The following is a 57671-nucleotide window of genomic DNA, read 5'->3' on the forward strand; positions in this document are numbered from 1 at the left end:
AGCGGATGGCTGGCGCGCTGTGCGGAGGTCAGTATCCAAGTAGTAATACACCCCGGTCAGAAATGACCGGGGTATTTTTTTATATGTTGTATCCGCGCGGGATGCAGAACCCCTTGGGTTCGACTACAACGTCCGGAACGTTGTAGAACAGCCGCAGGCTGGCCCGCAGGGCGGAGGGCAGGAAGCCCGGAGTAATCCCCTACAGTCAGAAATGACCGGGGTATTTTTTTATATGTTGTATCCGCGCGGGATGCAGAACCCCTTGGGTTCGACTACAACGCCAGGAGCGTTGTAGAACAGCCACAGGCTGGCCCGCAGGGGGGAGGGCCGGAAGCCCGGAGTAATCCCCTACAGTCAGAAATGACCGGGGTATTTTTTTATATGCGGTATCCGCGCAGGATGCACAACCCCTTGGACTCGACTGAATCGCAAAGCCTAGAACCCTGCATAGTCTGATTTTTTTCACCGAAAAATTCCGGCACAATATGTCCTAAAACCTAGAGTGGAACCAACCATGACACAGCCCCATACACCGGATGCACTGATAGATCAGGATCCTGAGACCCGTGCCGAGTATTGTTTTCAGTTATTACTGGACAAGCAACCACTATGGGGGCTGGAAGGCCAGCTGGGATGGGTGATGCTAAGCGCCGAAGGAGACGCCTGTACACCACTGTTTCCTGACGCCCAAAGTGCCCAGCTGTGGTGCGCTCAGCAATATCCTGAGTCTAAGCCAAAAATGATCCCTTTTGCACAGTTGCAACAGACATTGTTTTCCCAGTGGCAGCAAGACGAAGTGCTGCTGATGCTATTCCCTCTGGCGCAAGAAGAGGAGGGGATTATGGTTAAGGTGGAAGAATTGCTGGACGCACTGGCACAAGCGGGTGAGTAAAACCTTGCCTGTTACTGTGGGGCTTGGGGACACTAATGCCCTTATTAAAGTGTATATTGCCAACCGGCCTATGCCTTATCAGCATCTGTCTGTTTGCCAACCTATAGTTATTGGCGATATTGCCGAACTAGGCCGGGCCTGCGGCAATGGCTGGCGTAAGGTGTTTAATGTGTATGCCAAGCTGGTCTTTGCGCTGCAGGCGCAAGATATCAAACTAGCGTCGGGGACACCCAATTGGCAGCATTATCGCGACAATCACCTGCTTCAAGCTGGCTCTGCAACGGCCCTTTTGTTTTCTCCGCCAGTTTTGGATGAGCAGCAGCAGGCCATACAGATTATCAGCGGCCGTACTTATGCCAATGCGCTGAACAAGCAGCAGAGTCTGGGGCTTTTTTGGTTAACCCCTGAGTTCGCAGTAAATCCGCGTTATCGGCTATTTGTTTGCCCGTATTTTGATTACCGTCAACTGAGCAATGACAAGATTGGCTATTTACAATCTTTGCTTGGTGAATACTTAGCACAACCTTGCGGAGACACTAAGCATGACTGAGCTGGCTGATAAGCTGCGCCAGACAACCGGATGGGACGCTCAAATGCGCGAGCTGATGCTGGCGGGGCGCGTTTTACCATTGCCATCAGATGCGCTTTGCCAGCCTGAACATGAAGTGCCGGGCTGTGAGAGCCAGGTATGGCTTAGCTGCACCGTCAATGTACAAGGTTTGCTATCTGTGCAGGCGTGGTCAAACAGTAAGATTGTGCGGGGGTTATTAGCGGTATTGATAGAGTATGTGCAAAGCCATTCTATAGCCGAGATCCAATCACTGGATTTGGCCGGATATCTGGATACGCTTGGTCTTGGAAGGCACCTAAGCCAGTCCCGCAGTAATGGCCTTAATGCCGTGATGTCCGCGATTAAAAGCCGGGCTATGACGCTAAACTTAAACCAGTCATAGGCAAGGAGCCTGATATGGCACATCAGTTTGTCGATTCATCCGCTATTTCTTCCTCCCCAGGCCCTGTGGCCGACGCACAACGATTGGTCATTCTGGATATTTTACGAGGTTTCGCTTTGTGGGGGATCCTGCTGATGAATATCGAATGGTTTAACCGACCGGTATCTGAAATTGGCCAATGGGATGAGTCGCAGCAAGGCCTGTCTTTGGCGGCTGGCTGGTTCGTGCGGCTATTTATAGAAGGTAAATTTTATACCTTATTTTCCCTGCTATTCGGTATGGGCTTTGCGATTATGTTACGCCACGGCAAGGCGACTGGACGCGACTATTTTGCCTGGTTTTCACGGCGCTTGACGGTGCTTTTCCTGTTCGGTTTGCTGCATCTGGTGTTCCTATGGAGTGGCGATATTCTGCATAGCTATGCCATGGCGGGGTTTATCTTGCTGGGCATGGTGTGGTTGTTTGATAAGGGCTATCTGCAGGACTTGCATCGGCCTCACAACCAGCTGCGCGTGGCGCTTTGGTGGCTTGGGGCGCCCAGTGTGCTGCTGTTATTGGCAGCTTTACTGTTTAGTACTCAGGATACCGGCAATCAGCATGAGCAGGACTGGCAATACGAGCAAGCGGTAGAGGCCAGAGCTAAGCTGCTGATGTCAGGCGCGACGCCTATGCCTGTGGATGAAAACAGCACCGAGTTATCCGAGCCGGAGCTGCTCGAATTGGATGCCCGACTGCGCGCAGAGGAGCTTAAGCAAAATGCCCTTGAGCTTGAGCAGGAAATACAAGCTCTGGGACAGGGGACATTTTTGCAAGCTAGCGCGTTCCGTTTGCAACAGGCAACAGCGGAGTTTCCGTTTAGCCTAATTAACATCCTGTTGGCGATCTTTCCGCTGTTTTTGCTCGGCTATGCGCTGCAGGGGAGCGGTATGATAGAAAATTATCAGCGCTATTCCAGAGTATGGAAATTACTTTGCTGTGGGGGAATCGGCATAGGTTTGCCCTTGAGTTTATGGGCTCTGATACTTATGCAGGCTCCCAGATTTGAGTTGGACTCCTGGTTAGGCGCGGTGGCCTATTCCCTGTACTATTTAAGCCAATATGTGCTGAGTGCCGGGTATCTGGGCGGATTGTTATGGCTTTGCAGTCAACCCCGTTGGTTGGCAAGGCTAAGTGGGCTAGCGGCCATGGGCAAAATGGCACTGACCCATTATTTAACCCATTCGTTGGTGCTAAGCCTGCTGTTTTTCGGTTATGGTCTGGGCTGGTATGGGCAAGTCGACAGAGCCTGGCAACTGCTTATTGCCCTTGCGCTGCTTATCTGCCAATTATTGATCAGCCCCTGGTGGCTAACGTATTTTCAGTTTGGGCCGCTCGAATGGCTATGGCGCTGCCTGACCTATAAAGCCTGGCAGCCCTTCAGAAGGCTAAAACCCAAAATGGATTAAGCTTGGACCTGCCTCTGACAGCGCTCTAAGTATTTTTCAATACAACGTGCGGCGGCCACAAAACCGAAAGTTCCTGTTACGGCCACAGAGGCACCAAAGCCTGAGTTGCAGTCCAGTTTCATGCTGCCATCCGGAAATTGCTTAGCAGTACATACGCTGCCGTCTTGCTGAGGGTATTTTAACTGTTCGGTGGAATACACGCAGTCCACCGAAAAGCGCCTTTTGGGATTGCTGGAAAATTTGTAATCGCGTCGCAATAGAGAGCGCACTTTGGCCGCCAGGGGGTCCTGCACCGTCTTCGCCAGATCAGCCACTTTGACCTGAGTGGGATCGGTTTGTCCACCCGCGCCGCCTACGGTCAGCACAGGTATTTTATTACGCTTGCAGTGGGCTATCATGGCCGCCTTGGCTTTTACCGAGTCTGTGGCATCAATCACATAGTCGAACCTTTGCAGACAATCGCGGACATTCTCTGGTGTGACAAAGTCCTCAACACAATGTACCTGACATTGTGGATTAATCTGGCGGATGCGCTCCGCCATTACCTCGACCTTGCATTGGCCGATGGTATTTTGTAGTGCATGAATCTGACGGTTGGTGTTGGTGGTGCAGATATCATCCAGGTCAATCAGGGTGAGTTCACCCACCGCCGTGCGCGCCAGCGCTTCTGTTACCCAGCAACCGACGCCACCTATGCCCACCACGCAAAAATGGGCCTGGCTTAACCATAGCGTCTGTTGGTTTCCGTATAACCGACTGGTACCGCCAAAGCGTTGGCTAAAATCACTCATTCACACACCACCCTAAGCTGCAGGGCGCGCACTATAGCACACTCTATTTATCCTCGGAAAAGTTGTTCTCGTGCCTACATCAAGCTATTGAATAAATATATAACCATTTATTTATTGTGGTCTTTGCATCAAAGTTTGATCTAGATCAATTTTTTTGCCCAAGGCCGAGAATATTTTATTACAGGTATTTAACAAGTTCGTGTTGGTCTAGTACGAACTTGCTCAGCTTTTTATCAGTTCCTTTTAATAATAATTATAGTAAGGATAGCTATGCGCAGAGGTGCGACTGTAACGCAACAAGAGAAGCACTTTTCACCAGAACTCTATTTAATTACCACTACAGATCCCCGGGGAGTTATCACCTACGTTAATCAAGATTTTGTTGATGTGTCTGGCTACCAGCAGGAAGAATTACTGGGTAAAAATCACAACTTAATTCGTCATCCGGATATGCCTAAAGAAGCCTTTGCTGATCTCTGGTCTACCATTCAGGCCGGTCGTTCATGGCGAGGTGTAGTCAAAAACCGCTGTAAAAATGGTGATCACTATTGGGTGGATGCTTACGTAACGCCGGTTTTTTCTGACAGGCGGATCGTCGAGTATCAGTCCATTCGGACGGCACTGACAGAAGAGCAGAAAAAACGAGCTGCAAAAGTTTATGCCAAATGGCCTTCACGCTTATCACCTGCTTGGCATCATGAATTGCCATGGGGTTGGCTATTGCCGCTTAGCCTGCCGATAGCGAGTGCATTGCAGGCTTCCATTGGGCATGGTGTTGCTGCTTTGTTAACTTTGTTGCTTTGGCCACTTCTAGGTGTTTATGGCATTAAGCAAAATAGCGATCATCGTCAGATGAAAGCGCTGCTGCAACATGCAGAAATTAATCCTCTGATGGGATACATATACACAGGCAAACGAGGAATCAGCGCTAGTCTCAGCCATGCTTACGAATCGCAGCGAAAGGAATTAGAAGCGCTAATGGCCAGACTTAGCAATACAGCGGCGCAACTATTGGATGTTCGTAGTCAGGCTGCCAGTGATATCTGTCAGGCTGCTGAGCTAAGCCTACAGCAACAGCAAAATATCGAAGCTTTGTTGGATGATTTAGCCACTATGCTGCAGGCTCAAAATCAAACCTCTGACTCGTCCCGCAGAACCAATGAATACTCCAGTCATGTCGAGAATGCTGCAAGGCAAGGCGAAGAGCAACTTAGCAATATGCGTCATGCTATGGCGCAGTTGAACGGTCAGTTGCTAGGGCTTCAGTCGGGTTTTAGTCAGGTCAACCACCAAAGTGGCAGTATTAGTCAGGTGGTCAATGTTATCCGAGAGGTGGCTGAAAAAATTAACCTTCTAGCGCTTAATGCTGCAATAGAGGCGGCCAGAGCGGGTGAGCAGGGACGAGGCTTTGCTGTTGTGGCAGATGAAGTCAGAGAACTGGCAAACCGCACTCAGCAATCTACAGAAGAGATTAGAAGTATTATTGACCAGCTGTTGCTGGCCGTTGACGCATCATCGGCGAGTATGGGAGAGGGAGCAAAGATGTCAGAATCAACTAATTTGGCTGTGGAAGAAGCGGTTACTTCTATTGCTGATATTCTCTGTGCTATCGGAGATATCAAGCTGCAGGCTCAGCATACCGATCAGTCGACCTCTCGCCAGTTGGATACCTTAGAAGCATTAAATAAACGTGCCGATGACTTGTTCGAGCAAGCCAGATGTTCTGCCGCGGCGGCCAGCTCTGCGCAATTGAAAGGACAACAGTTGGGGGCTGATGTAGAGAAGTTGCATTTGCTGGCTCAGCATTTTTTGAGCTTGCAAAGAAGAGGGATGGTATGAATGAGTTTGCGATGTCCTTGCCTCGCTTTTCCGGGCAAGAAGCTATTGATGTATTACCTGATGTCGCGGATCTTTTGTTTAATGAAGCTAGTCAGGGGCTGATGTTAACTGATGCCAGTGCACGTATTGTTCGTGTGAATAAAACGTTTTGCCAAATCACAGGTTTTGCCAGTGAAGAAGTCATTGGCAAAACCCCTGTGCTGTTTCGGTCTTCGCAGCATCCGGCCTCATTTTATGAGGAAATGTGGCAGACCATATCTAAACAAGGTTGTTGGCAAGGTGAAATATGGAATCGCCGGCGAGACCATGCCATTTATCGTCAGTGGCTGAAAATCACGGAAATAAAAGATCAATCCGGTGAGGTTCGCTTCTACCTCGGGATGATGCAAGATCTCAGTGAACAGCCAACCCGGAAAAGTCACTCATTCGACTTCATCCACTATGATCGCCTGACGGGGCTTGGCAGTCGGGAGATGTTGATCAATAGATTTCCTCAGGCCTTGGCACAATCTAAAGCAACACGAACTAAGCTTTTAATTCTTTGGATAGATGCCAGTCAACTGGGGCATATCAATGAACAGTATGGACTGACCATTGGCGATTTGGTGGTCAGGGTGCAGGGACTTCGGCTAAAAAAAATCATTGACGAGCAAGATACCCTGGTACGTTTATACGCTGATGATTTTGTATTGCTTCATCAAAGTCGTGACGCTTGTGCGGACATGCTATGTGAAGCAATTTTGGATGTATTGCGTCAGCCCATTAGTCTGGGGGATAAGCAAATCAGTTGCTGCGCCAGTATAGGCGTAGCATGTTTTCCACATGACTCTGACAAACGAGAGACGCTTCTTAACGCCGCTGAAATGGCTGTGCAAGATGCCAAACGCAGGGGAGGCAATTGTGTCGCCTATTATAATCCCTCGGATGGTCAGGCAAGTGTGCGCCGACATCAGATATTAAGGCGTCTATCCCAAGCGCTAGTGGAAGACGATGATGCATTGCATTTATTCTTTCAGCCCAAGTGGAGCATGAATAGTCGTCACTTAACTGGTATTGAAGCGCTAATTCGCTGGCGTGATGTTGAGCTGGGCGATATATCTCCAGCTGAGTTTATTCCCATCGCAGAACAAAGTGACCTGATTATTAAACTGGACCGTTGGGTCGTTTTACAGCTTTGCAAACTGCTGCCGAATATGCGCGGTCAGAGTAGAGAGCTACCAACGCTGTCGATTAACTTGTCGGCCAGGCATTTATGTCAGCCAGATCTATGTGACTGGCTGCTGAGCTGTTTATCGGCCCATGGTGTGAGGCCTTGTGAATTGGAATTGGAAATCACAGAAACCGCATTAATGGACAACGAAGATAAGGCCAGCGAAATCCTGGTCGAGCTCAAAAGGCAAGGTTTCCATATTGCTTTGGATGATTTTGGTAGTGGTTACTCAAGTTTGAGTCACCTGAAAAACATGCCATTGGATACCGTGAAAATTGATCGCTCGTTGATTCAGGACCTCACCTGTAACAACAAAGCCTGCAGCATAGTTAAAAACCTGACGGCAATGGTTGCTGATTTATCGCTGAACCTAGTGGTCGAAGGTGTGGAAACCATAGAGCAACATGAGTTGCTCAGGCAACTTGGGTGCCAGCAATCTCAAGGCTATCTGTACGCCAGACCAATGCCCATGCAGGAACTCCTGGCACTATTAGCTTATCCTGCCTGGCATTTCAGTACAAAGCGCGAATAACATCGCTTTACTACATTTATCCCCTTGAAATAGGTGCAGCAGAGGAACTTTAGCGGTTTTCCTCTCTGCATCTATACTGTCAATATAATTTACATAATTCAGATAAGAAGACTTCACGTTTAAATAATATCCATAAAAAATAATTGGTTATATTTTGGTCTGAATCATGCTTAATTAAAAAGCACATGGACGTCAAAAGTTTTACATGAGGTAACTTACTTGAGGTTCATGATGTTTATGAAAGTGTTTGCCTTACTTTTTGCTGTTATCAGCTTATCCTGCCAAGCGTCACTCATCCGTGCCGATTTTCGTACTGAATCTAACCTACCTGATTTTGGGAATGGATTACCTTTGGTTTATCAGAGTCTTGACCAGCAAGTAGGGACTGGATTTGAATTAGATAGCGCTGACTTCCTACAAAACCCTGATGACTGGCAAGGCGGTGAAGTGTGGATAGACTATGATCCCTTGTCATCAGTTTTGACCTTGTTATCCCGAGATGACTGGGATTTTCAGACCTTTGATGCCTGGATCAGCAACATTGTGTTCTCCCAGGCTGGTGAAACTATCGCCAATATCGTACTCTTAACCAATAATCTGACGCAGGACGGTATTGTGCCTTTTATCAGCGTGACTGATAACAGCCTGCACATTAGCTACAGTGCAGGTTCTGATGTGTTTTTATTTAGTGGTGGCAGTGCAACTTTCAAGATAGAAACATTGTTGTCGCAAGCTGTGGTAACGGCTGCTGTGCCTGAGCCAGCATCTGTATTGTTGTTAATGGTCGGCGTATGTATGCTTGTTTACCGCCTAAACAAAAGAATCATTCTCCAATGACTTATGGCCCTGTTTAACAGGGCTTTTTTTTAGCCCTGGCTGTTTGAGCAGATGAGTTACGCTTTGAAGAAATAATAATGTTGGCATGGCTATCTGGTGCAGCCTGCTTGATAAAAAAAGCCAGCGTTGACGCTGGCCTTGGTATGCTCTAACTCTATAGGTCAGAATTGCATTTCTGGAATATCGCCTTCAACAACAAGCTTACCTGCGGTTTTCTGCTTAATTTCCTCAACCGATACACCTGGAGCACGTTCAAGTAGGTGGAAAGTGTTGTCACGAATTTCCAGCATAGCTAAATCGGTGATAATACGGTTTATGCAATTTACGCCGGTTAATGGCAGTGTGCATTGTTCTAGCAGCTTTGAATTACCATGTTTATCAGCATGAGTCATGGTAACGATGATATTCTTGGCACCTGCTACCAAGTCCATAGCACCGCCCATACCTTTCACCAATTTGCCCGGAATCATCCAGGATGCAATGTTGCCATTTTGGTCCACCTCAAAGGCACCCAGTACGGTAATATCCACATGGCCACCGCGGATCATGGCAAAGCTTTCCGCTGAGCTGAAGATAGAGGCACCAGTACTGGCGGTAACAGTTTCCTTACCCGCATTGATCATGTCGGCGTCCACCTGCTCTTCGGTCGGGTAAGGTCCCATGCCGAGCAAGCCATTTTCCGACTGTAGCATCACTGTAATGCCTTGAGGGACGTAGTTGGCGGCCAGGGTTGGAATACCAATGCCCAAATTGATATAGCTGCCGTCTTTAAATTCCTGCGCCACACGCATGGCGATTTGTTCTCTAGATAGGGCCATGATGTTCTCCTTATGCGCTGCGAGTCACTTTGCGTTCAATGCGTTTTTCAAAGTTACCTTTAATAACGCGGTTGACATAAATACCTGGGGTATGAATTTGGCTTGGCGGAATTTCCCCTGGTTCGACAATTTCTTCTACTTCCACCACGGTTATCTTGCCCGCCGTGGCGGCCATGGGGTTGAAGTTTTGTGCAGTATGGCGGTAGACACAGTTGCCATAGCGGTCTGCTTTCCAGGCTTTGACAATGGCAAAGTCACCTGTAATAGATGGCTCAAGAATGTAAGGTCGGCCATTGAATTCGCGTACTTCTTTGCCTTCGCCGACGGGGGTTCCGTAGCCTGTAGCAGTGTAGAATGCCGGGATGCCCGCGCCACCGGCGCGCATTTTTTCAGCCAGCGTACCTTGTGGTGTTAGCTCAACTTCTAGCTCGCCGTTGAGTAACTGTTTTTCAAACAACGCATTTTCGCCCACATATGAAGCAATCATTTTGCGAATTTGCCGATCTTCCAGCAATATTCCTAAGCCAAAACCATCTACACCGCAGTTATTCGACACTACGGTGAGGCCACTAACGCCCATTTTCTTAATTTGTGCAATTAAGCCTTCAGGAATGCCGCAAAGGCCGAAGCCGCCGGCGATCACCGTCATGTTGTCTTCCAGTCCGGCCATGGCCTCTTCGTAGCTGGACACCACCTTGTCAAAACCTGCCATCTGCTTCTCCTGTCTTATGATTGTTTGCCTGAATATCAGGTATAGCGTATCAGGCACTTGCCTCAGTATTGAGTAATGTTGTAAATATGTAAAATCAATTTAATTTAAGGATTAATTAATAATATTTATGAATGTGCAAGCGCCCAACAGTATCACAATTCGACAGTTACAGATTTTCGTTCAATTGGCCGAAAGCCGGTCTTTTGCTGAAGCAGCCCTTAGGCTGCATTTGTCCCAGCCGGCCTTATCCATTGCTATCCGTAAGTTTGAAGAGTCGGTGGGGGGCTGCTTGTTGTCGCGTAGTACCCGAATGTTGGAGTTAACGCCGGAGGGCCGGGCATTTTTGCCTGTAGCACAGCGCTTATTACACGACTGGGATGAAGCCTTTACCGACTTACACAATTTGTTTGCCATGCAGCGAGGCAAGCTGACCATTGCGGCCATGCCGTCTTTTGCAAACAGCCTGTTGCCGCAAATACTTAAGCTGTTTCACCAGCAGCACGCCAATATCAATATCAGCTTATTGGATGTGGTAATGGAACGGGTCATGGAAGCCGTGTTGGATGGACGGGCTGAGCTCGGCATTATCTTTGAGGCTCAGCATATGCCAGGACTTGAGTTTATGCCGCTTTGTGAAGACAGCTTTGTGGTGTTACTTAATCCAGAACACCGGCTAAGCCAGCTAAAATCACTGAGCTGGACTGATTTGCACGGGCAAAGTTATGTGGCGATGAACAGAGGGTCTACTATCCGGGCTTGGTGTGAAGAGGCCGTTAAACAGACGGATGCCCATATCAACATAGTTGCCGAGGCCAGTCAGCTATCTACTGTTGGGCAGTTGGTGGCGGCTGGTCTGGGGGTCTCTGTGGTTCCGGCCATTTGTCGTGACGACATGTTACGCCGCGGACTTTGCTGCGTACCGCTGGCGCACTCGGGGCCAGCTAAACGTATTGGTGTGATTCGGCGCAGTCGAAGTAACTTGTCTGTGCCAGCCACGCATTTTTTGGCTCTGATATTTGAGCGTTTTGTGTTTGCTTAGCGGCAGAAATACCGACTGTGTATTTTCTGCCTTGTCACCATTTCTTCTTGGGTGCAAACAGCTCGTCTAAATCCGCTCGTTCTGAATCTTGCCGCTTAGCTCTGTCTGCGGCGTTGGCGTTACGCAGGTTGTCTTTAATATTTTGTAATTGCTCTTCCAGCTCATGGCGTTTTTTAACAACGTATTCATCTGGATTGGGCTGGGCACTCAAGGCCACAATTGCTTTCTCGTAGTATTGTCGTGCAGAGCCCAACATATTGCTCTGAATCGCACTTCGGGCTCGCTTGCCTAAGGTTTCTACATTGACTTTTAATTGCAGGCGCTCAAGGCGCTTGTCTTCTTCAATAAAGACATGGGTATCGACTTTGCCCTTAGAATTCTCTGAACGCAACAAGGTGCGAAGTTTCTTTATACCTTGTATTAACACTATGATTTGTTTGTCATTTTCTGGTAGCAGAAAGTGATCGCTGGGCGGCGCCAACTGCTCTGGCTTGGTGGCGTCAACCCGTTCTTTGGCATCTTTGACCCGCTGTTTAATGTCCATGGCTTTGGGATTAAGCTCAAACATAGTCTGTAAGGCGTTATGTACGCGCTTGTGTAATATCAGTATTAACTGCTGGGAAATTGGCATCTGCGCAGCAGCCATCAGCGCATCTTCTGTCTCGTCGACGATTGATTTCTGTTTAGCTAATTCGGCACGCTTTTCCGCTTCAACCTGCTCTTTATGCTGTTGAATGGCATTGATAACGATGGCCATAATGACCAAAGCAACAATCAAAATTATGATAGTGGGAAACAACATATACTTGTCACTTTTTGTTATTGTAACTGCCTAGGCAGGGCATACTAAGGTAATCTCAGAGTAAAAACACTGCCACCCAATACACCGCCGTTTTCCATGTGAATTGAACCTTGTCGGCCGTTATTATTATGAGCCTGAGCAATCATACGGGCGAAAAATAAACCCAGTCCTGTGCGACCGCTAGCAATGTCAAACTCGTGCATGGTGCAATTGCCGGCTTGCAGCATACTCTCTGGATAACCCGGACCATCATCTTCAATACGAAAACACAAGTAACCTTCATCTTCAAAGGTACTGAGTTTCAACCGTTGTTTGCTGTATCGCATGGCGTTGATCAAGATGTCATTGAGCAGCACATTGATGAGATCTGCATCCAGGTACCAGGCAATATCTTCTTCGACGTCCACCTCTAACTGCATTTTCTTGTTGGCAACATAGCCTTCGTTGGTTGCCAGCAGGTCATCAACAATGTCGCCAACATAATGTTCATCAACACTGATAGGCAAATTCTGTTTCTCTGCACGATACAAGGATAACAGTTGCATCAGGCCGGTATTCAGTCGAAAAGCTTCATATTGCAAGCTCGCCAGATTTTCGCTGATCTGTGGATTCGCCTCGGGCATCATCAGGCTGAGATTTTCAATGGACTGCAATAACAGACACAGAGAATTTTTCATGTCGTGCACCCCGGCTGCCAGTACAGACGAGAAATCGATCAGCTTCGATGAGGTTGGCATAGTCACTACTACCCGGAAAAGATGTTCTGATTTATACCAATAATGCACCGGCAGGGAAAGCCAATTGCCTGGCCAGCCAATTGGTTATCGTCCATAAATGAAGAAAATCCCGGTATTTATCTAAAATTTTATGGAATTAATTTTCCCATCAGTATATATATTTTGCATATAAACAACCGCGCAAACGATGGCCCGCTCACCAGATGAAACTACAGCAACTCAGATACATAGTCGAAGTTCTCAACAATAACCTGAATGTGTCCGCCACAGCAGAGAGTTTATTTACCTCTCAGCCTGGCATCAGTAAACAGGTGAGGATGCTCGAAGATGAGCTGGGGGTGCAGATCTTCGGACGCAGTGGCAAGCATTTGACCCATGTGACCGAAGCGGGCAAAGATGTGATCAATATCTCTCGTGAGATTCTTGCCAAGGTTGAAAGCATCAAAGCAGTCGCCAGAGAACATACGCTGCCAGATCAGGGTAAATTGAATATTGCCACGACCCATACTCAGGCCCGTTATGCTCTGCCTGGTGTGATTAAAGGCTTTATGGGCAAATATCCGCGGGTGTCACTGCATATGCATCAGGGCACACCTTCACAAATCAGTGATTTGGCCGCTAAAGGTGAAGCAGATTTTGCTATCGCCACCGAAGCCTTGCATTTGTACAATGATTTGGTGATGTTGCCTTGCTATCACTGGAACCGCAGTATCATTGTTAATCGAGAGCACCCGCTGGCAAAGCGTACCTCAATCGCCATTGAAGATATCGCCGACTATCCGCTGGTAACTTATGTGTTCGGTTTTACCGGTCGCTCTGAGCTGGATGATGCGTTTAATCGCGCAGGGTTAGAGCCCAAGATCGTGTTTACCGCCACCGATGCTGATGTAATCAAAACCTATGTACGTTTAGGGGTAGGAATTGGTGTGATTGCATCTATGGCACTGGATGAAAAGTTGGATGCCGATCTGGTCAAGATTGATGCCAGCCATTTATTCCAATACAGCACCACTAAGATTGGCTTCCGCAAAGGTTCATTCCTGCGTAGCTATATGTATGATTTCATTGAGCGCTTTGCGCCGCACCTAACCAAAGATGTGGTAGAGAAAGCCATGATGCAGAAAAACAACGACGATATTGAGCGGATGTTTAAGGATCTCACCTTGCCGGTGAAGTAAGTCAGAGCTAATTTTTTACGCCGAGGGGGAGACATTTATGTCTCCCCCTCGCATTTTCATGCCCGGTAATAAAACGGCTTAACATTCGATGATATTAACTGCCAATCCGCCTCTTGCCGTTTCTTTGTACTTAGATTTCATATCGTTGCCGGTGTCCCACATGGTCTTAATGACTTTATCCAGTGACACTTTATGCTCGCCGCTGCCACGCATGGCCAATCGAGCGGCATTAATCGCTTTGATGGAACCCATGGCGTTGCGCTCAATGCAAGGCACTTGTACCAGGCCACCCACCGGGTCGCAGGTCAGACCTAAATTGTGTTCCATACCGATTTCAGCGGCATTTTCCACTGCCGCGACACTGGCCCCGAGTATCTCTGTTAATGCGCCCGCGGCCATGGAGCAGGCTACGCCCACTTCACCCTGACAGCCCACTTCGGCACCTGAGATGGAGGCATTCTTTTTATACAAAATACCTATTGCCGCAGCAGTAAGCAGGTAACGTACTGCTGTGTCTTCGTCCACCGGACGGACAAACTTGTCAAAGTAGCAAAGTACGGCGGGGATAATACCGGCAGCGCCATTGGTGGGGGCTGTTACCACCCGGCTACCTGCTGCATTCTCTTCATTGACGGCCAAGGCAAACAGATTCACCCAGTCCATGGCGGCCATGGGATCTGCGCTTTTTTCGTTTTGCAGTTTACGGTAGAGATCTGGTGCACGGCGTCTGACTTTCAGGCCGCCTGGCAAAATTCCTTCGGTCATTTTGCCTTTTTCTACGCACGCCGCCATGACTTGCCAGATATGCCAAAGTTTGGCGCGAATTTCTTTTTCACTCTGAAACACCTGCTCATTTTTCAGCATTAGGGTGCTGATGCGCATGCCATGTTCTTTGCAATGGGCCATTAGCTCTGCAGCCGTTTCAAAAGGAAAGGGCACGGGTTGTTCGTCATGTTTCAGCGCAGTGGCTTTCTCATCCTCGAAATCTTGTTCCTTGATAATAAAGCCTCCGCCAATACTGTAATACGTTTGGCTGGCTAGCAATTCCTCGCCCTGATAGGCAAAAAACGTCAGGCCATTGGAATGCAGTTTAAGGGTTTTGCGACGGTGGAAAACAATCGCCCCTTCACGCGGAAAACTTACCCGTTTTTCACCACCCAGATTAATCTGCTGAGTCTTGTCTATCTCAGCCAGCATGGAATCGACCTCATCCACATCAACGGTTTCAGGTTCATGGCCGAGTAAACCCAGAATAACGGCTTTGCCGGTGCCGTGACCTTTACCTGTTTGACCCAAGGAGCCGTAAAGCTCGGTTTTGACAAAATCAGTGCGCTCAAACAGCCCCTGATCCTTAAGATCCTGCAAAAAGGCTTTGGCCGCTCGCATAGGGCCAACTGTATGGGAGCTGGATGGGCCGATGCCGACACTGAACATGTCAAATACACTGATCATAGGGTTCTCATTTTAAAATTCTTGTAACTGTCCAATATTGACTATTCTGGTCAATCTGACAAACAGACAAAAGTAATGCCCCGGATTAGAAAAGTTAATCTGATGTAAAGTTTTCTGGCTAAAAGTCAGGCAAAGGCGATAGAACACCAAGAGACAAGGCTCTGCAGCTGATACAGTTTGGTTACTCCAGATGATTGGCCAGATTGCGTACAAACGCCGCGGTGGCTCCCCAGATATGTTGATTCTGCCAGTGAATAAAATAAATTGGGTGGGGCAGGCCGCGGCGCTCAGCTAAGTGAATCATATGATTCTGTTTGTTCATCAGATAGCTCAGTGGCACTTCAAATACCGACGCCACTTCATTGTGATCGGGTACTAACACCTTGGGGGGGCGCAACAGCCCGATGAAAGGTGTGACTTCATAGCCGCTGACCGTGCGATAGCGGGGGAGTTGCCCGACAATGTCTATGTTGCTGGTATCTATGCCGATTTCTTCGCGAGTCTCACGCAGGGCTGTGTCCAGTAAATCCGTGTCATTGGGTTCTTGCCGTCCTCCGGGAAAGCTGACTTGACCTGCATGGTGTTTAAGATGACTGGCCCTGCGGGTAAACAGTAATGTCAGCTCTTCACGTTCAATAATGGGCATGAGCACAGCGGCAGGGCAGCCAGGTTTTCTCAGTGGAAAATCTACCTCGCCTTCTACCTGGCGGGCATGATGGAATCGGTTTAGAAACTCACTCTTGCGCATAGCTTATGGATGACTCTCCTGAGACTGCTCCTTGTCTGACCTGCAGTGTTTGGAAACGGTTGCTAATACAGGCAGAATTTTATTCACTTTATGCAGGGTCTCCTGATATTCAGCGTACGGCTGCGAATCCAGCACTATACCACCCCCTGCCCAGCAGTGAATGTGTTGATTTTCACATATCAGCGTACGTATGCAGATGCTGGTGTCCATACGACCCTGGGCGGATAAATACCCAATACTGCCGCAATACAAATGCCGGCGATGGGGTTCCAGCTCCTCAATTACCTGCATGGCGCGTATTTTCGGGGCGCCGGTAATAGAGCCGCCGGGAAAGGCGCCGCGCAACAAATCCATAGCAGACGCCTCAGAATTCAGCTTTCCCTCTACGGTGCTGACCAGATGGTGTACGGCCGGGAAGCTTTCAATATCAAACAGCTTAGGCACCGTTACCGAGCCACTTTGGCAGTGCTTGCTTAAATCGTTGCGCAGCAGGTCCACAATCATCAGATTTTCGGCCCGGTCTTTGTCAGCTTGACGTAATTCGTCGGCAAGGAGGGCATCTTGCACAGCGTCCAGGTGTCTGGGGCGAGTGCCTTTGATCGGCTTGGTTTGCACCTTATCGCCGTCTACCAATAAAAATCGCTCCGGCGACAAACTCAACATTGCGGTGTTGGCTAAACGCATATAGGCCGAAAAGGGCGCCTGATTACTGGCGCGCAGGGTCAAATAGGCCTGCCATTCATCACCCTCGTAAGGGGCGCTAAAGCGCTGCGCCAAATTTACCTGATAACAATCACCTGCCAGCAGGTAGTCGTGAATGCGTGCCAGCTTTTGCAGATATTCAGCCTCGCTCATATTGGCCTGCCAGTCACCGGTTAAGCTAAATTCACTGGGGCTTTCTGCTGGCTTATCTATCAGTGCTATCAGTTCCTCTGCACTGGGTGTTGGGTAGTCAGGGTGCGCATAAAGCCGGGTCTGGCCAGTGTGGTTATCCCTTATCAGTGCCCAGCTATAAAAGCCTACCGCCATATCCGGCGCCTGAATATCTTTCTCTGCTTGCGCGGGCAGGGCTTCAAAACAGCGGCCCAGGTCGTAGCTAAAGTACCCCGCCGCACCGCAGGTAAAAGGCGCATCCAGGGGAGGGACATCACCGAATAGAGCATGGTTTAAGTCTTCCACCAGACTGAGAGGGTCGCCCTTTTGGGGGTCAACACTGTCAGTACTGCGTTGCCATATCTGACTGGTACCTTCAAAGGTTTGAATAGTGGCAACCGGGTCGGCCAACAGTATGTCGTAGCGACCGTTTTCATGCTGGCTTTGCGCAGAGTCCAACAGAATTGCCCAGGGCTGGTCGGCAAAATGCGCGAACAGGCGCAGAATTGGTAAGTTATCAGGTAGTAAAGTGGTATTCACAACATTCCCAAAAAGGCATGAGATCCAGACCAAAGGCTAATCAGATACAGGCTATCCGGCCTTGGTCGCCGCGGCTAATGGGAGTATCATACTGCAACAATAAGAAAGACCAAGCAGGTAGCCGCATTGACGGTTACCGAGTGTGTAAAAATCAGACAACGCGATGAGGCAAAAGCATGGCTGTGATTCGTCAGCAGGATTTTATTGATAGCATCGAAGATGCCCTACAGTTTATCTCCTATTACCACCCGCTGGATTATGTGAAGGCGGTTGAGAAGGCCTACGAAAAAGAACAAAGCCAGGCCGCCAAGGATGCCATGGCGCAAATCCTGATTAACTCCCGTATGTCTGCCGAAGGCCACCGTCCGCTTTGTCAGGACACTGGCATTGTGACCTGTTTTGTCAAAATCGGTATGGGTGTGCAGTGGGATAAGACCGATATGACAGTGCAGCAGATGGTGGATGAAGGCACTCGCCGTGCTTATACCAATCCGGACAATCCGCTGCGCGCTTCAATTGTGGCCGACCCGGCCGGTAGCCGTAAAAACACCAAAGATAACACCCCTTCAGTGGTGCATATCGATATGGTGGAAGGTGACCATATCGAGGTGATGATCGCGGCCAAAGGCGGCGGTAGCGAAAACAAATCCAAGATGGTGATGTTAAATCCCAGCGATGATATTGCCGAGTGGGTAGTCAAAACTTTGCCCACTATGGGCGCAGGTTGGTGTCCACCAGGCATGTTAGGTTTGGGTATTGGTGGCACGGCAGAAAAAGCTGCGGTGCTGGCCAAAGAAAGCCTGATGGATCCGGTGGATATCCATGAACTGATGGAACGCGGCGCCGAGACCACTGAAGAAAAACTGCGTCTGGATATATTCAATAAGGTCAATGCCCTGGGCATTGGTGCGCAGGGGCTGGGCGGTCTGACCACAGTGGTGGACATTAAAATCAAGTCTGTGCCCACCCACGCTGCCTCCAAACCTGTGGTGATGATCCCTAACTGTGCCGCCACACGCCACGTGCATTTCCATTTAGATGGCAGCGGCCCTGCCGAGCTGACCCCACCTAAACTGGAAGACTGGCCACAAGTGACCTGGGAAGTGGGGGCCAATACGCGCCGCGTGAACCTGGATACCGTCACCAAAGAAGAAATTCAACAGTGGAAGTCCGGTGAAACTGTGTTGTTGTCAGGCAAAATGCTGACCGGTCGCGACGCTGCGCACAAACGTATTCAGACCATGCTGCAAAACGGCGAAGGCCTGCCTGAAGGGGTAGACCTGACCAATCGCTTTATTTACTACGTGGGTCCTGTGGATGCCGTGGGTAACGAAGTCGTTGGCCCCGCTGGCCCGACTACGGCGACCCGTATGGATAAGTTTACCGATATGATGCTGGAGCAAACTGGTCTTATCGGCATGATAGGTAAAGCCGAGCGCGGTCCTGCCACCGTCGAGAGCATTGCCAAGCACAAAGCCGTGTATTTGATGGCTGTGGGCGGCGCCGCTTATCTGGTGTCTAAGGCAATTAAGAAATCCCGTGTGGTGGCCTTTGAAGATTTGGGCATGGAAGCTATCTACGAATTTGAAGTAGAAGATATGCCAGTGACCGTGGCGGTGGACAGCCAGGGCAGTAATGCTCACCAGACTGGCCCGGCCATCTGGAAAGCCAAAATTGAAGAACTGGACGCAGCATTGTCCAAGTAAAGCAAACTGATAAAGGCGTCTTAGGACGCCTTTATTCTACCTATCTTATTTAGTCATCCCGGGTTAGCACTTCCAGTAGTTCAATTTCGAAAATCAGATTGCTGTTGGGCGGGATCTTGTCGCCGATTTGTCTCTCGCCGTAGGCTAGTGTCGCCGGTACCCAAAGCTTGCGTTTACCGCCAACCTGCATACCTTGCATTCCTTGGAACCAGCCCTGGATCACTTTGTTAGCGGAGAGTACGGTCTGAAACGGTCGACCCTTATCGTAGGATGAATCAAACTCCCTGCCATCTTCCAGCCACCCGCGATAATGGGCGGTAATCAGCGCCCCTTTGACTGCCGTTTTGCCACTACCGGTAACCAGATCTTCAATTTTTACGCTGTCTGTCACGCCACTTCTCACTTGCATGGATCGCCAAAAACCGCAGCTTACGTGCATGTGTCTGCATTTTCTAGCTGAGGTGTAGCGAAGGAGTGTTTGTACCTCAGCTTGGTGTGCCGCAAAAATGGCTATATGCTGTTGCCTTGATTGGTCGCCGACGGCTTTTATGTTGAAACTTTTTCTGCTAACAACTTTAGCTCTGGTGGCCTTTGCTGGCAATTCGGTGCTAAATCGTCTGGCGTTGCTGGATGGCAGTACCGATGCGACCAGTTTTACTGCAATGCGCCTGTTATCTGGTGCGCTGGTTTTGCTGCTGATTGCCTCGGCAAGAACCGGAACAGCGCAGGTTCTCAAACGAGGCAGTTGGCTGTCTGCAGCCATGTTATTTATCTATGCGGCAGCCTTTTCTTATGCCTACCAATGGCTTGAAACCGGCATTGGCGCGCTTATCCTGTTTGGTTTTGTGCAACTTAGCATGCTAGTCATAGGTATGTTGACCGGCCAGCGGCCGAAAAAGCTTGAGTTGCTGGGCATGCTGGTAGCCATGGCGGGGCTGGGGTACTTACTGGCACCTGACAAATGGCAGCCGGACCCTTTGGGTTTTCTCTTTATGGCCACTGCTGGCACTGCCTGGGGCTGTTATACCTTGCTGGGTAAGGGCACCAAACAGCCGCTCAATGACACAGCAATGAATTTTGTTCGCGCAGCGCCGCTGGTAGCGATTCTGATGCTCTTTAGCTGGCGCCATATGCAGGTGTCAGATAATGGCGTGGTATTGGCGCTACTCTCCGGCATTCTTACCTCGGGGATCGGCTATGCCATCTGGTATGCGGCCTTGCCACATTTACCCGTTCCGCTGGCGGCGTCCTTGCAGTTACTGGTCCCCTTACTGGCAACGGCGGGGGGCGTGGTATTCAGTGCTGAGCAGGTGTCAGTGAAACTGATATTATCCGCGCTACTGATTCTGGGCGGTATCGCACTGGTAGTTAGGGCGCGAAGCTTGCCTAAAACTCGCTAATTATCAGCTTAGGGGAACAGCATGCGGGTCCCTTTCATCAGCAGATTTTTGCCCTTGCTAAGCTTTGTGCAGATCAGCTAGGCTGCGTAAAAAACACAGGGATGGATTATGCAGCCTCATTCTTATCTCACAAGGCCTTCCAAACAGCAGATACGGGAACTGCCTGCCTTCGCTGGCCTAACACCCAAGCACATTCATATGTTGACCAGCGGCAACCAAGTGGCGGCGGCTTGCCAAGTGTTGGAGCAGGCAGATGTACTGGGCTTTGATACGGAGAGCAAGCCGAACTTTGTGGCCAATCAGTCCACCGGTGGCCCACATTTGCTGCAATTGGCTACCGATAAAGAGGCGTTTTTATTTAGCGCCGCTTTACTTGAGGGAAACGCTCACCTGGCGACAATTATTCAGGCCGAACATATTCTCAAAGTGGGCTTTGGTCTTCGCTCTGACAGAGGGCCTTTGCAGCATAAATTGGGGGTGGCACTCAAACCTTGTGTTGACCTGGCCAAGGTGGTGAAATCACTGGGTTATAAAGATCAGGTTGGGGTGCAGGCGGCCGTGGCTATAGTGCTTAAACAGTATCTGCCCAAGTCTAAGCATCTGTCCACATCCAACTGGGCGCGTTTGCCCTTATCTGAGGCACAGATTGCCTACGCAGCCAATGACGCTTACGCCAGTTTATGTGTGTACCGGTATTTGCAACGCACTGCTCCACAGCTGTTTAACACCTAATCTGGCTAAGCATGATGGCACTCAGGCAGGCTATCTTAAACTGGGATGGAAAAAGCTCGGACTATCTCGCCGGGGTTTACCAAGACCTTGTTGCTCAGACCGGCGCTATTACCCAACTGGTTGAATTGATGGCCGAGCCAGCTTGCCAACCCGGCGCAAGTTGGCTGCTAAAGCAACATCTTGCTCATCTACAAGAACTGACTCCTGTGCAGCAACACCGTTTACTGGATATCTTTGTTGCGCTGGACTGTTGGCAGACACAACTGCACCTTTTGCAATGCTTTGCGGCTTTTATCGTTGATGCTTCTCGCAAAACAGCAGTGGAAGCTAAGTTGCGTTGGGGGCTCAGCCATAGCAACAAATTTGTGCGAGCCTGGTCTTTTCACGGCCTTTTTTACCTGGCAAAGCAGTATCCTGATATGCAGGACGAGGTCACGCAGTTGCTGGAGATGGCGCTGATTGATGAGCCTGCGTCAGTCAAAGCCAGGGTACGCAGCTTGTTAAAGCTAGGTTTTTAGTGTGTTTATGCCGCCAATCCAACGGCCTGCATGATAAACTCGCCAGTTGATTGGTAGGGCATAGTCCTGCAAACGAATTCTTTGTTGGAGAACAATAATAATGAATCTGGAACTCAATGCATTGCATCTGGCCCTTGGCTTTGGCGGGCTTGTGGTGGGCAGCGTGATTAGCTGGATGTTAGTGGCCAGTCGCGCCCGCACCGACAAGCAGCAGTTTCAGAACGAGCTGGATAAATTGGCGCAGCAGTTAGCGCAAAGTCAGCACAGTCTGCATCAGGCCTATGAGGAGGTCAGCGACAAAGAGCGGAGCATTGAGGCTTATCATCAACAGCAATTGCAAGTGCAAAACCAATTGGGCCAGTTCCGCCAGCAGGCCGAGCGTATCCCGGAGCTACAGGCGCAAAGCCGCGAGTGGCAGGACAAATGGCAGCACGCCAACGATCAGTTAAGCAGCCTTCGTACCCAGCTTGAGACGCAGTCGGCCCGATTTGAGCAAGAGCAAAAGGCCATGGCGGAAAAGCTGACGGTGTTGCAGGAAGCCGAAACTCGCTTAAAAGAGCAGTTTGAAAATCTGGCCAATAAGATATTTGAGCAGAAGACCCAGAACTTCAGTCAGGCCAGCAAGCAGAGTCTGGACTCTTTGTTAACCCCTCTTAAAGATCAGATTGAAGGCTTTAAAAAGCAGGTTAGTGATCAATATGTAAGGGAAGGTCAGGAGCGCGCCTCGCTGAAAACCGAGATCCTGGGCCTCAAAGAGCTGAATAAGCAGATTACCGAAGAAGCTGCAGCGCTGACCAAGGCCCTTAAGGGCGACAATAAACAGCAGGGCAACTGGGGTGAGATTGTGCTGGAACGCATTCTTACCGAGTCCGGGCTGCGCGAAGGGCATGAGTATGAAACCCAGGGCCAGTACAAAGATGAACAGGGCAAGGCTTACAAACCTGATGTGATTGTGCATTTGCCTGGTGGCAAGGATGTGATCATCGATGCCAAAATGTCACTGGCCGCCTATGAACGTTATTTTAATGAGCAGGACGATGATAACCGCGCCCGCCATTTAAATGAGCATATTCAGTCTCTGCGTAATCATATTAAGGGCTTGGGTAATAAGGACTATCAGAAGTTAGATGGGGTGCGAACCCTGGATTATGTATTGATGTTCGTGCCGGTAGAGCCCGCGTTTTTGCTGGCCATCGACCAGGCCCCCGACCTTATCAAGCTGGCGCTGGACAATAATATTATGTTGGTCAGTCCCACCAATCTGCTGGTGGCCCTGCGCACCATCAATAATATCTGGCAGTACGAATACCAAAATCAGAATGCTCAGAAAATTGCCAAGAAAGCCGCGGACCTGTACGACAAGTTCGTCGCTTTTACTGCTGACATGGAAGGGCTGGGAGCGTCTTTGCAGACAGTGCAGAAGAAGTATGATGGTGCCCTGAAAAAACTCTCTGAGGGGCGTGGCAATCTGGTACGGCGAGCGGAAGAGTTTAAGAGCCTTGGCGTGCAATCGTCGAAGAAAATCAGCAGCAACCTGGCGGAATTGTCGGTTGACGAGGACGCTGATTAGAGTGTGTTGACCTTTTGAGTATAGATTTTGTTCAAATCCAGCCCCTTCTGGTCACGACGCCGGGCTGAAGGCCTAGTGGGCCTAAGTCAAAGCCCGGCAACACCGAGCAGGACGGGCTGGGTTGAACCCTTCGGGCCGCGCTTGTGGGCTCTTTCTACGGCGTTATCACTCACTCATGTAGAATAACTACACCACGTTCGCTCTGCCTTGTATAAAGGGCCCACAAACTGCTGCAAAATCATACTTAAAAGGTCAACACACTCTAATCTACTGGCGGTTATTCTGCGGTTTCGCTATAGTGCCGGTAAGGCGCTGTTAACTTTTTGTTCTGGAAGGTAAAAGGGTGAAAGTTAGCAAAATAATGAGTGCCCCGGTGGTGACGGTCAAGATGGATGACAACCTACATCGGGTGCATGAGATATTTCAAAAGCACAAATTCCACCATGTATTAGTGGTGGACGGGAAAACCTTACTGGGGGTCATTTCCGACCGCGACCTGCTAAAGGCAGTGAGTGCCCGTATTGGCTCATCCAGTGCGGACGCCAGAGATATGGCATCCTTTCAGAAAAAGGTGTATCAGATCATGACCCGTGATCTGATCACTATTAACCAAAACCACACCGTATTACAGGCTGTTAGGCTGTTTAATCGTCATCCCATTTCCTGTTTGCCCGTTGTTGATGATAATGATCATTGGGTGGGTATCGTCAGTTGGCGGGATATATTTAAGCAAATTGAACAGCGTACAGATGGCAAATTGATCCCCGCCGATCCGACTAAAATTTGAGCTTCCTCTGCCTTTACCTGTGGCTATGCAGGGCGTAAACAATCGAATTCCTCCCCTAATCTGCGGCTGGTATGCTGTGGAAGATAATAGCTATTCAAAAAAGGATCGCCCGTGACGTTCAGACCCGCTCTTCTTTCTTTTGCCCTTTGCTCAGCGCTGTTTGGTGCCCAGGCCCAAGCCAATAGCGTTACCGACGCTATTAATAAAGATTTGCCGTCATTGATGAAGGTTTATAAAGACTTGCATCAATACCCGGAGCTAAGTGGCCAGGAAGTTAACTCTGCTGCAAAGCTAGCCAAAGAAGCGCGCAAGCTGGGCTTTGATGTCACCGAAAAGGTGGGTGGCACCGGCGTTGTGGCCTTGATGAAAAATGGCCCGGGTCCGGTGGTGATGATCCGTGCTGATATGGACGGCTTACCTGTCATCGAGCAAACCGGTCTGGACTTTGCGTCTAAGGTGATTGCGACCACCGAGGAAGGCATGGAAACCGGCGTCATGCACGCTTGTGGTCATGACACCCATATGACGGGCTGGCTAGGGGCTGCACGTCAATTGGCGGCTCGCAAAAATGAGTGGTCAGGCACCCTGATGATGATCCTGCAACCTGCCGAAGAGCGTGGGCGCGGGGCACGCGATATGCTCAATGACGGCTTGTTCAAGCGCTTCCCCAAGCCGGATTATGCCCTGGCGTTTCACAATTCATCTGCGGCACCGGCCGGTGAGATTGGCTATACCGCAGGTTACACCCTGGCCAATGTGGACAGCATAAATATTGTGGTACATGGGGTAGGAGGGCATGGTGCCTATCCGCAAAGCACCAAAGACCCTATCGTTTTAGCCAGTCGTATAGTCAGTACCTTACAAACCCTGGTTAGCCGTGAGCTGGATCCGCAGGACCCGGCAGTGGTCACAGTGGGGAGTTTCCAAGCCGGCAGCAAGCACAATATTATTTCTGACAAGGCGACCTTATTGCTGACAGTGCGCAGTTACTCAGATGCCACTCGTCAGCAAATTATTGATGGTATTACCCGTATCGCAAAGGGCGAAGCTATAGCGGCGGGGATCCCAGAAGATCTGATGCCGGAGGTTACCTATAAGAAAGAATACACGCCTTCCACCTGGAATGATCCTGACTTTACCCGACAAATGGCGGGGGTATTTGCCGAGCATTTTGGTGCAGATCGGGTTAAAGAAGGTAAGCCAAGTATGGCCGGTGAGGACTTTGGTCGTTATTACCGCGCAGATAACAGTATTAAAAGCATGATTTTCTGGGTAGGTGGTGTACCGCAAGAAATCTGGGATGAAGCGCAGAAAAATGGCAGTAAATTGCCTTCTTTGCATAGCCCGTTCTGGGCACCGCAGGCGGATAAAGTGGTTGCCACAGGTGCTGAAGCACTGACGCTGGCGACACTTAAGCTTTTGAAAAAGTAACTCGCTATTGGCAGGCCGCTATTCCTAATCGGCCTGCCAAAAAAATCACCACATTCTGATTGATTTTCAGGCATAATGCGCCGGTCTTAATCCCCTCGGCCGAATACGCTTTCCCATTGTGAATATAACTGCTCTAAAACTTTACTTGTTGCCAAGCCTGTTGGTACTTGGTTCATCTGTTGTGGCCAACGAAGCGCTATGCAACAAAGAACTTAAAGTGCATCTGGACTTACATGCTCCTTCTGCTTATCTCAATGACCAACAGCGAGTGGTGGGCATGGATGCTGATATGGCTAATTTGATCTTAACCGAAGCGGGATGTCAGATAAGTTGGCATTTATTGCCAATGACGGGGGCAAGAATTATTCGTAGCCTGCAGGATGGCGAATTTGATGTGATGGTTCGTGCTTCAAACACTGCTGAACGACGGGAATACGCCTATTTTAGTCAGGCCTATCGGCAGGAAGTCGTGGGGCTGTTCAGTCATAAGCGGGATGGATTGCCCGCTTCCCTGACATTGGAACAAGCACAGGCCAAAGGACTGCGTTTAATTGGCCCGGCCAGCGGTTGGTACGGCGAGCACTTTCAGCGCTTAAGAGCGCGCTGGCAGGAATTGAATTTATATACACCTTATCCAGACGCCGCCAAAGCCACTGAACTGTTTTTCGCACGTCCCAGCCGGGGGGAACTGGTTTTGGTCGATGCGGATATCTTTTTTCAAAATTTGGGCCCTGACCGCTATGACTCAGTGGTGCTAAATGGCCCGGCGTTGATTGTTACCCCGGCTCATCTGATGATCAGAAAAGGTGCCTTGGATACCACAGATTTAGCTGCAATTAATCAAGCTATTGAGACCCTGCTCAAAGAGGGGCGCTTGCAACAGCTGGAAAATCGTTATCGTCCTCTTGCTTTGCAGCGTATGTTACCTCCCTCCCTATTCCCTGTTGTTCGATAACACCCCGGTAATCTGCGGGTTTGTTAGCTACTGTCACTACTCCTGTGACAGCCATGTTTATTCTTGACCGACATCAACTAAGTGCTCTTGAGCCATAGGATTATCTTGCATTTATATGATGTCACTTCATTATTGGCGTCGTGGTGTTGTGGCACCTGCTGTTTGTTTAACTACTGCGCTTTTGTATCCTTGCGAAAGGCGTTCGATGGAATTGAGAGTTCATTTTGGAAAAGATTATCAAGGATATTATCCGTAGCGTGTCTAATACCTACGGACAAGCGTTCTTTGAACAGATTTGTTTAGCACTGGATTACGCTATCAAAGCGGATTATACCTTTGTGGCTTCTTTACAAGCCGACGTGTATGAGGCCAAGACATTGGCGCTGGTGGCTAACGGTAAGCTTGTGGACAATATCAGCTATTCATTAAAGGATACGCCGTGCGCAGGGGTGCTGGATAGGCAGTCTTGCTGTTACCCCTCTGGTGTGACCAGTTATTTTCCTAATGACCAGATGCTTGTTGATATGCAGATCACCGGTTACTTAGGTACCGCGATTCATGACTCTGACGGTAAGGTGATGGGAATTGTAGTGGCACTCTACAAACGCCCCATTCATGAGCCGGATACAACACAAACCTTGTTTGAACTGTTTTCCGGCCGTATATCCGGTGAGATGGAGCGTCTTCAATATCAGGAAAAGCTGCAGCGTCTCAATGCATCATTGGAAAAACGGGTTGAAGATCGTACTAACGAGTTACAAGACGCTATTGCGCATTTGAAGGAAGCTCAGGAGCAACTTATTGAGTCGGAAAAAATGGCGGCTCTGGGCAATTTAGTTGCGGGTGTCGCCCATGAAGTGAATACCCCGCTGGGCGTCGCCATTACATCGGCTAGCGTGGTGCAGGACAGCTTGAATACATTTTGGCAGTTGCTCCATAAAGGGAAGGTACGACGCTCTGATGTGGCTGCCGTAGAACAACGCACCGCACAAGCTATGACCCTGCTGAGTAATAATTTGAGCAGAGCCAAAGAGCTGGTTACCAGCTTTAAGCAAACCGCCGCAGATCAAGAGTCACTGGTGCTTGAAGAGCTGGAGATAATGCACTACTACCAGAATCTCTTGCATCTGTTGTCACCTAAAACACAGCAAAAGCACATTAAGGTCAGCATCCAGGGATGTGTATCCCAACCTGTTCTTACTTTTCCCGGCGCACATGCACAGATCCTGACGAACCTTATCAATAACAGTATTAGTCATGGCTTTGATGAAGCGAAAAACGACCAGGCTGAAATACAAATCTCGCTGATGCAAAAAGAGAATCATTTGATCATTCATTATCAGGATAATGGACGAGGGCTGTCCGAGCATGAGCGCATGCATATTTTCGAACCATTTTTTACCACGGACAGAAAGGCTGGCAACGTCGGACTGGGCATGTCCATTTTATTCAACTTGGTCACACAGAAACTCAAAGGGCAGTTGCAATTGGATCCGCCAGGCAAAGGGTTCGGTATCACCATACAATTACCCCAACAAAGTTAAGTTAGGTCTGAGCTACCACGGGTATGTGCAGCTACAACTGTATACTGTTCAGGTAGTGGCTAAGTTCCAGGTCGGTCTCTTCTTCAAGCTCAGCCAGTGCGCCCAGATCCGTCTTTAACCTGCGTATATCGCGACGCAGCCTGTCATTGTCTTTCAGTAGCTCTTCCCTTTGTGTTTTCGTGCTGTTTTCATCGATGATACTGGCTTGATTGTCCTTAAGCTGCTGCTGGTTTTGTTCAATCCTGCTTTCTATAGACGCCATATCACGGCGAAGTTTGGCCAGCTTGTTCTCCATCTGATGTAGTTGTTGTCCCTGAAAATAGCCTTCCTGAAAGTCCTCGAACCGCTCGCTTTCACACAAGGTATTAAAATTGTTACCTTGCCTGCCCAGAGCTACGCCATTGGAATACACACAGTAGTTTACAACGCCTTGTTGGTGACCGGCCTGGTACTGCTCAAAATCACTGCTCAGTTGGTGCTTAGCGCAGTCGGCCTGATAGTCTCTGAATGCTGCCAATGCACGTCCCTGGCTGCCATCAGTCACACCCATCGCATACCAGTCTGCCACCAGACACTCCTCTTTACTGATGCTGGCACAGCCAGCAAGCAACAAGGTTGTCAGCGGAACGCTGAGTTTGAGAGTGTTGAACAGAGTTGGCATCGCGGGGTTCCTTATTGATTGAGTCCGGTGTTTATCTTTTACGGTGTCCAGGATTATCGCAAAATTAAAGCAGATACGGACATTGACCTTAACCTATCTGCCTGAACAGAAAATTAACCCTGCCTAAGGCAGGGCTGATAAATAAACGGGCAGACGCAACGACAGTCAGCAGACCGCCGCTTTTACGCTATTTTCTGGCGGGCGTGAGCTTCAGCAGTTCGCCATTAGGTTGGTCTGTCAGTAGATATAAAACCCCGTCTTGTCCTTGTTCCACATCCCTTACGCGCTGGCCGATATCCATGCGTTCTTCATGCGTGACTTTGTCGCCATCCAGCTCCAAACGTACCAATTGACTGAACTTCAAAGAGCCAACAAAGAGATCACCTTGCCAGGCATCAAATTGCTTGCCGGTGTAGAACAACATGCCACTGGGGGCGATAGAAGGCACCCAATGATAGAGAGGCTGTTCCAGCCCATCCTGGCTGGTGGTACCAATTTTACCGCCACCGTATTCTTCGCCGTAAGTAATAAGCGGCCAACCATAATTCTTAGTGGCTCTGGCAATGTTTATTTCATCACCGCCCTGGGGGCCATGCTCATGGGTCCACAGTTCGCCGGTTTGTGGGTTCAGCGCCGCGCCTTGCATATTCCTGTGCCCCAAAGACCAGATTTCGTTTAGGGCACCCTCTTGATTAATGTAGGGATTATCTTTGGGGATCTCACCATCTTTACGGATGCGCACTACTTTGCCGTGGTGGGTATCCAGGGTTTGCGCATCCTGGCGTCTGGAGCCGCGGTCGCCCAGAGTAATAAACAGATTGCCCTGGCGGTCAAACACCAGACGACTGCCAAAGTGATAGGGGCTTTCTATTTTCGGGTTCGCTCTGAAAATAACTTCAAGATCGCTCAGGCTATCGCCATTTAGCTTGGCTCTGGCAACGGCGGTGCTGCTTTCTTTGCCATTATTTAGCGGTTCACTAAAACTGAAATATATCCACTGATTACTGGCAAAATCAGGGTCCAGTTGCACATCTAGCAAGCCGCCTTGGCCGTATACCCTGATATCAGGTAAGCCTTTGATGGGCTCGCTGATCTGACCGGCTGGACTGATAATGCGCAAATTGCCACTTCGTTCGGTTACCAGCAGGTTGCCATCTGGCATAACGCTCATGCCCCAGGGATGGGATAGGCCATCAGCGACTTTTTCAATACTGATGATGGCTTTTTCGCTGGTTAAGGTGGTTGCTGCCAGTGCACTGTTACCCAGGCTCAGTGCGGTTAACAGCAGACTTGTTACTAGTTTCATTAAAATGCCTCGTTTATTGTAATTTTTCTGAGATAGTAGCCTTATTATATCTGGATCCCAGACAATCGGGTTAAACTTACCAGGATTAGCGGCCAAGTCTGACCGTTACCATTGGATGCTTGGATTCACTGATTATCAGATTGGTTGCGGGCAAAAAAAACGCCTCTTCAGAGGCGTTTATCGGTTTAAAGCAAGTCTACCCGGGTTCCCCACAGGTCGTACTCATCAGAATGCTCTATTTGTACTTTGACCAAGTCTCCGGGCTTAAGCTCGGTATCGCCGTTTAGGTAAACTACACCGTCAATCTCTGGAGCGTCGGCGTAGGTGCGCCCAATCGCGCCTTCTTCGTCCACTTCGTCAATCAACACATCCATTTGTGTACCGATACGCTTTGCCAGCTTAGCAGTACTGATTGCCTGTTGCTTCTCCATAAAGCGCTCATAACGTTCTTGTTTGACCTCTTCAGAGACAGGATCTGGTAGATCGTTAGCTGTCGCGCCTTCAACGTCGGAATACTTAAAGCAACCAACCCGGTCAAGCTGCGCGTCGTCCAGGAAATCCAGCAGCATCTGAAAGTCTTCTTCGGTTTCACCTGGGAATCCGACAATAAAAGTGGAGCGGATCACCAACTGTGGACAGATCTCGCGCCAATCCTTGATGCGTTCTTTGGTCCGCTCAGCTGCAGCGGGGCGCTTCATCAGCTTAAGAATGCGCGGGCTGGCATGCTGCAGTGGAATATCCAGATAAGGCAGAATTTTTCCTGCCGCCATCAGTGGGATGACTTTATCCACTGAAGGGTAGGGGTAAACATAATGAAGGCGCACCCAGATACCCATTTCGGCCAGTTTTTCACAGAGTTCGGTCATACCGGTTTTGACCGGCATGCCATTCCAGAAACCCGTACGGTTTTTCACATCCACGCCGTAGGCGCTGGTGTCCTGTGAAATTACCAACAATTCTTTCACACCGGCTGCTTGCAGCCGTTTTGCCTCGTCCAATACTTCACCGACGGGACGGCTCACCAGATCGCCGCGCATCGAGGGGATAATGCAGAAAGTACAACGGTGGTTGCAGCCTTCGGAAATTTTCAGGTAGGCAAAATGACGAGGGGTCAGTTTCACACCATGATCCGGCACCAGATTCACAAAGGGATTGTGCTCGGGTTTTGGCAGATAGCCATGCACCTGCTCAACCACGCTTTCATAAGCGTGTGGGCCAGTGATGGCCAGCACATTAGGATGCACTTCACGAATTTCGTCTTCCTTGACGCCAAGGCAGCCGGTCACTATTACTTTGCCGTTTTCAGCCAGGGCTTCGCCTATAGTATCCAATGATTCCTGCACAGCTGAGTCAATAAAACCGCAGGTGTTGACGATAACCAGGTCGGCATCGTTATAGGTATTCACCACATCATAACCTTCGGTGCGCAGCTGAGTCAGGATGCGTTCTGAGTCCACCAGGTTTTTCGGACAACCCAGAGAAATAAAACCGATACGGTTACCACCAGCAATGTCGACTTCCTGTCCCTGTTTGGCTTGTTCAGCCAAGACTTTCTTGGGGGTGTCCAGTGTCGTGGTCTGGTTTGGGGTATAGGTTTCTACGGTCATAGTGTCTCGCTGGCTAAAGGCATTACTGGCCGGCTCTCAGGTAGGCCGGAAAAAAGTCGGCGGATTATACACAAAGCCTAGTGCAATGGCAGTAGCTTAGCTTAAAAACTGTGCAGTACGAACGTGGTTTTTGTATGGTATTCCCCACATGATGCGCCTAAATGCAATATCAGATGATACCTTTCTGAAGCAGAGCTACATGACTTCATGAATTGGCGAGTTTGCATTGGCTGATCGAACACATAAAATCTCCTCTAGGCTTGGCAAACGCCAGGAGGCCTCTCGCTCTTACGTCCTTATTTTACTTAGGTTCAGACTGAGTGAATGCCTCACTGATAAAATGGATGCGGACCTGATTATCGTCACCTTGCCGTCGGTCATCAAATCCGAGACTAATCCTGACAGATAAGTTTACACTAACAGCTTCGAGCAAAAGGGCTTTTATCGATGCTAGGTCGTTTTCTTATTTTAGTGTTGAGCTTGGCTATATTGCCGCTTAGGGCGGAGTCCCCCCTGCCTTGTGAAAAAGTTGAGGGGCGGCCTTGTATTGCTTTGGTGTTAGGCGGCGGCGGCGCGCGCGGCGGCGCACATTTGGGGGTTATCCGTGAACTTGAAGCGCGCCAGATCCCCATAGATCTGGTGGTAGGTACCAGTATAGGGGCCTTTGTTGGCGGCTTGTATGCGTCGGGTAAAAGCCCAGATGAGATCGCGGATATTCTGCATGACCTGAATTGGGGTGATGGTTTTCGCGATCAGGTTTACCGCGATGAAATGCCCATGCGTCGCAAACAGCAGCGTGATGAGTATCCCATTCGATTGGAGTTGGGGGTCGGTCTGGAAGGCGTCAGGGTGCCCAAAGGCGTGTTAGCCGGACAGGCCATGGCCGATCTCGTGGAGCAGGCCTTTGGTGTGCAGTCTGACTGGGTGCATTTTGACCGTATGCCCATCCCATTTCGGGCAGTGGCCACAGATTTAACTAACAGTGATGAGGTGGTATTAGAAAAAGGTAGCTTACTGGCGGCGGTACAAGCTTCTATGTCGATTCCTGGCGTCGTCCGACCGATGAAATTGAATGACAAGCTGTTGGTGGATGGTGGTGTCGTCAATAACCTGCCGGTAAGTATCGCCAAAGCCCTTGGTGCCGATAGGGTGATAGCGGTAAATATTGATGGTCCGCTGAAAAGCGCTGAACAACTGGACTCGGCGTTTGCCATTACCGAACAGCTAACCAGTTTTCTTGTCAGACAGGGGGTGCTAAAGCAACTGGCCTTGTTGCAGGAGACTGACTTACATTTGCGACCTGAGATTGATGATATCGGCACTCTGGACTTTTTCCGCCTTGAAGAGGCGGTGGCGGCAGGACGTTTGATAGCTAGCCAACACGCCGAGCAGTTGCTGGAATTCAGTCAGGATACCGACAATTATCAACATTGGCTAAGTTCGCATCGCAATGCGCAGGTCAGCGAAATGGCGATTAATAGGTTGATTCTGGATAACCAAAGTCGTCTGGATGATGAGGTACTGATTGCGCGTTTGGGTTACCAGTATGGGCAGGCGCTTGACTCAAAACAACTTCGTGAAGGTATCCGCAGCATGTATGGTCTGGATACTTTAGAGCGGGTGTCGTATCAGCTCTATCACACCAATGAGAAAGAGACCACTATGGTGCTCAAGGCTGAAGAAAAAAGCTGGGGGCCAGGCTATCTGAATTTTCGCTTTCGTCTTGAAGATGATTTTGGCAGTAACCGCCATGTGCAACTTGGCGCTTCTTATACCCTGACCAATCTCACAAAATTGGGCGCAGAGTGGCATTCAGAGCTGGCGCTTGGCACGGATAAGCTGCTTAGCAGTGAATTGTATTGGCCGCTGTTGTCACCTGCCACTTTTGTCAGTGGTAAGGTGGTGCGAGAAAGCGGCGCATTGGTCGTAGAAGACAGCAGAGGGTTGTCTTTAGGTGACTTTTATAAAGAGCAGCTCATGCTTAGCGTGGATGCGGGATGGAATGTTTCCGATGATGCCGTGCTCAAAGCGGGCTGGATCGACAAGAACGGCAGCTACCAATTGCCCGCGGCGCTGGCCAGCAGCTTTGGCTATAACCATTTGCATTACGACAGGCACGGTCCTCAGTTCGCTTTCGCCTGGGACACCCTGGACAATCGCGCGTTTCCTACCCGGGGAATCAAGTTGTCGGCGGTTTATCAATGGCTGGATGACCGCTTCGCTGACGAACATTCCGATAGTGTCAATCAATCCTGGGAGCTGGTGGCGGCACATCAATGGCAGTCTCATATACTTAACACCCGTTGGCGCTTTGAACAGTATGAATCAGACGATGGCGATATTGCCTTGGAACAATATTCGCTGGGTGGGCTGTTTAATTTGTCGGGATACCCTAAAAACTATCTGTTTGGTCCCAAGGTGGCATTTGGTAGCCTGATCTACATGTACAAGTTGCATGAAGACAAGTTCGGGTTCTTTAAGTCTCCGTTGTACTTGGGGATGTCGGTTGAGCGCGGCAGAGTGGAAGACAACTGGTTACAGCCAGACATAACCAGAACGGCCCCTTGGATTTGGGCCGGCAGTATCTTCGCTGGTTGGGATAGCCCCATCGGGCCGGTGTTTTTGGGTTATGGGCAGGCGGAGGCGGAGTATCAGGACCGAGCCTATCAGTTGTACTTATCTTTGGGGCAGAGCTACTAAAACGCCTATTATGATTGACCCACGTGGATGATCTTTGGGTTGCATTAGCCCTGGCATTCGTAATATTAAGTTCGCCGAAAATGCATAAGAGCGCAGAGCGTTTTCAGTGATTTTAAGACTCAATTCACCTTGCTGGTGGCTGCTGCTCACTGACTCAGGATGGATTTTTCGGTGTGTCCCCTATGTCATCGGTATCTTGCTGAGCTTGTATCCATCGCTGTACCTTCTGTATGACGCGCGGCTCGCATAGTAGACCAATATGGCTGACGGCAAATAGCTTGACCTGCCTGGCTCTGGGTTGCATGGCATTTTTCAACGGGTAGACAACCAGATCGTTGCGTGAACCCAGGGTCATGACTGGTACGTTGGGAAGCATTTGACAGATATCGGGTAAGGTTTGCAATTCGGGGCTGGCTGGATGAAAAAGCTGTTTTAGCCAGGGCAGGGCGAAGTCACCGATTATAGCCGTACCTTTGTGGGGGGTGCCCAAAGTGGCAACTGATGCAATAAGGCGGGCATCCTCAGGATGGTGGTTTAGCAGCATGCGGATCACCAAACCACCCATGGAGTGCGCTACTAAATGGACTTTTTCGCCATTTGCAATCTTATCCAATACCTGGTGCAGAGTATGGATATAGCGTTCGACCGGAATATAAGGTTTACCCAGGTTAATGCTGTAGGTGCGAAAACCTGCTTGCTCCAGAGACTGGCGGAATGCCCAAAAGCAGTTGCCGTTCATATGCAGTCCATGTATCAGCAACACTTTGGGACCAAAGCCAGAGCGGAGCGGGTGTAAGCCTTTACGGTTCTTAGTTAGCAGATACCAGCTCAGTTTCAGTATGGTGCGAATAATTTGCCAGATGAATGCCAGACTGCCGAGCAACCCCATAGCTGCATAGCGCCCCCCAGTCATCTTATAATGACGACTTACCCGCCACTGCAACAACACAAAGGATAATGCATAGAAAGCCAAGGTTAAAAATAGCAGGATAAGAGGAAAAGTAAGCCACAGATCCATGAAGCTTCCACCGTTCTGTTTATGAGTACATTGAACCAGAACGGCGGCAAGCTGGCAATTAAGCTGGCAATATGAACATAATGTAGAAGTCAAAAATAACAGGACTGGCTATGTTGCAATCTGTGGCTTTTAATTTAGCAATATTGACGATTGCAACCCTGGCGTTTTATCTGTTTATTTTTGTTTTACCCAAACAGCCCAAACGTCACCAGCATCGTGCGCTCTTGTGCTTCCAATATTCTTTTGTGCTTAGCTATCTGGCCTATGCTGGGCTGTGTCTGCGTTACTTAGGGTTTTGGGGCACCTCGGTGCTGACGGTGAATTTATTTTTGCTCGCCGCGTTTTATCTGTTTTATCAAGGTGTGAGGCTTAGATTTAATGCCCCCCTGAATTGCCGCGCGGGTCTGCTGGTTGTCGCTCATCTGGTTCTGTTCACCTTGGTGCAATGGTGGTTGTGGCGGGAGGGGCACTGGTACGGCACGCGAGAATTGCTGGCTTTTTTTAACCACAGTATCCCCTTGCTCCTGACCCAGCAATTCTTGTTTGTACGACGACGGGCACACAACGGCGGCGACCGCTTGATGCAACTGACGCTGTTGTTGATTTGGTTGATGATACTGGTGGTGATGCCCATTTATGCCTATGCAGGTCAACCACTGGGCGGATTACTGCCGATTGCGACCCTATTTGCCCTGGCACTGGAGTGTTTACTCTTTGCTGGGGTGGCTATGAGCTACATCCATGATCTGATCGCTAAGCTGAAAGATGAGGCCTATACCGACAATTTGACCGGCTTAAAGAACAGACGCTTTTTCAAACGGATTTCTGCCGGAGTGTTTTCATCTGCAAAGCGATACCAATTTTCTATTTGTGTAATTCTGGCTGACATTGATGATTTTAAAACGTTAAACGATGAGTTCGGTCACGCCGAGGGGGATATGGCTATTCGTTTGGTCGCAGATACCCTGAAAAGTATTGTCAGAGAGGAAGATGTACTGGTGCGTTTTGGTGGTGAGGAGTTTTTGATCCTAACGCCAAACACTCAGGTTGAGGAGGCTGTGCGCATAGCCGAACGTATGCGTGCCAATGTTGCTGCCCTGGAACCTAAGAATACCGCCCTTTGCCGGGAAATAAGTTTGAGTGTTGGAGTGAGCCTGGTGCAGGACTATGCTGATTTGGAGCTGGCAATTCAACGTGCCGACAAGGCCATGTACGAAGCCAAGAAAGGTGGCAAAAACAGGGTCGTACTAGCCCAAGCGCCCGAACATACCGTGGCAAAAAACGAAAGTAAAACTGCTCTGATAAAGTCAGCTAAGTGAGTTTAGCGACTTTATCAGGTTGTGCTCGCACCTACCGAACTAATTTTCCATTCCAAAGGGCAGATTCTGGTAACTGCAGGTCAGGTTGTTTTGCGGCTGAGCGTGACTGAAATACGTATCTTCGCTGGGCATCAGTACGATGGCGATATCTCCTTGTTGCCAGCGAAGCGGCTCTGTGGCGCCGCAAGCCTGACGCACTGTGTTGCGCCATACACCATCCTCGCTGGCTTCAAATGGCTGTGGCTGAGCCAGGGTAAAGTCCAAGCTTTGGGTTTTATCGTTATAGCTGACTTTATCGCCATGAGTCAGATAGTGGCTCATACCCACCACCTGGCGTTTTGAGCCTTGCAATTTATAAATACTGTGGGCCAGATCCACAATAAACACACCGCCTTGGCCTATGACCTGCATAGCAAGATCGTTGTTCTGCCAACCGACCAGCAAGGCCGTGGTTTCATCGACACCAAAACCGAAGCGGCTGCCTGTTTGTGCCGCCAATAAGGTTAGTCTGGCTTCTCTGTCTCGCTCTGAAAAATGTGTGTCCAGAACACCAAGCTGGAAAAGCCCGGTTCCGCCCAGCGCCCGGTAGGTCAGATCACCGCCCATCAGGCCGTTTATGCAAGGACTGTTATTGGCGCAGGACTCGGGTGGTGGGGCAGCGGCAAATGCGCCTCGTTCAAAGGCCATTTCAGATGTACCGCTGCTGATCATCGGTACGGGTCTGCCTGAGAATACCCCGCCTGATTGCACCGCCGTGCCGGCGCTGGTGCCACCGACCACCATAAGGTTAGCGGCAAGTCGTTGTTTTATCAGTGTCAGTTCCGGGCTATCTGCACCATTTGGTAGGGTCAGAGCAGCCAGAGTGCGGCTTTGATCGCCACCATTAAAAAACACCCCCTGTACCTGACTTAACTGTTCCAGCATCAGCTCGGGATGCTGACAAAATTGCAGTTGTTGTTGGGTACGCTCGGGGTAAATGGCTTCGCGGTTATGGCTGCCATTTTGTGCTCGTAGTCTGCTTAGCTGCTGACAGCCCTGTAAACCCATGGCCTCCAGTGCCCGGGCCTGTTGGTAGCTTTGGTCCAGTGGTAACCACAAGACATCGGCGCCGGCCTGGGTAAATACCGAAGTATAAAAATCTGCGGATTCAAAGGGATCTCGACTGGATGCTGTTATAACAGCTATTTTGGCCTTGCTGTGCGTGGCAGATTGGCCTCTGCTTTGGGCCATGGCAACAAAATGCTGGTAAATGCTCAGGGCGGATTGATTACTGTTGTTGGCCAGATCCACCCGTTCTTTTTTGCGTTGGCCGTGGCTGTCTGTTTGCGCCACTTCCAGATAATCCAGCATGGCATCAAACAAGATGGCGGGAATCTCATCATAGAAAATGGCGCCGTTGATATGCTGGAACTGGGTGTGGTCAAAGGCATCGCGAAGTTGTGTTCGGGTCAGCAGTTTATCCTGCTGGCGTGAATAAATATGCTGTATTACCTGGGTGAAATCCTGCCGATAATTTTCACTTTGCTGCAAAAAGGGCGGGGCAGCATACAGGGCGGTTAGCCGATTTGGTGAAAATTGATACAGGTTCTGTTGCTTGTCCTGTTCATCAAACCGGGCAGTCAGACAATTTTTCTGGCTCAGGCTGGAGCAGGTTTTCAGGCCGCCACCCACCAGCATAAGCTGATGTCGTTTTGCATTTAACTTGATGTTTTCCTGTATTTTAGTCTCTTTTTCACTGCCATTGTCGGCATGTACCTCGATGTTGCTTAATGCAAATAAAAGTATTAAAGAGGCGAATCTTTTAGCAGATATGCTCATTTTATTTAGTTAAATTTTTGTTGACATGATTTTACGCTACGGGTATCTCTAATTGGGTGTCAAATATTAATTGTTCCTTCAGACGACCGTCTGATACTGAATAAATATTGACGACTTATTAGCCAAAACCAGAAGATTTCATGTTAAAAAAAGCGGTCAACCTGACCACCTACTATTACAAGAGCTTCTACCTGTCAGAGTGGTTTGACGAGTAGAAACTGCCTTTCGCGTTATCGCTGAGTGTTGCTTCAGGCAGCACTGCATCTGCATTTAAAAAACATAACGATTAATTTCTGGTCGCACTGGACTGCCCTTGAGGCGTTCATGCGCCCGGTATGCGACAGGTATTCGAACATGAAATTCAGCAAATTAACGATGGCGCTGGCCTTCAGCTTTTCGGGTTATGCACTGGCTCAGCAGGCCAGTAATCTGCCAACCCTGCAGGATGACAGTAACCTGGAGAAAATTCAGGTCACAGGTACTCACATCAAAGGGGTGGATATGGAAGGGGCGCAGCCACTGACCATTATCAGCGCCGAGGATATTCGCAAATCCGGCGCCACCACGGTGTTTGAGTTGATGAGTACCTTGACTCAGACCCGTGGCGGTGAAGGGGCTTTTTCCACCTCACAAAGTGGTGCGACGTCAACCTCGACCCCCGCTGGACAAGCTGCCGCTTCACTGCGTGGCTTAGGGCCTTCTGCCACCCTGACACTGATTAATGGTCGGCGCATTGCGGCCAGTTCTTTTGCTTCTGGTACGCAGAACTTCGTCGATATCAACAGCATTCCCCTGGCGGCTATCGAACGCATCGAGGTATTGGCAACCGGCGCTTCTGCAACCTATGGTGCTGATGCGGTGGCCGGGGTGATTAACTACATCCTTAAAAAAGATTTTCAGGGGGCAGAGTTCAATGCCGTTTACGGTAATAGCACTGCCAGTTCTGATGAAGGTAGCTTGAACCTGAATATCATTTGGGGTGACAAGCTGGCAGGCGGCGATTTGATGCTGTTTATGGACTATTATGACCGCAAGGATTTTAGAGCCACCGACCGACAGTCAACTCGAATGCCAGTGCTGCAAAGCAGCTATTCCTATTTGTCTAAAACCCCGAATATCTACTACAACTCATCCAATGTGACGGATGCCGACGGCAATTATCTGGAAATTGCCAATCCGAATTGTGCCACCCCTTTGGTGACGACGGAATTCGGTGAAGACATTTGTGCCTATTATGGAAACGAAGATGACTGGCTGGAAACGCCGCTGGAAAGCCTGTCTGCAGGTTTCACCTATCAAAAGAGCCTGGGCGGACTGGATTGGAAAACCGACTTCTTTTATACCCGCACCAAGTCCACGTCTTATTCCAGCCCATCGCCTATTAACAGAATTGATGATTCTGAAGGGCCTTTTACTGAAGAAACCGCCATTGATATTTTTCCTGATGCCATTCGCAACCAGCTTATGGATGACATTTATTTTCAGCGTTTTGATACCCAAGCTGGCCGTGAAATCTGGGGCTTTATGTTCGATGGGCGCTTTGCCACCCCCCGGACCGTGGAGATTGAAAGCAATGCGTTTCGCCTGGTAACAAGTTTGTCTGGCACCCTTGGACGTTGGGACTGGGAATCGGCCCTGACGCTGTCAGAATCTGAGTCTGATCAGGTGGCGGTAGCGGGTGTGTATAACCGGTACAAATATCATGCAGCCCTGGCCGGTGAGCTTTGCTCAGACGGCAGCCTGGCCAGTTACGATGGGGAAAACCTAAACTGTAGCAGCGGCGATTTGCTTGGCCTTTATAACCCGTTTCTAAGTGGTGATGCCAGCAATGACAGCATATTGGCCACTGCTCAGGAACAGCCTACCCGCAAAGGTGAAAGTCGGGTTTATGGCTGGGATCTGCGTTTCTCTGGCGACCTGGTTGAATTCAACGACGAGATGATTCGTTCGGCTTTTGGCGTGGAAGTGCGTCAGGAAGAAATTACCGATGTTCCGTCGCAGAATGCCAGGGCCCGATTCGATAACGGTTATCTGGTGGATGTGTTTGGTTTTGGTTCCAGTTTATCCGAGGCGAAAAGAACCCAATGGGGCGCTTTTGCCGAGTTACATATCCCGTTAACGGAGCAACTGGAAATGCAACTGGCGGGTCGTTATGACCATTATGATGATTTTGGTGGCGACCTTAATCCAAAAGTAGCGCTAACCTACCGGCCGGGCGAAGACTGGGTGCTGCGGGCATCCTGGGCAACGTCTTTCCGGGCACCTTCACTCACTCAGGCGGGGGTGAAACTGCGCACCACCCGTGCATCCTTTGATTGCTCGGCGAACCAGGCGGTGGCCGACCTTTATTGTGAAGGCTTTGGGGATTTGCGTGGTCATAATGTACTGGAATTGGGGAATCCTAAATTGCAGGCTGAAGAGTCTGAATCGCTCAGCCTGGGATTCGGCTATAGCCCCACCCGCAATACCAGCCTGACCCTGGACTATTGGCGTTTTGATCACGAGAAGCTGGTGGACACGGATATGACAGGGGTACTGAATCGTGCCATCACTGATGCATCGCTGCGTCATTGCGGCCTGGTGCCGGAAGGACAAATGGGGATTTCCTACGATCCACAAATGTGTGATGTAACCGACAGTCAGGGCCTGACCATTGAACAGCAGGGGGCGAACCTCACTGAAATACTGGATGCCTGGGTGGATTATGCCGACCCACGCTATGCCGAGTTGGAACTGTATCGCGACCATGTACTGCTGCTGGAAAATACCGGTACGCAAACCGTGTCCGGACTGGATTTGACCTTTGACCATCGTCTCGAATTTGCAACTGGTGCATTAAGCTTTAGCCTGGATGCCACCCATTACATCAGTTATGAACGCAATAAGCCGGGCTCCGATGACATTGAAGAGCTGGCTGGTACCTGGCGTTATCCCAAGAATATCGCTACCGCACGTGTATTCTGGGATCAGGACAACTGGTACGCAGGTCTGACGGCTTACTACACAGGCGCTTATGAGGATGATATCGAACGTTTGCGGGGCCGGGAATTGGATGAACTGGACGCCTTGGGCGAGTTAGACGCCGATGGCAAGCGCGATGTCAGTGCTTGGACCACATTCAGGGCAACCTTAGGTTATGAGTTTGATAACGCCAGTATCAGCCTGTCGGTAGACAACCTGTTTGACCGTGAACCGCCCAAAGCTTATGGCTCGGCCAGAGGCTTTGATTCGATTAATCATAATGCCTACGGCACCCTTTACAAGGTATCGTTAGCCTACCGTTTCTAAGTTTAGTGTGGGGAGGGTTGCCTCCCCAAAATTCTTCACTTATCAGGCCAACGTATACGGCCGGGATATGCTATGCAACAAGATAACGATCAAGCCAAGGGGCTTTCCAGTCGCATGCCGGATGCCTTTGTCATCCTGTTTTTTGTGGTGGCCCTGGCCACTTTACTGACTCATCTGCTGCCTGCTGGTTACTTTGAATTAGAAGAAGTGACACAAAACATCAATGGCCAAACCCAGGTTCGCCAGCTTATCAGGCCGGACAGTTTTCGCTTTGCTCAAGATTCGCAGGGGCAGGCCGGGCTGTTTGATGCAAAGGGCAGCCAGGGCTTTTTGAATTATGCCTTTGAAGGCATGGTGTCGGGGGATAAATGGGGGGCTGCTGTTGGGGTGGTGGCCTTTATTCTGATTGTGGGTGGCGCCTTTGCCATCATTATGCAAACCGGCGCAGTGAATAATGGCATCCTTGCCCTGATAAACCGTACCAGGCGCGCCGACAGGCTGATCCTGCCACTGATGTTTTTACTGTTTTCCCTGGGCGGCGCCGTATTTGGTATGGGCGAAGAGGCTATCGCCTTTTGTATTGTGCTGACCCCGCTGGTGATTGCCATGGGCTATAACGCCATTACCGCCGTGCTTATTACCTATATTGCCACGCAAATTGGCTTTGCCACCTCCTGGATGAACCCCTTTAGTGTGGCGATTGCGCAGGGTATTGCCGATGTACCGCTGATGTCCGGCAGTGGTTACCGGATGATCCTGTGGGCGGTGTTTACCTTATGCGGTATGTTGTTTACGTTGCGCTATGCGGCTAGGGTGAAGGCTAACCCTGCAGCCAGTCTCAGTCAAAGCGCAGACAACTATTTTCGTGCCCAGCAGCAAGCGCAGCTAAGCAATCATTTCAGCAAGGCCGATGCAGCTATACTGCTGAGCCTGCTGGCAGGGATTCTATGGGTATTGTGGGGTGTTACTTTTCATCAATATTATATTCCGCAGATTGCCAGTCAGTTTTTTGCCATGGGTATTGCCGCTGCTTTTATTGCGGTGCTGGTCGGGCGCATGACACTGAATCAGGCCTCTCAGGCGTTTCAGCAAGGCGCCAAAGATTTGCTGCCTGCCGCCCTGATTGTCGGCATGGCCAAGGGTATTGTGCTGATTCTTGGTGGCGACAATGCCACCACCCCCTCGGTGCTGAACACGCTGTTGCACTATGTTGGCAGTGGCATGTCCAGCGTATCTGAAAGCGTTTCCGCGCTGTTTATGCTGGGCTTTCAGTCGCTGTTTAACTTCTTTATAGCCTCGGGGTCGGGCCAGGCGGCCCTGACCATGCCTTTGATGGCGCCGCTGTCTGATTTAGTCGGCGTATCAAGGCAAACGGCAGTGCTGGCATTTCAGTTAGGAGACGGGCTGACCAATATCATCATTCCCACCTCGGCCTCTCTGATTGGTTGCCTTGGCGTGGCCAGAATTGACTGGGCGGTATGGGCGCGCTTTGCCTGGAAGCCCATGCTGGCGCTGATGGCCATGGCCGCGTCAGCTATGTTGATTGCAGTAACGATAGGATATCAATGAACAATTTAACCCTAATTAAGAATGCCCATGTGTTTGCCCCACAAGATATGGGCAGACAAGACGTACTTTTTGCTGGCCAGCAGATTCTGGCGGTGGGTCATCACCTCGACTTGCAAGGCGGCGCACTTCATGTCGTCGATGGCAGCGGCAAGCTACTGTTGCCAGGACTGGTGGACAGCCTGGTGCACATTACCGGTGGTGGTGGGGAAGGTGGATTTCATACCCGAACCCCGCAGATGAACCTGACCGATGCCACCCTGAGCGGCGTGACAACCCTGATTGGTGCACTTGGTACCGATGCCACCACCCGTACCCTGACCGATTTGCTTGCCAAAGCCGGCGCACTTTGCACTGAAGGTCTGAGTGTGTACTGTTACACCGGCTCTTATCAGATACCGGCACGAACTATCACGGGCAATATCACCGACGATATTGTGCTGATTGATAAGTTTATTGGTATTGGTGAGGTGGCTATTGCCGATCACCGCTCATCACAGCCTTGTGCCAAGGAACTGATGCGTCTTGCCTCTGAGGCCAGAATTGGCGGTATGCTCAGTGGTAAGGCCGGTATTGTCAGTATTCATGTGGGAGAGGGAGCCAGCCGGTTGGCGCTATTGGAACAGGTTGTCAGAGAGTCAGATATTCCGGCCTCACAGTTTTATCCCACCCATATTAATCGCAATCTGGATTTATTAGAGGCGGGCATGGCCTGGGCTGCGCAGGGCGGCTTTGTGGATATGACCACCAGTACCAATGCACAGTTTATTGCCGAAGGGGAAATTCCGGCCGCCAAAGCGTTGGCAATGTGTTTGCAGCGGGGCGTGCCGGTCAGCCAATTAACCATGAGTTCGGACGGTAATGCCAGTTTACCTGTGTTTGATGCGCATGGCCGTTTGATTGGGTTGGAAGTCGGGCAGGTTGCCAGTTTATATAAGGCGATGGTCGAAGCCGTGCAGCAATATAATGTCCCACTTACGCAAGCCCTTACCTCGGTCACGCTAACGCCGGCCCGGATCCTGGGATTGGCCGCCAAAGGCCGGATTGACTCTGGTGCAGATGCCGATCTGCTGCTAGTCGATAAGGATACCCTGGCCATCGACAGTGTGTATGCCAGAGGACAGCAGATGGTAGCGGAAGGTATGCCCTTGGTTAAAGGTACCTTTGAATAACTAACATGACATGCCGGTACATCGGCATGTCATATTTCCTGCCTTTCCTTGCAAAGCTGTCATTAAACTGTCACCAGTGGCAAATTCTGATAAATTTCTGCAATCTTTACAGAATTGTTAATTGCTCTTAGCCCTTCAGCCTTACTTATCCCTTTAAGTAATTTTACTTAATAAGTGTAACTTTTTGATTTTTAAAATATATGTACAAGAAGTTATGAATTTTTATGACGTCTTCCTGTTTTTATACCAAAGCACAGAATTGGATAAGTTTATATACGCTGCCCTGACTTGGGTGAAGCTAACCGACAAGCACCATTCAACACTTTGTGAAAGGAAGGACAATGAAAACAAAACTTACCCTGCTGTCTGTTGCCATACTGGCGTCGATGCAGGTGACCGCAGCACCTGCAGATTCTTTAATTCTGACTGGCGTTATTGATGGGCCACTAACGGGGGGCATTCCCAAGGCCGTCGAGCTGTACGTGGCAAAAGATATTGACGACCTCAGCCATTGTGGTGTCGGCTTTGCCAATAATGGCGAGGGAACCGATGGTCAGGAATTTACCTTTCCAGCTCAGGCAGTTAGCGCTGGTACATTCTTGTATGTGGCCTCTGAGTCGACGGGTTTCACCAGCTTCTTTGGTTTCTCACCTGACTTTACCTCAGGGTTTGCAAGTATTAATGGTGATGATGCCATTGAAGTTTTTTGTGATGGCGTTGTGGTTGATAGCTTTGGGGATGTGAATGTTGATGGCAGCGGCCAGGCTTGGGATTACCTGGATGGCTGGGCTTATCGCACGGCCAATACTGGTCCTGACGGTGCTAACTTTGCGTTGGCTAATTGGACCTTCAGTGGCACTAATGCGCTGGATGGCGTTGCGAATAACACCAGTACCGGTTCTCCTTTCCCGCTTAAGTCATTTGGTCCGGAAACCGATCCCGGTGATGGGGGCGATACGGGGGGAGATGGCGATATTATTGATGGTAGCGTGTGTTTCAATTGCCCGGATTTAAGCAAGATAGCCGATGCCGCACTGTTTAATGATGGGCAATATTATGCACCGGTTATTGCGGCTATCGGCGCTGGCAGTACTGCAACGGAAGTTAAGCCATTACTGACTAACACCATCAGCAACGACCACAGGGTACTGAGCTACGCTGAAGTGTGGACCGCCCTGACAGTTACCGACCAAGACCCACAAAACAGCAACAACGTGACGCTACTTTACAAAGGTACGTCACTGGCCAAGTCGAGTAACGGCAGTGGTAGCCAAAGCAGCAACCCGGATAACTGGAACCGCGAACATGTTTGGCCTAACAGCCACGGCTTCAATAGCCAGTCTTTTGAGGCTTACACCGATATTCACCATTTACGTCCCACCGATATTTCGGTAAATGCCTCGCGTGGCAATCTGGATTTTGATACCAGTGACTCCCCACTGGCTGAAGCGCCGCAAAACCGCATCGATAGCGATTCTTTTGAACCAAGAGACGCCGTAAAAGGTGATGTGGCGAGAATGATGCTCTATATGGACGTTCGCTATGAAGGCGCGGATGTGACGCCTGATCTGCAGTTGGTGGACCGACTCACTGGCCCCGGCGAACCTGCTCTTGGCAAGTTATGTCGCTTGGTTGAATGGCACAATGCTGATCCTGTGGACAGTGTTGAGCAGAACCGCAACAACGCCATCTACGAATTCCAGGGCAACAGAAATCCATTTATTGATCATCCCGAGTGGGTTGAGGTGTTGTACAGCACAGATGAGTGCGACAACGGCGGCGGTGACAATGGTGGTGGCGATCCGCAAGAGCCAACCCCAGGTGAAGCTGGTTTGATTTTCTCTGAATACGTGGAAGGTGCCGGCGGCAACAATAAAGCTATCGAGCTTTTCAACGCCACAGGCGCAAGCATTAATCTGTCTGGTTATCAGGTGTTGCTATATGCCAACGGCTCAACTACTCCAGGCAACAAACTGGATCTACAGGGCAGCCTGGCTTCTGGCGCAACCTATGTAATTGCCAACTCCGGCTCCAATGCTGAAATCCTGGCCGTAGCAGACACTACCTCCACGGTAACTTTCTTTAATGGTAACGATGTACTGGAGCTACGTAAAAATGGTGAGTTGGTAGATAGCTTCGGTCAGGTTGGTAACAGCAGCAATTTTGCCGTGGATGTGACACTGGTGCGTAAGCCCGAAATTGTCAGCGGCGATACCGACTCGTCTGACACCTTCGACTATAACCAGGAATGGATAAATCTGGGCACTAACGTGTTTACTAACCTGGGCTCGCATAATGGCGATATAGGTGGTGAGCCGGGCAATGATATTGGTCTGTGTGGTGAAGACGCGACCTTGATCAGCGCCATTCAAGGCAGTGGTGCCGCATCGCCCATGGTGGATCAGAACAAAGTGATCGAAGGTGTCGTCACTAATACTGTGCCAAACCTGCGTGGTTACTTTGTGCAGGAAGAAAGCAGCCAGTGGGATAATGACAATACCACCTCTGAAGGTATTTTTGTTTACCAGGGCACGGATACTAACCTGCCTGCAGTTGGTAGCCTGGTTCGGGTTAAGGGCAACGTCACTGAGTTCTACACCAGAACCCAGTTGGCTGCAGATGTTCAGCCTTTGGATTGCGGCACGGCGGCTGTTGAGCCCGTGACTATTAGTCTGCCCTTTGCCAGCGCCGAGCAGCCAGAGTCTTTCGAAGGCATGTTAGTTAACTTCAGTCATGTGCTGACGGTGAACGACAACTTCAATCTGGGCCGTTATGGTGATGTAGGCTTGGGCAATGGCCGTAACTATATTCCTACCAACCTGCATGCACCTGGCACGCCGGAAGCCATTGCTCTGGCTGACCAGAACAAGCGCAATCGGATTATTCTGGACGACACTATCAGTGCCCAGAATCCGAACCCTGTGGTTTACCCAACCGGCGGCTTGTCTGCACAAAATACCCTGCGTACCGGAGATACAGTAACAGCCTTACTTGGCAACCTGGATTACAGCTTCAATGCCTATCGGGTCGTTCCTGCTCAGGAACCAACCTTTGTGCATTCTAATGCCAGAACTGCATCGCCGGAGCTGACCCGCGGTAATGTCACCGTTGCCAGCCTAAACGTATTGAACTTCTTCAACGGTGATGGCCAGGGTAACGGTTTCCCCACTGCCCGCGGTGCCGATGATCTGAACGAGTATCAACGCCAATTGGATAAGTTAGTTCAGGCATTGGCAGCTATGGATGCGGATGTGATTGGCCTGATGGAAATTGAAAATGACGGCTACGGCCAAAACAGTGCTATTGCCCAACTGACAGCCGCGCTCAATAGCTATGTGGGCGAGTCGCGTTATGCTTATGTCGATCCCGGCGTAAGCCCGATTGGTAGCGATGAAATTGCTGTAGGACTACTGTACAAACCCGCGGTGGTTAGCCTGCAAGGAGCAAGCCGTATCAATAACGATGGGGTATTCAGTCGTCCGCCGCTGGCCCAGCGCTTTGCTGTGGCAGAAAACGGTGCCGAGCTGACCGTGGTGGTGAATCACTTTAAGTCTAAAGGTTGTGGCGGTGCCTCTGGCGCTGACAGCGATCAGGGCGATGGTCAAAGCTGCTACAACGCCAGACGGGTAGCACAAGCTCAGGCGCTGATCGATTGGTTGGCACAGGATGCCGAACTGAGCGCAAACCCCAATCAACTCGTGATTGGTGATTTGAATGCCTATGCCAAAGAAGATCCTATCCGCACCTTCACCAGCAGTGGCTTTACCAACCTGGTGGAAACCCATGTGGGCGCCGAAGCCTACTCATACGCCTTTGGCGGGGAAATGGGGTATCTGGACCACGCTATCGGCAGCGAAGCCTTGGCGGAGCAGGTTGTGGATGTGGTCGAGTGGCATATCAACGCCGATGAACCTCGTGCGCTGGATTACGACACCCAATACAACCATCCGCAGTTCTATGCGGTCAATCCATACCGTGTATCTGACCATGATCCAGTGCTTGTCAGCTTAAACCTGCTACCTCCACCTGTACCGGGTGACTTTGATGGTGACGGTGATGTGGATCGTTTGGACTTCACTGGCCTGCTGCGCGCGTTGGCGGCTAAACAGACCATCGATATGTCTTTTGATTTAAACCAAGACGGTACCGTCAACGTTCGTGACGCACAGTTAATGCGTCAGCTTTGTACACGTACCGGCTGTGCCACTGAATAATATTTAAGGAGTGAAAAATGAAAAAGTTAATTACCTTATTTGCATTACTGACAAGCATCAACCTACAAGCGGCCATCATTAACGTAGAAACTGATCAAGGCAACTACCAGGTGGGCGATGAGGTGACCGTTACAATCACAGGCCAGAATTTGGCGGAGATTACCGCTTTCCAGTTCGATTTGTTGTTTGACAATACCGCCTTTGCCTATATGTCAACCTTTAGCTCTGATCTGGGTGATGCGTTCTCCTGGCCTTGGATGCTGACCGACGAAGCCAATGCACTTGGGCGAGGTCTGGCATTTGTCGATTGGGACTTTATGGGTATCGGTACGGATGCTGTGCTGACCATTGCCAAGTTCAGTTTTACAGCAGTTAAGTCTGGCGTGTTTGGATTCGGTGTCGGTGGACCTGATGCGGTGTTTGGTGATCTGAACGGCCAGGACGTGCAGGCGAGTTTTGCATCGCTGTCCAGTGTCAATGTGGCCGACGCCAGTGCAGTGCCAGAGCCAAGTGCATTAGCGCTGATGTTACTGGCGCTGGTTGGTTGGGCCGGTGTTCGCCGCCGTGCTTAAAGTACTGCACTGAAAATAATGTAAACCCCGCTTAGGCGGGGTTTTTTGTGTTTGCCTTGGACAAGCTGCGCAACAATAGTCGGAACAACCATTCAAGTGGGCCTCGTTCAAACAAGCTCAGGCAGATGACACTGAGCACTATCGCAAACAGGCTGAATACACCTGCTGCCAGCAGCGCCATTTCAATAGTTTGATTACCCAGCATTCCTAGCGCTTCCAGAGTACCCATACCAAGGATGACATGAGCGACATACAAACTTAGCGCCATTTGTCCGGTTTTGATTAGAGGCGAACACAGGCGCGGTGCGCTATTGGCAACATATTGGCAAAGGCAGATAACAACCAGCGCGCTGCCACTGGCTGATAGCATGTACAAAGGCATGGGGGGGATCATATCGGTACTGACTAATATGCTTGCCTCGGCGAGCTCGACAGGATCGCTAATGACAGATGCCAGTAGCTGGCTACCCAGCCAGGACAAGCCTTCAGCAATAAGCCATAAACTCACGCCAAGTAGCAGCAATACTCTTTGGGTAGCAGGTTTGTACCACGACCTTCTGCCCAGCCACAACCCGAAGAGTAAAAATGCCAGCCACGGAATAACAGGGTGAAAACCGTTAAACAGAATACGCCGCCAAAGCCCATCCAGGCTCCACATATTATGATAGGTGAGGGTCGTCCAATCCCAGTGGCGGTCATAGTCCACCAGCAGCAACATCAAAGGAAATAGCAGCATCAGGGCAATGGCCAGTTGCAGCAGGCGCCGATCCGGGACGAAACAAACCAATGCGGCCAGCATAAAATAGCAGCCGTAGAAATGCAGAATATCCGCTGGCCAAATAGTGATATACGCCAGACCTATGCCAAGTAACAGCACACCCCGGGTGAAGATATCTGTTTGCACTTGTCTGCGCTGAGACAAGGACCCGTTTTGCTGCGCTTTAGCGCTGATTAGGGCAATGCCGATACCTGCCAGAATGACAAACAGCGCAGCTGCTCTGCCTTCCAATAGGCTGGTAAGATAAAGCCAATGAGCTTGGCCTTGTTCAGCTCCCATCACCAGTTTGAAGTTCACTATCACCATACCAAACAGGGCAAGGGCCCTGGCGAGGTCAAATCCCTGGTTTCTGCTTAGCATTTATCTCCTCCCTGTAAATTTTTGCTACAGATTAACGCTAGCCAACAGATTTGGCGGTAAATTAAATGTAAAACACTGTATGTTGATGCCTACTTTTTCCACTTTTCCTTGGATTTGAGAAGCCTTAAGTAAGCGATAGTGGGATATTGTGCCATTTGATTATTGATGGTGTCGTTTTTAACAAAATACCCAAAGGCGTTTTTAGAACTGACAGTCGTTTTGCTGAACTGGCTGAGATCATCCGGCAAACGTTTTATTTTAAAACTGTATATGGTTCTGACGTCTGATGAGGTAGGCCACCAGGCAGCCAGAGTCGCATTGAGATGATCCCAGTAGGTGGGCTCTGCCATGCACACGGCCACCACCCTATGTCCGTGAGCAAGTGCTTCACGTAATGCCTGAAAAACGGTTTGCTCCAAAGTGTAACTAACCGACTAGAAATATCCTGCTGTCATTTTCTTTAACTAAGGGCTTGCTATGCTTTAAGCACTCAAGGGGCTGGCTGTGTAATCTCATGGGGATCCTAAACGAGGGGCGAGAGTCAAACCTTCTGCGCTGTGGTGATGCCCTCAGGCTATTTCCATAATCTGCAATTTCATTGGCAAGCTATTGAATTTGCTAACGTAAATCGGTACTGTCGGGCAAACTGAAGCTCCGGCACAGTGTACCTTTCAATTAATGAGCCGGACGTACGGCTCTGTTTTCGCGAGACAGGACTATGGCATACGATTTTGGCGCCAATACGCTGGGGATAAAGAACCCCTTTAAGTTTGAAGGTTTCACCAAGTTAATCGGTGGAATACTTATCTGTATGCTGGCCATCGTGCCACTGTTGGGGATCAGTGAAGCGCTTAAACTGGACATGATTAAAGCCTGGTTGAATGCAGGTTTAGGTCTGGTGCTGTTGATATGGGGTTTGCAGCAGGCTGGTGTTGGTCTGTTTCAGATGTTTAAGTATTTTGTCGGCCGTTCGGTACCGACCTCATTGGCGCAAAACTTTAATCCCAGCGAGCGCGAAAATGCTCAGGAAGAACGTGCATTTACCGAGTACCGTGCCGAAGAGCTTGAATCCATGCTGATGGGGCGTAAAAACTCCACCTTTAAGGAGCCGCTGGGCTGGACCGCCAGGTTGATCCATACCTTACTGCCCAAGCTCATTTTTACCCCATACCCCATTCGCAACTTCGTACAGGAGTTAGGTGGCCTGGTGGTAACCAGTGTGATGGCGCTGGTGGTATTTGCCGTGGCTTACTTTGTTTCCGTATCAGGCCTGGTTGGTGAGGCCGGCATTTTGATTACGCCTGTGCTGTCAGTTTTGCTGCTGCTTTATCTGATTATGGCCTGGCGCAGCATGGCGGCATCTCTGGTATCCGCGCGTAACCGCAAGCTGCACAGTAAAAATGCCACCAGTATTGCCAAGCTGTTGGTGATCGCCATTGTCGTGCCTGTAGGCCTTGGCTATCTCTATTCGCAGTTTAACGCTTCTACCCGCGGCGATCTGAAGCTGTGGTTTGACAATGTGATTGTATTCAGTGCCTGGGGCAACCTGGCGCTGCTGTTTGTGGTGAGCCTGGCGGTGATTGCCGTATCTGCACTGATGATTAAAGAGCGTTTCGCCTTGGCTCAGCCCAAAACCGAAGTGGCGGAGTTCCGTGAGAATATGCAGGAGTCGGTGCACCCGAACGAAATCTTTATCAACATTGAAAATATTGTGTTGGCTAATCGCCGTTATAAAGAGATCCCCAACCGTATTTATCAGGGATTTGAGCCTGTATTGCAGGAGCAAAGCCAGGGCAAGGGCAACTTCAAAGGGCAACTTTTGATTGAAACGCAACCCGAAGTGCATGAAATGGACTACAGCGCGACCTTTAAGCGTTTCCGTTTGCTGTCCACCATAGTGGGGCAAGCTTTGTTAGTTGCCGCCGCAGTATTGTTTTATTTTCTGGTAGGCAGCGCGTACGACATTTATGCTTTTGCCAGCGAACGCATGGCGGGACTGGGTCGTATGTCAGACAGCCAGGCAATGGCGCTTTTGTCAGAGTTAGGCGCATTATCCTCTGCGGCAATTGTGTTGTTCTTCAGCTGGCAGACCCTATTGGCCGGTGGTCGTATTTTGGAACGTGGTACCCATTTGTTCTGGTCGGAAATGCAGTTTTCCAGCTTGCTGATGTGGATGAAAACCGAAGGCACCTACACGGAAAGTAAGATTTCCACAGGTATGGCGATTCATGACTCCACCCGTTCTGAGAACGTGGTGGTCAGAAGCTCCATTACCCCTTGGATTATTACCTCCAGGATCACTACCTCGACCTTTGCCACCAGTGGTACCCGCAATCTGGAAATGCCTCGCTACGTACTGAGCTTGTCCAGAAATAGCGAGGAGTTGGATACTATTGTCAGAGAAATCAAAGGCTTCCTGCGTGGCCGCGAAGCCATAGCCTCTATTACCAATGAAAAAGATTTGCACAATGCCGAGACCATTTATCAAGTCAATCAGGCATCCCGTGCACCCATGCTGGATAACGAACAACAACAAAAACTGGAAGAAGCGGGGGCTGCCAGGCGCATTGAAGAGGGCGCAGGGCAGGATGGTCAGGACGCTAACGACGTAGACAAACCAAACTAACCCGACAAGGCGGTACGAATAATTCGACCGCCTTTTATTTTTTTACCCTCTCTACAAGGAGTTGAGCATGAAGCTGGAATCCCTGGCGCTGCATCACGGCTATGAATCAGAGGCAACCACAAAAGCGGCTGCCGTACCTATTTATCAAACCACCTCATACACTTTTGACAGCACTCAGCATGGGGCTGATTTGTTCGATTTAAAAGTGCAGGGGAATATCTATACCCGCATTATGAATCCGACCACCGCGGTGCTGGAACAGCGCGTTGCGGCCATGGAAGGGGGCATTGGTGGTTTGGCACTGGCCTCAGGCATGGCGGCTATTACCTATGCCATACAGTGTTTGTGTGAGGTGGGCAGCAATATTGTCAGCACCAGCCAACTCTACGGTGGCACCTACAATCTGTTTGCCCATACCTTCCCGCGTCAGGGTATCGAAGTACGTATGTGCTCTCACGACGACTACCAGGCCTTTGAAGACGCCATTGACGAAAACACCAAAGCGCTGTTTTGTGAGTCTATCGGTAACCCGGCCGGTAACGTAGTGGATATACAGAAACTGGCTGAAATCGGCCTTCGTCATGGTGTGCCGCTGATTGTGGACAACACGGTGGCCACGCCATATTTGTGCCGTCCCATTGAGCAGGGTGCCGCTATTGTGGTGCATTCCCTGACCAAATACATTGGCGGGCACGGTGTGGCCGTGGGCGGCATCATTGTTGACTCAGGTAAGTTTGATTGGGCCGCCAACAAAGCGCGTTTCCCACTATTGAACCAACCAGACCCTTCTTATCACGGTGTGGTGTATACCGAAGCGCTGGGGCCGGCCGCTTACATTGGCCGTTGCCGCGTGGTGCCGCTGCGTAATACTGGTGCGGCCATTTCGCCTTTCAATGCTTTCCAAATTCTGCAGGGGCTGGAAACCCTGGGCCTGCGTATGGAGCGTCATTGTGACAACGCCATGCAACTGGCGCGTTATCTGTCTGATCATCCACAGGTATCCTGGGTTAACTATGCCGGTTTAAGCGACAGCCCATATCAGGCAAGCTGCCAGAAAATCACTGGGGGTAAAGCCTCTGGTATTCTGAGCTTCGGTATCAAAGGCGGTAAAGAAGCCGGTGGGCGTTTTATCGATGCACTGCAAATGATCCTGCGCCTGGTTAATATTGGTGATGCCAAGTCTCTGGCTTGTCACCCAGCCTCTACCACTCACCGCCAGTTGAATGACGAGGAACTGAAAAAGGCCGGGGTCAGTGCCGACCTTATCCGTATTTCAGTGGGGATCGAGCATATCGACGATATTATTGCCGATGTAGCCCAGGCACTGGATGCGGTGGGTAAATAGCAGTGAGTTATGCACAGAACCAGGCTGGCCGTTATTTGGAGGTTGACGGCTGCCGGATTTATTATGAGCTGGCAGGTAACCCGCAGGGTAAAGCCTTGCTTATATTGCACGGTGGTTTGGGATCCAGTCGGGAAATGGCCTGCCTGCAGGCCCATATTCCCGCTGACTACCAACTGATCTGCATGGACTTTCGTGGTCATGGTCGTTCCACCCTGGGGCAACAACCGCTGAGCTATGCCCGTTATCAACAGGACATAGAAGCTTTACTCAATCATCTTGGTGTTGAGCAATATTCGGTGCTGGGCTTTAGCGACGGCGGTATTGTGGCCTATCGTCTGGCTGCTTACCATCCCGGCAGGGTCGCGCGACTGATTGCTATCGGCGCGCAGTGGCGGCTTTTGCCAGACGATCCGTCAATTGAGATCCTTAAGGGCTTAAACGCGGATTTCTGGCGTCAACGCTTCGCAGGCGATGTAACCTGGTACCAAAGCGCTAACCCAGAACCTCACTTTGATTTGTTGGTGGACAGGGTCAAGGCGGTCTGGCTGGATAGCGCTGAATCCGGTTACCCCAATAAATTGGTGGAGCAGGTGAGCTGTCCGGTTCTGCAGATCCGCGGTGACAAGGATTTTTTGTTTTCGCTGCATGAAGCCTGCGCGTTGGCAGAGCGGCTGCAGCAGAGCGATTTGTGCAATGTACCCTTTGCCAGCCATGCCGTGCATCAGGAAGCGCAAGACATAGTGGGGCCTGTAGTAAAACGCTTTTTGCTTACTTAACCTATGTCGGCAGAGATTTTTTCGACCCTCACAGTACGACTAAACCAGTGTGTTTTAGGGTAGTCGATGGTCAAATTAAAACGTTCTTTTTGATTAAAAACCAGTTGGAACTGATTTGCCGTGGTTTCGCTGATACTGCTTAGTAGATAGTTGTTGAGAAAGGGCGTGAAACTATAAGTGCCAACCACTTTAAGTCTGTGACTTATCACAATCACCTCGTAGCCTTCCTCAAAGGGGCAATCCCAGTTAACCAGTAACAAATAGTAGTCTTTTAGCGCGAATTGCCCCTCGATTACATAGCCTGGAATGCGTATTCCCAGACTCTGCCCCTTGTAATACAGCACGGAGCTTAAAGGCCACTCATGGTAGTGGCCTTGATGCTGCTGCAGAGAGAATAAATTTATGGCTAACATCTTTGGTTACAGCGCTATTAAGGCCAGCTTATCACGCAGATTGTTGAGCATTGTTTGCTGATTTTGCTTGCCATGCAAACCGTCTAGCAGGGTCATAAAGTAGCAGTCCATCAGCAAATTGGCAGCAATGGCATTGTAGTGGCTGCGGGAAAACAGGGTATGTTTAAAGTCTTCCAGTTCCGCTTCCAGATCATCCCATTGCCAGATAAGTTCTCTGAATAGCTCGCGGCTGAGTTCTCTTTGTTCAAGGTAAAACTGATATAGGTGGCTGGCATAGTGCAGCAGTCTGTTTTTAGGGTTATCCAGTTTGTCAGTCTGACTGGCACATGCCAGGGTTTCATCCAGCTTATCCTGTAAACCTTCTTTCAATAAATCCAGCTTAGTGGGGAAGTGGGAGAACACAGTACCCGTTGCTACCTGTGCGGCTATGGCTATCTGCCTGGTGCTGGTTTGCGCATAGCCTTGGTCCGCAAAAAGCTGCCAGGCGGCAACCAAAATTTGCTTACGAGTTTGCTGCTTCTTGTCCATTTTTTCTTCCAGATTGCCGCCAGGTATTTTGCACATTCTAGTTGAAAATTGAGCGCGCTCAAAATATATTGTTGAGCGCGCTCAATTTTACAGGTAAAGATAATGAAAGAGTTTTGTGTACGTATACTGGGTTACATTCTGTTCCTGCCATTTCTATTCTTCTACAGTTACATTCTCGGGCATGCATTGAAGGCGGTGCTGGTGCCAGGAGGCCTGTTGTTGCTGTTTATAATTCAAGGTTGGAAAGACGGTGTTGTGCCTTTTATCGGTTGTATGAAAGGGCAGAAGTCTGGCGCAAATAGATTGATACAAACAAAACCTTGAGCAAGGTAACGAGAAACAACAGAATGAAAAGTATGAAGAATAATGGATTATTAATTACCGCTGGCGGTGCCAGCCTGGGTGCTGCCGTTACCCATCTGGCAGTGATAGCAGGAGGGCCCGACTGGTATCGATTTTTTGGTGCCGGCGAACAAATGGCGCAGATGGCGGAGCAAGGCAGCCTTTATCCTGCCTTACTGACCCTGGCCATCAGTGCCGTGCTAGGTATCTGGGGAGCCTATGCATTGAGTGCCGCAGGCCTGATTCGTCGGCTTCCCTTGCTGCGCACGGCCATGTGCTTAATCAGCTTCGTCTATCTGTTTCGGGGGCTGTATGGTCTGTTTATCGTGGCAGTAAATGACTATAAATTCTTTGAACAAGTACTAGAACGCCCGGTATTTATGCTGGTCAGTTCACTGATTTGCTCGGCCATTGGTGGCCTGTATAGCATTGGTCTGGCTAGGCAATGGCCATACTTGCGCGCAAACTAGAGGAATGTAGAGAATGGATATTCATCAGGACTGGCATCAAATCCGGCGGATTTTTGCTCAGAGTTTCAGCTCGTCTTCCCATTATGCCATCGCCAGTATTGGTGAGGATGGTCTACCCCATGTAACGCCGATTGGCTCCTTGATGCTGACCGAGCCTGGCAAGGGGATCTTCTTTGAAAAATTTACCCGTCAGTTACCGACTAATATCAGTCACAATGCCAGTATCTGTGTGCTGGCGGTTAACAGTGGCCGCTGGTTCTGGTTTAAGTCACTGCTAAGAGGTGGTTTTGACAACTGGCCCGCATTGAAGCTCAAAGGCGTGGCGGGTGAACGCAGAGAGGCCAGTGAAGAGGAATGCAAGCGCTGGTTTAAGCGGGTAAACGCCATGTCGTTTACTAAAGGTTATGATCTGATGTGGAAAGACATGTGTCAGGTCAGGGAGTTGCAATTTCATTCGGTGGAGCCGGTTAAAATTGGCGCCATGACGCGCGGCTTATAAAGCTGGGTAGGTTGTAGACATGCCCGATCTTCATGCTCTTCCGGAGCAAGCACTGATTCACGCAAAGCTTCCAGGCGCCTGGTTTGCTGACTGTCACAGCATTACTATTGTCTATTCTGGTCAGTCGGCGCTGGGTTTGTTCTTAAAACTGGCCAGCCAGACACCCGGCTGGGTAAACGCCTTAATGCTGATACGCAATAAACTGGTATCCCTGGTTGGGCTGAAGGATCTCGGCTTATTAAGCGAGCTGCA

The 57671-nt window shown here is 49.9% G+C and carries 50 protein-coding genes (1 of these 50 running past the window's edge); 32 read left to right on the forward strand and 18 right to left on the reverse strand.

The window, feature by feature from the left end:
* Positions 1-514 precede the first annotated feature (514 nt).
* The 4 genes from J0A65_RS09020 to J0A65_RS09035 are packed head-to-tail and all read left to right on the forward strand — an operon-like array spanning position 515 to position 3290.
* The gene (locus J0A65_RS09020) at positions 515-892 is read left to right on the forward strand and encodes a DUF2750 domain-containing protein (RefSeq protein ID WP_206593848.1); all 378 of its coding nucleotides are present in this window, start codon (positions 515-517) and stop codon (positions 890-892) included.
* The gene (locus tag J0A65_RS09025) at positions 885-1442 is read left to right on the forward strand and encodes a DUF6942 family protein (protein WP_332874320.1); all 558 of its coding nucleotides are present in this window, start codon (positions 885-887) and stop codon (positions 1440-1442) included. The genes J0A65_RS09020 and J0A65_RS09025 overlap by 8 nt, the downstream gene beginning before the upstream one ends.
* Positions 1435-1845, forward strand: a complete 411-nt coding sequence (locus J0A65_RS09030) for a SufE family protein (RefSeq protein WP_206593849.1) — start codon at positions 1435-1437, stop codon at positions 1843-1845. Before J0A65_RS09025 ends, J0A65_RS09030 begins: the two co-directional genes overlap by 8 nt.
* 14 nt (positions 1846-1859) lie before the next feature.
* Positions 1860-3290 carry a DUF418 domain-containing protein gene (locus tag J0A65_RS09035; RefSeq protein WP_206593850.1) on the forward strand — a complete coding sequence of 477 codons (1431 nt, stop codon included), beginning with the start codon at positions 1860-1862 and terminating at the stop codon, positions 3288-3290.
* Here the strand turns inward: J0A65_RS09035 and tcdA are convergent.
* The gene (gene tcdA, locus J0A65_RS09040) at positions 3287-4081 is read right to left on the reverse strand and encodes a tRNA cyclic N6-threonylcarbamoyladenosine(37) synthase TcdA (RefSeq protein WP_206593851.1); all 795 of its coding nucleotides are present in this window, start codon (positions 4079-4081) and stop codon (positions 3287-3289) included. The two genes, J0A65_RS09035 and tcdA, sit on opposite strands and share 4 nt — an antisense overlap.
* A 270-nt stretch (positions 4082-4351) precedes the next feature.
* On the opposite strand from tcdA, the gene J0A65_RS09045 reads away from it, so the two are divergent.
* The 3 genes from J0A65_RS09045 (at position 4352) to J0A65_RS09055 (ending at position 8499) form a co-directional block, all read left to right on the forward strand.
* Positions 4352-5920 carry a methyl-accepting chemotaxis protein gene (locus J0A65_RS09045; RefSeq protein ID WP_206593852.1) on the forward strand — a complete coding sequence of 523 codons (1569 nt, stop codon included), beginning with the start codon at positions 4352-4354 and terminating at the stop codon, positions 5918-5920.
* Complete coding sequence (locus J0A65_RS09050) at positions 5917-7662, forward strand: putative bifunctional diguanylate cyclase/phosphodiesterase (protein ID WP_206593853.1); 1746 nt, start codon at positions 5917-5919, stop codon at positions 7660-7662. Before J0A65_RS09045 ends, J0A65_RS09050 begins: the two co-directional genes overlap by 4 nt.
* Before the next feature lie 228 nt (positions 7663-7890).
* Positions 7891-8499, forward strand: coding sequence for a PEP-CTERM sorting domain-containing protein (locus J0A65_RS09055; protein ID WP_206593854.1), 609 nt, complete (start codon positions 7891-7893; stop codon positions 8497-8499).
* A 161-nt stretch (positions 8500-8660) separates the two neighbouring features.
* Here the strand turns inward: J0A65_RS09055 and J0A65_RS09060 are convergent, their stop codons facing one another.
* The gene (locus J0A65_RS09060; RefSeq protein ID WP_206593855.1) at positions 8661-9317 is read right to left on the reverse strand and encodes a CoA transferase subunit B; all 657 of its coding nucleotides are present in this window, start codon (positions 9315-9317) and stop codon (positions 8661-8663) included.
* A 10-nt stretch (positions 9318-9327) separates the two neighbouring features.
* Positions 9328-10029: a CoA transferase subunit A gene (locus J0A65_RS09065; RefSeq protein ID WP_206593856.1), complete on the reverse strand. Its 702-nt coding sequence runs from the start codon at positions 10027-10029 to the stop codon at positions 9328-9330.
* Between the two features lie 127 nt (positions 10030-10156).
* Here J0A65_RS09065 and J0A65_RS09070 point away from each other — a divergent pair, with 127 nt between their 5' ends.
* Complete coding sequence (locus J0A65_RS09070; protein ID WP_206593857.1) at positions 10157-11068, forward strand: LysR family transcriptional regulator; 912 nt, start codon at positions 10157-10159, stop codon at positions 11066-11068.
* A gap of 34 nt (positions 11069-11102) precedes the next feature.
* On the opposite strand, the gene J0A65_RS09075 is transcribed toward J0A65_RS09070, so the two are convergent.
* Together J0A65_RS09075 and J0A65_RS09080 are read right to left on the reverse strand one after the other, a co-directional pair.
* The gene (locus tag J0A65_RS09075) at positions 11103-11870 is read right to left on the reverse strand and encodes a hypothetical protein (RefSeq protein ID WP_206593858.1); all 768 of its coding nucleotides are present in this window, start codon (positions 11868-11870) and stop codon (positions 11103-11105) included.
* A gap of 44 nt (positions 11871-11914) precedes the next feature.
* Positions 11915-12607: a sensor histidine kinase gene (locus J0A65_RS09080; protein WP_206593859.1), complete on the reverse strand. Its 693-nt coding sequence runs from the start codon at positions 12605-12607 to the stop codon at positions 11915-11917.
* 203 nt (positions 12608-12810) lie between these two features.
* Here J0A65_RS09080 and cysB point away from each other — a divergent pair, with 203 nt between their 5' ends.
* A complete protein-coding gene (gene cysB / locus J0A65_RS09085) occupies positions 12811-13785 on the forward strand; it encodes an HTH-type transcriptional regulator CysB (protein WP_206593860.1) in 975 nt (324 codons plus the stop codon).
* A gap of 78 nt (positions 13786-13863) precedes the next feature.
* Here cysB and J0A65_RS09090 read toward each other — a convergent pair whose 3' ends face one another.
* From J0A65_RS09090 to pabB, 3 genes are all read right to left on the reverse strand, one after another.
* Positions 13864-15237: an L-serine ammonia-lyase gene (locus tag J0A65_RS09090; protein WP_206593861.1), complete on the reverse strand. Its 1374-nt coding sequence runs from the start codon at positions 15235-15237 to the stop codon at positions 13864-13866.
* Between the two features lie 181 nt (positions 15238-15418).
* Positions 15419-15985, reverse strand: a complete 567-nt coding sequence (locus J0A65_RS09095) for a CoA pyrophosphatase (RefSeq protein WP_206593862.1) — start codon at positions 15983-15985, stop codon at positions 15419-15421.
* 3 nt (positions 15986-15988) lie between these two features.
* Positions 15989-17398, reverse strand: coding sequence for an aminodeoxychorismate synthase component I (gene pabB / locus J0A65_RS09100; protein ID WP_332874321.1), 1410 nt, complete (start codon positions 17396-17398; stop codon positions 15989-15991).
* Positions 17399-17574: 176 nt separating this feature from the next.
* Between pabB and J0A65_RS09105 the strand changes: the two genes are divergently transcribed.
* On the forward strand, positions 17575-19104 hold the full coding sequence (locus J0A65_RS09105; protein WP_206593863.1) for a fumarate hydratase: 1530 nt from the start codon (positions 17575-17577) through the stop codon (positions 19102-19104).
* 49 nt (positions 19105-19153) lie between these two features.
* On the opposite strand, the gene J0A65_RS09110 is transcribed toward J0A65_RS09105, so the two are convergent.
* Complete coding sequence (locus J0A65_RS09110) at positions 19154-19513, reverse strand: FKBP-type peptidyl-prolyl cis-trans isomerase (protein WP_232849838.1); 360 nt, start codon at positions 19511-19513, stop codon at positions 19154-19156.
* A gap of 139 nt (positions 19514-19652) precedes the next feature.
* Here J0A65_RS09110 and J0A65_RS09115 point away from each other — a divergent pair, with 139 nt between their 5' ends.
* The 8 genes from J0A65_RS09115 to J0A65_RS09150 all read left to right on the forward strand — a co-directional run bounded on the left by J0A65_RS09115 (position 19653) and on the right by J0A65_RS09150 (position 28041).
* On the forward strand, positions 19653-20504 hold the full coding sequence (locus tag J0A65_RS09115; RefSeq protein WP_206593864.1) for a DMT family transporter: 852 nt from the start codon (positions 19653-19655) through the stop codon (positions 20502-20504).
* A gap of 108 nt (positions 20505-20612) precedes the next feature.
* Positions 20613-21236: a 3'-5' exonuclease gene (locus tag J0A65_RS09120; protein ID WP_206593865.1), complete on the forward strand. Its 624-nt coding sequence runs from the start codon at positions 20613-20615 to the stop codon at positions 21234-21236.
* An 11-nt stretch (positions 21237-21247) separates the two neighbouring features.
* Complete coding sequence (locus J0A65_RS09125; RefSeq protein WP_206593866.1) at positions 21248-21754, forward strand: hypothetical protein; 507 nt, start codon at positions 21248-21250, stop codon at positions 21752-21754.
* 100 nt (positions 21755-21854) lie between these two features.
* Entirely contained in the window at positions 21855-23324 is a 1470-nt protein-coding gene (gene rmuC / locus J0A65_RS09130; RefSeq protein WP_206593867.1) for a DNA recombination protein RmuC, read from the forward strand.
* Between the two features lie 343 nt (positions 23325-23667).
* Positions 23668-24111 carry a CBS domain-containing protein gene (locus J0A65_RS09135; protein ID WP_206593868.1) on the forward strand — a complete coding sequence of 148 codons (444 nt, stop codon included), beginning with the start codon at positions 23668-23670 and terminating at the stop codon, positions 24109-24111.
* A 111-nt stretch (positions 24112-24222) separates the two neighbouring features.
* Positions 24223-25542 carry an amidohydrolase gene (locus tag J0A65_RS09140; protein WP_332874322.1) on the forward strand — a complete coding sequence of 440 codons (1320 nt, stop codon included), beginning with the start codon at positions 24223-24225 and terminating at the stop codon, positions 25540-25542.
* Between the two features lie 118 nt (positions 25543-25660).
* Positions 25661-26497 carry a substrate-binding periplasmic protein gene (locus tag J0A65_RS09145; RefSeq protein ID WP_206593869.1) on the forward strand — a complete coding sequence of 279 codons (837 nt, stop codon included), beginning with the start codon at positions 25661-25663 and terminating at the stop codon, positions 26495-26497.
* A 224-nt stretch (positions 26498-26721) separates the two neighbouring features.
* Positions 26722-28041 carry a sensor histidine kinase gene (locus J0A65_RS09150; RefSeq protein ID WP_206593870.1) on the forward strand — a complete coding sequence of 440 codons (1320 nt, stop codon included), beginning with the start codon at positions 26722-26724 and terminating at the stop codon, positions 28039-28041.
* 31 nt (positions 28042-28072) lie between these two features.
* Here J0A65_RS09150 and J0A65_RS09155 read toward each other — a convergent pair whose 3' ends face one another.
* From J0A65_RS09155 to rimO, 3 genes are all read right to left on the reverse strand, one after another.
* Positions 28073-28702, reverse strand: a complete 630-nt coding sequence (locus J0A65_RS09155; RefSeq protein ID WP_206593871.1) for a DUF2799 domain-containing protein — start codon at positions 28700-28702, stop codon at positions 28073-28075.
* Between the two features lie 187 nt (positions 28703-28889).
* On the reverse strand, positions 28890-30008 hold the full coding sequence (locus tag J0A65_RS09160; protein WP_206593872.1) for a PQQ-dependent sugar dehydrogenase: 1119 nt from the start codon (positions 30006-30008) through the stop codon (positions 28890-28892).
* A 185-nt stretch (positions 30009-30193) separates the two neighbouring features.
* Positions 30194-31615 carry a 30S ribosomal protein S12 methylthiotransferase RimO gene (gene rimO, locus J0A65_RS09165; protein WP_206593873.1) on the reverse strand — a complete coding sequence of 474 codons (1422 nt, stop codon included), beginning with the start codon at positions 31613-31615 and terminating at the stop codon, positions 30194-30196.
* Between the two features lie 447 nt (positions 31616-32062).
* Between rimO and J0A65_RS09170 the strand changes: the two genes are divergently transcribed.
* Complete coding sequence (locus J0A65_RS09170) at positions 32063-34315, forward strand: patatin-like phospholipase family protein (RefSeq protein WP_206593874.1); 2253 nt, start codon at positions 32063-32065, stop codon at positions 34313-34315.
* Between the two features lie 154 nt (positions 34316-34469).
* On the opposite strand, the gene J0A65_RS09175 is transcribed toward J0A65_RS09170, so the two are convergent.
* Complete coding sequence (locus J0A65_RS09175) at positions 34470-35333, reverse strand: alpha/beta hydrolase (RefSeq protein ID WP_206593875.1); 864 nt, start codon at positions 35331-35333, stop codon at positions 34470-34472.
* A 110-nt stretch (positions 35334-35443) separates the two neighbouring features.
* On the opposite strand from J0A65_RS09175, the gene J0A65_RS09180 reads away from it, so the two are divergent.
* On the forward strand, positions 35444-36652 hold the full coding sequence (locus J0A65_RS09180; RefSeq protein WP_206593876.1) for a GGDEF domain-containing protein: 1209 nt from the start codon (positions 35444-35446) through the stop codon (positions 36650-36652).
* 39 nt (positions 36653-36691) lie between these two features.
* Here the strand turns inward: J0A65_RS09180 and J0A65_RS09185 are convergent, their stop codons facing one another.
* A complete protein-coding gene (locus tag J0A65_RS09185; RefSeq protein WP_206593877.1) occupies positions 36692-38470 on the reverse strand; it encodes a cyanophycinase in 1779 nt (592 codons plus the stop codon).
* 354 nt (positions 38471-38824) lie between these two features.
* Here J0A65_RS09185 and J0A65_RS09190 point away from each other — a divergent pair, with 354 nt between their 5' ends.
* The 5 genes from J0A65_RS09190 (at position 38825) to J0A65_RS09210 (ending at position 49282) form a co-directional block, all read left to right on the forward strand.
* A complete protein-coding gene (locus J0A65_RS09190) occupies positions 38825-41758 on the forward strand; it encodes a TonB-dependent receptor domain-containing protein (protein WP_206593878.1) in 2934 nt (977 codons plus the stop codon).
* A gap of 72 nt (positions 41759-41830) precedes the next feature.
* A complete protein-coding gene (yfcC, locus tag J0A65_RS09195) occupies positions 41831-43327 on the forward strand; it encodes a putative basic amino acid antiporter YfcC (protein ID WP_232849839.1) in 1497 nt (498 codons plus the stop codon).
* A complete protein-coding gene (iadA, locus tag J0A65_RS09200; protein ID WP_206593879.1) occupies positions 43324-44496 on the forward strand; it encodes a beta-aspartyl-peptidase in 1173 nt (390 codons plus the stop codon). Before yfcC ends, iadA begins: the two co-directional genes overlap by 4 nt.
* A gap of 341 nt (positions 44497-44837) precedes the next feature.
* Positions 44838-48710: an ExeM/NucH family extracellular endonuclease gene (locus J0A65_RS09205; RefSeq protein ID WP_206593880.1), complete on the forward strand. Its 3873-nt coding sequence runs from the start codon at positions 44838-44840 to the stop codon at positions 48708-48710.
* A 17-nt stretch (positions 48711-48727) separates the two neighbouring features.
* On the forward strand, positions 48728-49282 hold the full coding sequence (locus tag J0A65_RS09210) for a cohesin domain-containing protein (protein WP_206594019.1): 555 nt from the start codon (positions 48728-48730) through the stop codon (positions 49280-49282).
* A gap of 31 nt (positions 49283-49313) precedes the next feature.
* Here the strand turns inward: J0A65_RS09210 and J0A65_RS09215 are convergent, their stop codons facing one another.
* Together J0A65_RS09215 and J0A65_RS09220 are read right to left on the reverse strand one after the other, a co-directional pair.
* Complete coding sequence (locus J0A65_RS09215; RefSeq protein WP_206593881.1) at positions 49314-50420, reverse strand: DUF418 domain-containing protein; 1107 nt, start codon at positions 50418-50420, stop codon at positions 49314-49316.
* Between the two features lie 89 nt (positions 50421-50509).
* Positions 50510-50839: a hypothetical protein gene (locus tag J0A65_RS09220; RefSeq protein ID WP_206593882.1), complete on the reverse strand. Its 330-nt coding sequence runs from the start codon at positions 50837-50839 to the stop codon at positions 50510-50512.
* A gap of 299 nt (positions 50840-51138) precedes the next feature.
* On the opposite strand from J0A65_RS09220, the gene J0A65_RS09225 reads away from it, so the two are divergent.
* From J0A65_RS09225 to J0A65_RS09235, 3 genes are all read left to right on the forward strand, one after another.
* Positions 51139-53046 (forward strand): hypothetical protein, encoded by a 1908-nt coding sequence (locus J0A65_RS09225; RefSeq protein WP_206593883.1) that lies wholly within the window; start codon positions 51139-51141, stop codon positions 53044-53046.
* Between the two features lie 67 nt (positions 53047-53113).
* Positions 53114-54391 carry an O-acetylhomoserine aminocarboxypropyltransferase/cysteine synthase family protein gene (locus tag J0A65_RS09230; RefSeq protein WP_206593884.1) on the forward strand — a complete coding sequence of 426 codons (1278 nt, stop codon included), beginning with the start codon at positions 53114-53116 and terminating at the stop codon, positions 54389-54391.
* A gap of 2 nt (positions 54392-54393) precedes the next feature.
* Positions 54394-55167: an alpha/beta fold hydrolase gene (locus tag J0A65_RS09235; protein WP_206593885.1), complete on the forward strand. Its 774-nt coding sequence runs from the start codon at positions 54394-54396 to the stop codon at positions 55165-55167.
* Here the strand turns inward: J0A65_RS09235 and J0A65_RS09240 are convergent.
* Positions 55164-55580 carry a hypothetical protein gene (locus tag J0A65_RS09240; RefSeq protein ID WP_206593886.1) on the reverse strand — a complete coding sequence of 139 codons (417 nt, stop codon included), beginning with the start codon at positions 55578-55580 and terminating at the stop codon, positions 55164-55166. The genes J0A65_RS09235 and J0A65_RS09240 overlap by 4 nt on opposite strands.
* Positions 55581-55586: 6 nt before the next feature.
* Positions 55587-56108, reverse strand: a complete 522-nt coding sequence (locus J0A65_RS09245) for a TetR/AcrR family transcriptional regulator (protein ID WP_206593887.1) — start codon at positions 56106-56108, stop codon at positions 55587-55589.
* A gap of 102 nt (positions 56109-56210) precedes the next feature.
* Here J0A65_RS09245 and J0A65_RS09250 point away from each other — a divergent pair, with 102 nt between their 5' ends.
* The 4 genes in view from J0A65_RS09250 to J0A65_RS09265 are tightly spaced (at most 23 nt apart) and all read left to right on the forward strand, a layout consistent with a single transcriptional unit that may run on beyond the window.
* On the forward strand, positions 56211-56432 hold the full coding sequence (locus J0A65_RS09250) for a hypothetical protein (RefSeq protein WP_206593888.1): 222 nt from the start codon (positions 56211-56213) through the stop codon (positions 56430-56432).
* Between the two features lie 23 nt (positions 56433-56455).
* Positions 56456-56920, forward strand: a complete 465-nt coding sequence (locus J0A65_RS09255; protein WP_232849840.1) for a hypothetical protein — start codon at positions 56456-56458, stop codon at positions 56918-56920.
* A gap of 13 nt (positions 56921-56933) precedes the next feature.
* The gene (locus J0A65_RS09260; protein ID WP_206593889.1) at positions 56934-57419 is read left to right on the forward strand and encodes a hypothetical protein; all 486 of its coding nucleotides are present in this window, start codon (positions 56934-56936) and stop codon (positions 57417-57419) included.
* Between the two features lie 19 nt (positions 57420-57438).
* Positions 57439-57671, forward strand: partial view of a DUF2867 domain-containing protein gene (locus tag J0A65_RS09265; RefSeq protein ID WP_206593890.1) — the beginning only. 283 nt of this gene lie beyond the right edge of the window; only the first 233 of its 516 coding nucleotides appear in the window; its start codon is at positions 57439-57441; its stop codon lies beyond the right edge, outside the window.

The sequence above is a fragment of the Bowmanella yangjiangensis genome (assembly GCF_017255015.1).
Lineage (GTDB): Bacteria > Pseudomonadota > Gammaproteobacteria > Enterobacterales > Alteromonadaceae > Bowmanella > Bowmanella yangjiangensis.

What these genes read in the sequence shown, in the direction of transcription:
- J0A65_RS09175 (WP_206593875.1), bottom strand. Translation starts at nt 35,333, where the DNA reads ATGGATCTGTGGCTTACTTTTCCTCTTATCCTGCTATTTTTAACCTTG.
- J0A65_RS09070 (WP_206593857.1), top strand. Translation starts at nt 10,157, where the DNA reads ATGAATGTGCAAGCGCCCAACAGTATCACAATTCGACAGTTACAGATT.
- J0A65_RS09020 (WP_206593848.1), top strand. Translation starts at nt 515, where the DNA reads ATGACACAGCCCCATACACCGGATGCACTGATAGATCAGGATCCTGAG.
- J0A65_RS09075 (WP_206593858.1), bottom strand. Translation starts at nt 11,870, where the DNA reads ATGTTGTTTCCCACTATCATAATTTTGATTGTTGCTTTGGTCATTATG.
- J0A65_RS09230 (WP_206593884.1), top strand. Translation starts at nt 53,114, where the DNA reads ATGAAGCTGGAATCCCTGGCGCTGCATCACGGCTATGAATCAGAGGCA.
- J0A65_RS09260 (WP_206593889.1), top strand. Translation starts at nt 56,934, where the DNA reads ATGGATATTCATCAGGACTGGCATCAAATCCGGCGGATTTTTGCTCAG.
- tcdA (WP_206593851.1), bottom strand. Translation starts at nt 4,081, where the DNA reads ATGAGTGATTTTAGCCAACGCTTTGGCGGTACCAGTCGGTTATACGGA.
- J0A65_RS09090 (WP_206593861.1), bottom strand. Translation starts at nt 15,237, where the DNA reads ATGATCAGTGTATTTGACATGTTCAGTGTCGGCATCGGCCCATCCAGC.
- J0A65_RS09055 (WP_206593854.1), top strand. Translation starts at nt 7,891, where the DNA reads ATGATGTTTATGAAAGTGTTTGCCTTACTTTTTGCTGTTATCAGCTTA.
- J0A65_RS09160 (WP_206593872.1), bottom strand. Translation starts at nt 30,008, where the DNA reads ATGAAACTAGTAACAAGTCTGCTGTTAACCGCACTGAGCCTGGGTAAC.
- rimO (WP_206593873.1), bottom strand. Translation starts at nt 31,615, where the DNA reads ATGACCGTAGAAACCTATACCCCAAACCAGACCACGACACTGGACACC.
- J0A65_RS09050 (WP_206593853.1), top strand. Translation starts at nt 5,917, where the DNA reads ATGAATGAGTTTGCGATGTCCTTGCCTCGCTTTTCCGGGCAAGAAGCT.
- J0A65_RS09065 (WP_206593856.1), bottom strand. Translation starts at nt 10,029, where the DNA reads ATGGCAGGTTTTGACAAGGTGGTGTCCAGCTACGAAGAGGCCATGGCC.
- J0A65_RS09095 (WP_206593862.1), bottom strand. Translation starts at nt 15,985, where the DNA reads ATGCGCAAGAGTGAGTTTCTAAACCGATTCCATCATGCCCGCCAGGTA.
- yfcC (WP_232849839.1), top strand. Translation starts at nt 41,831, where the DNA reads ATGCAACAAGATAACGATCAAGCCAAGGGGCTTTCCAGTCGCATGCCG.
- J0A65_RS09210 (WP_206594019.1), top strand. Translation starts at nt 48,728, where the DNA reads ATGAAAAAGTTAATTACCTTATTTGCATTACTGACAAGCATCAACCTA.
- J0A65_RS09250 (WP_206593888.1), top strand. Translation starts at nt 56,211, where the DNA reads ATGAAAGAGTTTTGTGTACGTATACTGGGTTACATTCTGTTCCTGCCA.
- J0A65_RS09105 (WP_206593863.1), top strand. Translation starts at nt 17,575, where the DNA reads ATGGCTGTGATTCGTCAGCAGGATTTTATTGATAGCATCGAAGATGCC.
- J0A65_RS09035 (WP_206593850.1), top strand. Translation starts at nt 1,860, where the DNA reads ATGGCACATCAGTTTGTCGATTCATCCGCTATTTCTTCCTCCCCAGGC.
- J0A65_RS09080 (WP_206593859.1), bottom strand. Translation starts at nt 12,607, where the DNA reads ATGCCAACCTCATCGAAGCTGATCGATTTCTCGTCTGTACTGGCAGCC.
- J0A65_RS09215 (WP_206593881.1), bottom strand. Translation starts at nt 50,420, where the DNA reads ATGCTAAGCAGAAACCAGGGATTTGACCTCGCCAGGGCCCTTGCCCTG.
- J0A65_RS09255 (WP_232849840.1), top strand. Translation starts at nt 56,456, where the DNA reads ATGAAAAGTATGAAGAATAATGGATTATTAATTACCGCTGGCGGTGCC.
- J0A65_RS09245 (WP_206593887.1), bottom strand. Translation starts at nt 56,108, where the DNA reads ATGGACAAGAAGCAGCAAACTCGTAAGCAAATTTTGGTTGCCGCCTGG.
- J0A65_RS09110 (WP_232849838.1), bottom strand. Translation starts at nt 19,513, where the DNA reads ATGCAAGTGAGAAGTGGCGTGACAGACAGCGTAAAAATTGAAGATCTG.
- cysB (WP_206593860.1), top strand. Translation starts at nt 12,811, where the DNA reads ATGAAACTACAGCAACTCAGATACATAGTCGAAGTTCTCAACAATAAC.
- J0A65_RS09205 (WP_206593880.1), top strand. Translation starts at nt 44,838, where the DNA reads ATGAAAACAAAACTTACCCTGCTGTCTGTTGCCATACTGGCGTCGATG.
- J0A65_RS09045 (WP_206593852.1), top strand. Translation starts at nt 4,352, where the DNA reads ATGCGCAGAGGTGCGACTGTAACGCAACAAGAGAAGCACTTTTCACCA.
- J0A65_RS09170 (WP_206593874.1), top strand. Translation starts at nt 32,063, where the DNA reads ATGCTAGGTCGTTTTCTTATTTTAGTGTTGAGCTTGGCTATATTGCCG.
- J0A65_RS09180 (WP_206593876.1), top strand. Translation starts at nt 35,444, where the DNA reads ATGTTGCAATCTGTGGCTTTTAATTTAGCAATATTGACGATTGCAACC.
- J0A65_RS09190 (WP_206593878.1), top strand. Translation starts at nt 38,825, where the DNA reads ATGAAATTCAGCAAATTAACGATGGCGCTGGCCTTCAGCTTTTCGGGT.
- J0A65_RS09060 (WP_206593855.1), bottom strand. Translation starts at nt 9,317, where the DNA reads ATGGCCCTATCTAGAGAACAAATCGCCATGCGTGTGGCGCAGGAATTT.
- J0A65_RS09155 (WP_206593871.1), bottom strand. Translation starts at nt 28,702, where the DNA reads ATGCCAACTCTGTTCAACACTCTCAAACTCAGCGTTCCGCTGACAACC.
- rmuC (WP_206593867.1), top strand. Translation starts at nt 21,855, where the DNA reads ATGAATCTGGAACTCAATGCATTGCATCTGGCCCTTGGCTTTGGCGGG.
- J0A65_RS09030 (WP_206593849.1), top strand. Translation starts at nt 1,435, where the DNA reads ATGACTGAGCTGGCTGATAAGCTGCGCCAGACAACCGGATGGGACGCT.
- J0A65_RS09185 (WP_206593877.1), bottom strand. Translation starts at nt 38,470, where the DNA reads ATGAGCATATCTGCTAAAAGATTCGCCTCTTTAATACTTTTATTTGCA.
- J0A65_RS09125 (WP_206593866.1), top strand. Translation starts at nt 21,248, where the DNA reads ATGATGGCACTCAGGCAGGCTATCTTAAACTGGGATGGAAAAAGCTCG.
- J0A65_RS09240 (WP_206593886.1), bottom strand. Translation starts at nt 55,580, where the DNA reads ATGTTAGCCATAAATTTATTCTCTCTGCAGCAGCATCAAGGCCACTAC.
- J0A65_RS09120 (WP_206593865.1), top strand. Translation starts at nt 20,613, where the DNA reads ATGCAGCCTCATTCTTATCTCACAAGGCCTTCCAAACAGCAGATACGG.
- J0A65_RS09115 (WP_206593864.1), top strand. Translation starts at nt 19,653, where the DNA reads ATGTTGAAACTTTTTCTGCTAACAACTTTAGCTCTGGTGGCCTTTGCT.
- iadA (WP_206593879.1), top strand. Translation starts at nt 43,324, where the DNA reads ATGAACAATTTAACCCTAATTAAGAATGCCCATGTGTTTGCCCCACAA.
- J0A65_RS09225 (WP_206593883.1), top strand. Translation starts at nt 51,139, where the DNA reads ATGGCATACGATTTTGGCGCCAATACGCTGGGGATAAAGAACCCCTTT.